At 54.6% G+C, this 57,671-nt stretch carries 54 protein-coding genes and 1 other RNA gene (1 of these 55 running past the window's edge); 16 read left to right on the forward strand and 39 right to left on the reverse strand.

Going from position 1 to position 57,671, the window contains the following annotated elements; translation table 11 throughout:
* Positions 1-143: 143 nt before the first annotated feature.
* A complete protein-coding gene (locus BN1189_RS14770; protein WP_179860967.1) occupies positions 144-1,976 on the forward strand; it encodes an IS1182 family transposase in 1,833 nt (610 codons plus the stop codon).
* 33 nt (positions 1,977-2,009) lie between these two features.
* Here the strand turns inward: BN1189_RS14770 and BN1189_RS16225 are convergent, their stop codons facing one another.
* The 12 genes from BN1189_RS16225 to kynU all read right to left on the reverse strand — a co-directional run bounded on the left by BN1189_RS16225 (position 2,010) and on the right by kynU (position 14,940).
* Entirely contained in the window at positions 2,010-2,159 is a 150-nt protein-coding gene (locus tag BN1189_RS16225; protein WP_179860927.1) for a hypothetical protein, read from the reverse strand.
* Between the two features lie 877 nt (positions 2,160-3,036).
* Positions 3,037-3,639, reverse strand: coding sequence for a class I SAM-dependent methyltransferase (locus tag BN1189_RS14780; RefSeq protein ID WP_040229083.1), 603 nt, complete (start codon positions 3,637-3,639; stop codon positions 3,037-3,039).
* A gap of 58 nt (positions 3,640-3,697) precedes the next feature.
* Complete coding sequence (locus BN1189_RS14785; protein ID WP_040229084.1) at positions 3,698-5,215, reverse strand: ABC transporter permease/substrate-binding protein; 1,518 nt, start codon at positions 5,213-5,215, stop codon at positions 3,698-3,700.
* Positions 5,208-6,167 carry an ABC transporter ATP-binding protein gene (locus BN1189_RS14790; RefSeq protein ID WP_040229085.1) on the reverse strand — a complete coding sequence of 320 codons (960 nt, stop codon included), beginning with the start codon at positions 6,165-6,167 and terminating at the stop codon, positions 5,208-5,210. Before BN1189_RS14790 ends, BN1189_RS14785 begins: the two co-directional genes overlap by 8 nt.
* Positions 6,168-6,327: 160 nt before the next feature.
* Positions 6,328-7,920 (reverse strand): BCCT family transporter, encoded by a 1,593-nt coding sequence (locus BN1189_RS14795; protein WP_257125425.1) that lies wholly within the window; start codon positions 7,918-7,920, stop codon positions 6,328-6,330.
* Between the two features lie 235 nt (positions 7,921-8,155).
* Entirely contained in the window at positions 8,156-9,958 is a 1,803-nt protein-coding gene (gene glmS, locus BN1189_RS14800; RefSeq protein WP_040229086.1) for a glutamine--fructose-6-phosphate transaminase (isomerizing), read from the reverse strand.
* Between the two features lie 633 nt (positions 9,959-10,591).
* Positions 10,592-10,774, reverse strand: coding sequence for a hypothetical protein (locus BN1189_RS14805; protein WP_040229087.1), 183 nt, complete (start codon positions 10,772-10,774; stop codon positions 10,592-10,594).
* Between the two features lie 284 nt (positions 10,775-11,058).
* A complete protein-coding gene (locus BN1189_RS16605; protein ID WP_257125426.1) occupies positions 11,059-11,418 on the reverse strand; it encodes a hypothetical protein in 360 nt (119 codons plus the stop codon).
* An 86-nt stretch (positions 11,419-11,504) separates the two neighbouring features.
* Positions 11,505-11,945, reverse strand: coding sequence for a hypothetical protein (locus tag BN1189_RS16610; protein WP_257125427.1), 441 nt, complete (start codon positions 11,943-11,945; stop codon positions 11,505-11,507).
* Between the two features lie 203 nt (positions 11,946-12,148).
* On the reverse strand, positions 12,149-12,781 hold the full coding sequence (kynB, locus tag BN1189_RS14815) for an arylformamidase (RefSeq protein WP_040229088.1): 633 nt from the start codon (positions 12,779-12,781) through the stop codon (positions 12,149-12,151).
* A gap of 15 nt (positions 12,782-12,796) precedes the next feature.
* Positions 12,797-13,651 (reverse strand): tryptophan 2,3-dioxygenase, encoded by an 855-nt coding sequence (gene kynA, locus BN1189_RS14820; RefSeq protein ID WP_040229089.1) that lies wholly within the window; start codon positions 13,649-13,651, stop codon positions 12,797-12,799.
* A gap of 14 nt (positions 13,652-13,665) precedes the next feature.
* Positions 13,666-14,940 carry a kynureninase gene (gene kynU / locus BN1189_RS14825; protein WP_040229090.1) on the reverse strand — a complete coding sequence of 425 codons (1,275 nt, stop codon included), beginning with the start codon at positions 14,938-14,940 and terminating at the stop codon, positions 13,666-13,668.
* A 195-nt stretch (positions 14,941-15,135) separates the two neighbouring features.
* Here kynU and ilvA point away from each other — a divergent pair, with 195 nt between their 5' ends.
* Positions 15,136-16,404 (forward strand): threonine ammonia-lyase IlvA, encoded by a 1,269-nt coding sequence (gene ilvA / locus BN1189_RS14830; RefSeq protein ID WP_040229091.1) that lies wholly within the window; start codon positions 15,136-15,138, stop codon positions 16,402-16,404.
* Between the two features lie 49 nt (positions 16,405-16,453).
* Here ilvA and BN1189_RS14835 read toward each other — a convergent pair whose 3' ends face one another.
* Entirely contained in the window at positions 16,454-17,035 is a 582-nt protein-coding gene (locus BN1189_RS14835; RefSeq protein WP_040229092.1) for a uracil-DNA glycosylase, read from the reverse strand.
* A 115-nt stretch (positions 17,036-17,150) separates the two neighbouring features.
* Here BN1189_RS14835 and BN1189_RS14840 point away from each other — a divergent pair, with 115 nt between their 5' ends.
* Positions 17,151-19,409 carry an ATP-binding cassette domain-containing protein gene (locus BN1189_RS14840; RefSeq protein ID WP_218922855.1) on the forward strand — a complete coding sequence of 753 codons (2,259 nt, stop codon included), beginning with the start codon at positions 17,151-17,153 and terminating at the stop codon, positions 19,407-19,409.
* Positions 19,410-19,854: 445 nt separating this feature from the next.
* Positions 19,855-20,460: a hypothetical protein gene (locus BN1189_RS14845; RefSeq protein ID WP_040229096.1), complete on the forward strand. Its 606-nt coding sequence runs from the start codon at positions 19,855-19,857 to the stop codon at positions 20,458-20,460.
* A gap of 28 nt (positions 20,461-20,488) precedes the next feature.
* On the opposite strand, the gene BN1189_RS14850 is transcribed toward BN1189_RS14845, so the two are convergent.
* On the reverse strand, positions 20,489-22,171 hold the full coding sequence (locus tag BN1189_RS14850; RefSeq protein ID WP_040229098.1) for a formate--tetrahydrofolate ligase: 1,683 nt from the start codon (positions 22,169-22,171) through the stop codon (positions 20,489-20,491).
* Positions 22,172-22,311: 140 nt separating this feature from the next.
* On the opposite strand from BN1189_RS14850, the gene BN1189_RS14855 reads away from it, so the two are divergent.
* Positions 22,312-22,929: a DUF3298 and DUF4163 domain-containing protein gene (locus tag BN1189_RS14855; protein WP_040229099.1), complete on the forward strand. Its 618-nt coding sequence runs from the start codon at positions 22,312-22,314 to the stop codon at positions 22,927-22,929.
* Positions 22,930-23,697: 768 nt separating this feature from the next.
* Here the strand turns inward: BN1189_RS14855 and BN1189_RS14865 are convergent.
* Together BN1189_RS14865 and BN1189_RS14870 are read right to left on the reverse strand one after the other, a co-directional pair.
* The gene (locus BN1189_RS14865; protein WP_040229101.1) at positions 23,698-24,186 is read right to left on the reverse strand and encodes a PaaI family thioesterase; all 489 of its coding nucleotides are present in this window, start codon (positions 24,184-24,186) and stop codon (positions 23,698-23,700) included.
* Positions 24,187-24,304: 118 nt separating this feature from the next.
* Positions 24,305-25,552, reverse strand: a complete 1,248-nt coding sequence (locus BN1189_RS14870; protein ID WP_040229103.1) for a cytochrome P450 — start codon at positions 25,550-25,552, stop codon at positions 24,305-24,307.
* A gap of 166 nt (positions 25,553-25,718) precedes the next feature.
* Here BN1189_RS14870 and pepF point away from each other — a divergent pair, with 166 nt between their 5' ends.
* Complete coding sequence (gene pepF / locus BN1189_RS14875; protein ID WP_040229104.1) at positions 25,719-27,533, forward strand: oligoendopeptidase F; 1,815 nt, start codon at positions 25,719-25,721, stop codon at positions 27,531-27,533.
* Positions 27,534-27,652: 119 nt separating this feature from the next.
* On the forward strand, positions 27,653-28,957 hold the full coding sequence (locus BN1189_RS14880; RefSeq protein WP_373604628.1) for an NCS2 family permease: 1,305 nt from the start codon (positions 27,653-27,655) through the stop codon (positions 28,955-28,957).
* A gap of 50 nt (positions 28,958-29,007) precedes the next feature.
* Here the strand turns inward: BN1189_RS14880 and BN1189_RS14885 are convergent, their stop codons facing one another.
* Together BN1189_RS14885 and BN1189_RS14890 are read right to left on the reverse strand one after the other, a co-directional pair.
* Entirely contained in the window at positions 29,008-30,546 is a 1,539-nt protein-coding gene (locus BN1189_RS14885) for an APC family permease (RefSeq protein ID WP_082194288.1), read from the reverse strand.
* A 93-nt stretch (positions 30,547-30,639) separates the two neighbouring features.
* A complete protein-coding gene (locus BN1189_RS14890; RefSeq protein ID WP_040229107.1) occupies positions 30,640-31,386 on the reverse strand; it encodes a MerR family transcriptional regulator in 747 nt (248 codons plus the stop codon).
* Between the two features lie 224 nt (positions 31,387-31,610).
* Here BN1189_RS14890 and BN1189_RS14895 point away from each other — a divergent pair, with 224 nt between their 5' ends.
* Together BN1189_RS14895 and BN1189_RS14900 are read left to right on the forward strand one after the other, a co-directional pair.
* Positions 31,611-33,671, forward strand: a complete 2,061-nt coding sequence (locus BN1189_RS14895; protein ID WP_040229108.1) for a thioredoxin domain-containing protein — start codon at positions 31,611-31,613, stop codon at positions 33,669-33,671.
* 26 nt (positions 33,672-33,697) lie between these two features.
* Complete coding sequence (locus BN1189_RS14900; RefSeq protein ID WP_040229109.1) at positions 33,698-34,198, forward strand: metallophosphoesterase family protein; 501 nt, start codon at positions 33,698-33,700, stop codon at positions 34,196-34,198.
* Between the two features lie 114 nt (positions 34,199-34,312).
* Here the strand turns inward: BN1189_RS14900 and BN1189_RS14905 are convergent, their stop codons facing one another.
* Both BN1189_RS14905 and BN1189_RS14910 read right to left on the reverse strand, forming a co-directional pair.
* Positions 34,313-34,900, reverse strand: coding sequence for a histidine phosphatase family protein (locus BN1189_RS14905; RefSeq protein ID WP_040229110.1), 588 nt, complete (start codon positions 34,898-34,900; stop codon positions 34,313-34,315).
* A gap of 139 nt (positions 34,901-35,039) precedes the next feature.
* Complete coding sequence (locus BN1189_RS14910; protein WP_052455900.1) at positions 35,040-35,903, reverse strand: endonuclease/exonuclease/phosphatase family protein; 864 nt, start codon at positions 35,901-35,903, stop codon at positions 35,040-35,042.
* A gap of 251 nt (positions 35,904-36,154) precedes the next feature.
* Here BN1189_RS14910 and BN1189_RS14915 point away from each other — a divergent pair, with 251 nt between their 5' ends.
* Complete coding sequence (locus BN1189_RS14915; RefSeq protein WP_257125428.1) at positions 36,155-36,412, forward strand: DUF5658 family protein; 258 nt, start codon at positions 36,155-36,157, stop codon at positions 36,410-36,412.
* 1 nt (position 36,413) lies between these two features.
* Here the strand turns inward: BN1189_RS14915 and helD are convergent, their stop codons facing one another.
* The 6 genes from helD to BN1189_RS14940 form a co-directional block, all read right to left on the reverse strand.
* On the reverse strand, positions 36,414-38,642 hold the full coding sequence (helD, locus tag BN1189_RS14920; protein WP_040229112.1) for an RNA polymerase recycling motor HelD: 2,229 nt from the start codon (positions 38,640-38,642) through the stop codon (positions 36,414-36,416).
* Positions 38,643-38,890: 248 nt separating this feature from the next.
* Positions 38,891-40,543 (reverse strand): b(o/a)3-type cytochrome-c oxidase subunit 1, encoded by a 1,653-nt coding sequence (locus BN1189_RS14925; RefSeq protein WP_040229113.1) that lies wholly within the window; start codon positions 40,541-40,543, stop codon positions 38,891-38,893.
* Positions 40,540-41,013 carry a cytochrome c oxidase subunit II gene (locus BN1189_RS14930; RefSeq protein ID WP_040229115.1) on the reverse strand — a complete coding sequence of 158 codons (474 nt, stop codon included), beginning with the start codon at positions 41,011-41,013 and terminating at the stop codon, positions 40,540-40,542. Before BN1189_RS14930 ends, BN1189_RS14925 begins: the two co-directional genes overlap by 4 nt.
* Positions 41,014-41,031: 18 nt before the next feature.
* Positions 41,032-41,154 (reverse strand): cytochrome C oxidase subunit II, encoded by a 123-nt coding sequence (locus tag BN1189_RS16305; RefSeq protein WP_218922852.1) that lies wholly within the window; start codon positions 41,152-41,154, stop codon positions 41,032-41,034.
* Between the two features lie 296 nt (positions 41,155-41,450).
* A complete protein-coding gene (locus BN1189_RS14935; protein WP_040229116.1) occupies positions 41,451-42,116 on the reverse strand; it encodes a Crp/Fnr family transcriptional regulator in 666 nt (221 codons plus the stop codon).
* Between the two features lie 230 nt (positions 42,117-42,346).
* A complete protein-coding gene (locus BN1189_RS14940) occupies positions 42,347-43,012 on the reverse strand; it encodes a hypothetical protein (RefSeq protein ID WP_040229170.1) in 666 nt (221 codons plus the stop codon).
* Positions 43,013-43,185: 173 nt separating this feature from the next.
* On the opposite strand from BN1189_RS14940, the gene ssrS reads away from it, so the two are divergent.
* Positions 43,186-43,371: non-coding RNA, 6S RNA (gene ssrS, locus BN1189_RS14945), on the forward strand.
* Positions 43,372-43,448: 77 nt separating this feature from the next.
* Entirely contained in the window at positions 43,449-44,006 is a 558-nt protein-coding gene (locus tag BN1189_RS14950) for an SLOG family protein (RefSeq protein WP_040229117.1), read from the forward strand.
* A gap of 741 nt (positions 44,007-44,747) precedes the next feature.
* On the opposite strand, the gene BN1189_RS14955 is transcribed toward BN1189_RS14950, so the two are convergent.
* Together BN1189_RS14955 and BN1189_RS14960 are read right to left on the reverse strand one after the other, a co-directional pair.
* The gene (locus tag BN1189_RS14955) at positions 44,748-45,422 is read right to left on the reverse strand and encodes a hypothetical protein (protein ID WP_040229118.1); all 675 of its coding nucleotides are present in this window, start codon (positions 45,420-45,422) and stop codon (positions 44,748-44,750) included.
* A gap of 73 nt (positions 45,423-45,495) precedes the next feature.
* Positions 45,496-45,936 carry a helix-turn-helix domain-containing protein gene (locus tag BN1189_RS14960; protein ID WP_179860968.1) on the reverse strand — a complete coding sequence of 147 codons (441 nt, stop codon included), beginning with the start codon at positions 45,934-45,936 and terminating at the stop codon, positions 45,496-45,498.
* 218 nt (positions 45,937-46,154) lie between these two features.
* Between BN1189_RS14960 and thpR the strand changes: the two genes are divergently transcribed.
* The 3 genes from thpR to BN1189_RS14975 all read left to right on the forward strand — a co-directional run bounded on the left by thpR (position 46,155) and on the right by BN1189_RS14975 (position 48,181).
* Positions 46,155-46,709: an RNA 2',3'-cyclic phosphodiesterase gene (gene thpR / locus BN1189_RS14965; RefSeq protein WP_040229119.1), complete on the forward strand. Its 555-nt coding sequence runs from the start codon at positions 46,155-46,157 to the stop codon at positions 46,707-46,709.
* Positions 46,710-46,816: 107 nt separating this feature from the next.
* The gene (locus BN1189_RS14970) at positions 46,817-47,128 is read left to right on the forward strand and encodes a PadR family transcriptional regulator (protein ID WP_040229120.1); all 312 of its coding nucleotides are present in this window, start codon (positions 46,817-46,819) and stop codon (positions 47,126-47,128) included.
* A gap of 3 nt (positions 47,129-47,131) precedes the next feature.
* Positions 47,132-48,181 (forward strand): DUF4097 family beta strand repeat-containing protein, encoded by a 1,050-nt coding sequence (locus BN1189_RS14975; protein ID WP_052455903.1) that lies wholly within the window; start codon positions 47,132-47,134, stop codon positions 48,179-48,181.
* Positions 48,182-48,220: 39 nt separating this feature from the next.
* Here the strand turns inward: BN1189_RS14975 and BN1189_RS14980 are convergent, their stop codons facing one another.
* A complete protein-coding gene (locus BN1189_RS14980; RefSeq protein ID WP_040229121.1) occupies positions 48,221-48,706 on the reverse strand; it encodes a dUTP diphosphatase in 486 nt (161 codons plus the stop codon).
* Between the two features lie 93 nt (positions 48,707-48,799).
* On the opposite strand from BN1189_RS14980, the gene BN1189_RS14985 reads away from it, so the two are divergent.
* Positions 48,800-49,192 carry a hypothetical protein gene (locus tag BN1189_RS14985; protein ID WP_040229175.1) on the forward strand — a complete coding sequence of 131 codons (393 nt, stop codon included), beginning with the start codon at positions 48,800-48,802 and terminating at the stop codon, positions 49,190-49,192.
* Between the two features lie 16 nt (positions 49,193-49,208).
* On the opposite strand, the gene BN1189_RS14990 is transcribed toward BN1189_RS14985, so the two are convergent.
* The 10 genes from BN1189_RS14990 to BN1189_RS15035 all read right to left on the reverse strand — a co-directional run.
* Positions 49,209-49,481, reverse strand: coding sequence for a DUF1294 domain-containing protein (locus BN1189_RS14990; RefSeq protein ID WP_040229122.1), 273 nt, complete (start codon positions 49,479-49,481; stop codon positions 49,209-49,211).
* A gap of 91 nt (positions 49,482-49,572) precedes the next feature.
* Entirely contained in the window at positions 49,573-49,932 is a 360-nt protein-coding gene (rplT, locus tag BN1189_RS14995; protein WP_040229124.1) for a 50S ribosomal protein L20, read from the reverse strand.
* 43 nt (positions 49,933-49,975) lie between these two features.
* The gene (gene rpmI / locus BN1189_RS15000) at positions 49,976-50,176 is read right to left on the reverse strand and encodes a 50S ribosomal protein L35 (protein WP_040229125.1); all 201 of its coding nucleotides are present in this window, start codon (positions 50,174-50,176) and stop codon (positions 49,976-49,978) included.
* Between the two features lie 28 nt (positions 50,177-50,204).
* Positions 50,205-50,768 carry a translation initiation factor IF-3 gene (infC, locus tag BN1189_RS15005; RefSeq protein WP_052455904.1) on the reverse strand — a complete coding sequence of 188 codons (564 nt, stop codon included), beginning with the start codon at positions 50,766-50,768 and terminating at the stop codon, positions 50,205-50,207.
* Positions 50,769-51,137: 369 nt separating this feature from the next.
* A complete protein-coding gene (gene thrS, locus BN1189_RS15010; protein ID WP_040229126.1) occupies positions 51,138-53,075 on the reverse strand; it encodes a threonine--tRNA ligase in 1,938 nt (645 codons plus the stop codon).
* Positions 53,076-53,429: 354 nt separating this feature from the next.
* Positions 53,430-54,377, reverse strand: a complete 948-nt coding sequence (dnaI, locus tag BN1189_RS15015; RefSeq protein ID WP_040229127.1) for a primosomal protein DnaI — start codon at positions 54,375-54,377, stop codon at positions 53,430-53,432.
* A 1-nt stretch (position 54,378) separates the two neighbouring features.
* Positions 54,379-55,746, reverse strand: a complete 1,368-nt coding sequence (locus BN1189_RS15020; protein WP_040229128.1) for a replication initiation and membrane attachment family protein — start codon at positions 55,744-55,746, stop codon at positions 54,379-54,381.
* Positions 55,747-55,773: 27 nt separating this feature from the next.
* Complete coding sequence (nrdR, locus tag BN1189_RS15025; RefSeq protein ID WP_040229129.1) at positions 55,774-56,238, reverse strand: transcriptional regulator NrdR; 465 nt, start codon at positions 56,236-56,238, stop codon at positions 55,774-55,776.
* A gap of 364 nt (positions 56,239-56,602) precedes the next feature.
* Complete coding sequence (gene speD, locus BN1189_RS15030; protein ID WP_040229130.1) at positions 56,603-56,983, reverse strand: adenosylmethionine decarboxylase; 381 nt, start codon at positions 56,981-56,983, stop codon at positions 56,603-56,605.
* A 247-nt stretch (positions 56,984-57,230) separates the two neighbouring features.
* Positions 57,231-57,671: the end of a glyceraldehyde-3-phosphate dehydrogenase gene (locus BN1189_RS15035; RefSeq protein ID WP_040229132.1), read on the reverse strand. Its footprint extends 582 nt past the window's final position; only the last 441 of its 1,023 coding nucleotides appear in the window; its start codon lies beyond the right edge, outside the window; it ends in the stop codon at positions 57,231-57,233.

A 57,671-nucleotide genomic window follows, 5' to 3' on the forward strand; every position in this document is an offset into this window, starting at 1 on the left:
GGGGCTGTCCAGAAAGTCGATAAAAACGACTTTCTGTGACAGCCCCTTTCTGTTTTTTATCTCTCTCAAAAAAATAGAAAAAGACCGCTGCCTTTTGTAGAATGGAGTCACCACAACAACACACACAAAGGAGCGATCTTTTTATGTGCAATCCGAAGACTGCTACAACAGAGTATATCACAGAAATGGAGATCTTGGCAGAGGTGAACAAGCCTGAGGAAAAACGTCCAAAACGCCGGTTGGCGCCTGTCTTCAAGCCCTATGATAACCGCCAGTCCTTCGCCATCTTCGATGTCGAATCGCTGGTTCCCGATGACCATGTGGCACGTGTCATTGATGAAATGATCGAGACGATTCCGGATGATCAGCTCATTGCGCATTATTCCGGAGGCGGCCGCAGTTCTTACCACCCGAAGATGATGCTTAAGATCATTCTTTACGCCTACTCCCAAAAGGAATATTCCTGCCGGCGCATTGAAAAGCTGACAAGGGAAAGCATTCCTGCTATGTGGCTGGCCGCCGGCCAGCTTCCCGACTACCGGACCATCAATGAGTTCCGCGGGGTCCGAATGCCAAAGATGATCGATGATTTATTCGAAGCAATGGTGATGGAATTGCATCATCGCGGCTTCATTGACTTTGAAAATTACTTCCTCGATGGGACGAAGATCGAGGCGGATGCCAATAAATATTCCTTTGTATTCAAGAAAGCGGTGTTGGGATACGAGGAAAAGCTGAAAAAGAAAATCAGCGAGACCCTGCAGGAGATCCATGAGATTGCAGAGGCAGAGGGATTCGAAATGGGAAGTCTGCCTGAAGGTGATCCTTCGGTGGAGGAACTGATGGAGACCGTCTCCCGTTTGGAAGGACAGGAAGAGATCCTGACGGACAAAATTGAGAAAGAGACAGATACAGCGGTCCGCAAGGGAATCCGTAGAAAACGCTCGGTGATCCGCAGGAAGCTCAAGTCGGTCCGGGATGACTTCATTCCGAGGAAAGAGAAATATGCTGCCCAGCTTGAGGTTTGCGGAGAAGACCGGAATAGTTACTCGAAGACAGACCCGGATGCCACATTCATGCGAATGAAAGAAGATCATATGAAAAACGGCCAGCTCAAGCCCGGCTACAATATCCAGATGGCCACCGAGAACCAATTTGTTCTTTTCTATTCTGTTCACCAGCGGCCCACAGACACCCGGTGTCTGATCCCACACATGGAAGCCTACCGGGAAACTGCGCTGCCGATGCCAAAGCGCATTGTCGCGGATGCGGGATACGGAAGTGAGGAGAATTACCTTTATCTTCTCGGAGAGGAAGACGGAGAAGCGGTTGCCGATTTTCTAATCCCGTATAACACCTACCTGAAGGAACAATCGCGCAGTTATAAGAAAAACGCATACAACGCCAAGAACTGGGCGTATCACGAAGAGGATGATCTGTTCGTCTGTCCGAACGGACGGAAAGTCCGCTTCAAGAAATACATGAAAAAGAAAAATGCGTCTGGCTTCGTCCAGGATTTCAAAATCTATGAGTGCGAGGATTGCAGTGACTGCCCGTTGAAAGCACTGTGCACCAAGGCAAAAGGGAACCGGCAGGTTCACTGGAATCCGATTTATGAGGAATTGAAGGCCAAGGCAAGAAAAGCCCTTGATGATGAAACCCTAAAACAGATCTACGCCCTTCGGAAAATCGAAGTGGAGACAGTTTTTGGGAATCTCAAGGGCAATTTGGCGTTCCGTCGATTCCATCTTCGAGGGCTGGATAAGGTTCACTTGGAGTTTGGAATCCTGGCACTCGCCCACAATTTCCTGAAAGTGGCGGGCATCCTGCGGATGCCTTCTGCCAAACATATTCAAAATAAAAGGAAGGAGGCGAAAAACGATTTGTTTTTCGCCTCCTTCATCATTTTAGGGACTTATCGGACAGCCCCCTTTAATATTGGAAGTCGGATTGGGTCACACTCCCGCTCCGCATAGATCTGCTCGTTAAAAAAGACCTTCCTGAGACGGTCATTGAATGGCGCAAAGCGCACATTCCAGCAACTCCATGTCATTAGCGATCAGTAGTCGGATTTCATGGTCTTCACAGTATTTATGATCCATGGCCAGACGCGACAATTCATATCGGAACATCGTTTGTTCTGCGGATTGTTCGTACATTCCTTTTCCTCCGTCCGGTATCGATATTTCCATTATTCCCCTCACCTGATCATTTTAAACGGCCATCAACCCATCCTATTGAAACGAGCAGATTTAGATCCCTCACTGTCTTTCCTCGTTTATTTTCACCGATATCACGCTCTTAAAAGGCACGGACGGTACCATCTGAAAAGATAACGCTTACAAAATACTTTATGCGATATATCTCTGAAAATTTCATTGACTTAACGAATTCAGGTAAGTAGAATTAGTGCGGTCAACACATTTACCCTGTCTACACTCGATCCTGAATAGAAAGAAGGACACCCCATGTCAGACATCATTCACTCGCCTCTTGTTGCCACGGTCTTGATCTTTGCCTTGATTGCGTTCGGGGAGTGGCTGTCGATTGTGTCGCGGGCGCGGATTCCGATGCTGCTCACGGCGATGGTCAGCTTCATGGTCCTATCCTGGACGGGCATTTTCCCTGCGGATCTCTTGGAAAGTTCGCAGTTTGCCGTGCTTGGGGCGATTTTGATCGGACCGGCGATTGTCCATATGGGCACGCTCATTCCAATGAAGGTGCTCCGCGAGCAGTACCGCGCGGTCGTCATTTCCCTGTCCGGCATCATCATCGCCGCCGCACTCATCTTCACCGTCATTCCGCTCGTGTTCAACTTTGAAACGGCGGTTNTTCCGTCGATTCCATCTTCGAGGGCTGGATAAGGTTCACTTGGAGTTTGGAATCCTGGCACTCGCCCACAATTTCCTGAAAGTGGCGGGCATCCTGCGGATGCCTTCTGCCAAACATATTCAAAATAAAAGGAAGGAGGCGAAAAACGATTTGTTTTTCGCCTCCTTCATCATTTTAGGGACTTATCGGACAGCCCCTCTTTGTTTACTTCTTCCGTATTGCCCCCTGGATGACGTGGCCGGTTCCGGTGTGACGGCTTCCTTCCGAGCGGTCGGCCTCGCCGTAATAGAAATGAACGACGTCATGGGGACGGATCCAACGAAGGATGTCCGCCGGGTCATACAAGCTTTCAAGATTGCCCGGTCCCCCGGTACCGTAGCGCAACTGTTCTTCGGAATAGACTTCAAATAAAATGATGCCCCCGTTTTTCACGGAGCCGATCAGATTGAAAAAGAAGGATTCCTGGCTCTCCTTCGGAACATGGCCGAACACGAGGATCGCCGCGTCGAACGAGTCGGCTGGAATCCGGTCCTTGATGAGATCGGCTTCCTTCGTCTCGATCTGTACGCCCCGTTTTTCTGCCAGTCCGACCGCTTTTTGAAGACCGACGGTTGACTGATCGAAAGCGGTCACCGAATGACCCGCTTCCGCCAGGTAAACCGCGTTCCGGCCCTCACCCTCCGCTAGCGCCGCCACCTTCGAATGAGGCGGGATCAGACGGGACATCGTCCGGATGAATTCGTTTGGTTCCGTCCCGTACACATATTCCTCTTCTGAAAAACGTTCGTCCCAATGGTTTCTTGTCATTTGAACCTCTCCCTTCTGCTTCTGTATCCGCATCCCGTATTACTTGAGCCGGCATGCGTCATTTGCCGATCAATCCCGCTTTCTTCAAGTAGTCATGTGCCACGCGGGCCGGCGGTTCCCCGTCAACGCTCACCCGGTAATTCATTTCCCTCATTTCATCGTCTGAAATCCTGCCCGCCAGCCGGTTCAGTACGCCCGCAAGCTCCGGATGCTCATCAGCCGTCTCTTTCCTCAAGAGCGGCGCGCCTTGATAAGGCGGGAACAGATGCCGGTCATCTTCCAGAACTTGCAGCCCGTAGCGCTCGATTTCGCTGTCCGTCGAATAGGCATCGACCAGGTTGATTTCTCCCGACTGGATGGCGCCGTAACGGAGTTTCGGCTCCATCGTGACAACGTTCGGGAAATCAATGCCGTACAGCGACCGAATGCCAATGTACCCGTCCTCCCGGTCGGAAAACTCGAGCGAGAAGCCGGCATTCACGCGGTCCTCGATCCGTTGCAGATCCGAAATCTGCTTTAATCCGTTTGAACGTGCGAAATCGGCAGGGACGGCGAGTGTATAAGTATTGTTATACTTCATCGGCTCCAGCAGCACCAGATCGAACTGCCGGGCAAGCCCGTCCCGCGCCTGTTCATATACTTCCCGGCTGTCCGTGCTTTTGGCTTCCTCCCCGAGAAATTCAGAAATGGCCGTCCCGGTGAATTCCGGGTAGATGTCGATGTCCCCCGACTTCAGGGCATTGAACACGAACGACGTCTTCCCGAACCCCGGCTTTAATTCAACACTCAGATCTGTCTCTTCCTCAATCAGCAGCTTGTACATATTGATCAGGATTTCCGGCTCCGAACCGAGTTTGCCGGCCAGGACCAGCTTCCCGTCTTCTTTTCCGAATAACGGAATGATGAGAACGAGCGTAACGACGGCCGCCATGCTTCCAAGCGCGATCAAGCTGCTCCTGAACGGCATCTGTTCGAGTCTTTTCAGGAAAAAATCAAACACAAGCGCCAGAGCGGCGGCCGGAATCGCTCCGAGGACGATGAGACCGGTGTTGTTCCGGTCGATCCCGAGCAAAATCAGGTCACCGAGACCGCCGGCCCCGATCAGCGCGGCAAGTGTCGCCGTCCCGATGATCAGGACCGTCGCCGTCCGGATGCCCGCCATGATGACGGGCATGGCAAGCGGCAGTTCGACTTTCAGCAGCCTTCTCCTCGCGTTCATCCCCATCCCATCAGCCGCTTCAAGAAGGGCCGGGTCCACTTCACGGATGCCGGTGTATGTATTTCTCAGGATCGGGAGCAGCGCATAGGCCGTCAAAGTGATGATCGCCGGAATCCTGCCGATTCCGACAAGCGGGATTAGCAGTCCGAGCAGTGCGAGCGACGGAATCGTCTGGATGACGGAGGTGACGCCGATGATCCCGTCAGCCGCTTTCCGGTGGCGGGTGAGCCAGATCCCGAGCGGAAGGCTGATGAGGACAGCAAAGAACAAAGCGGTGAACGAGATTTCGATATGCTGAAGGAGGGCTGTCCATAGTTCCATTTTACGGTTGTTGAATTCATTCAATAGTTCACCCATGGTCTCTCTCCACTTTCTCCAGTCCGTCAGCCAGCAGCCTGAAGACGGAGGCGCGGTCGATTGTTCCGATGATTTCCCCGTTCTCTTCTACGCTGACCCGGTCTTCTTCGGCAAGCGCCTTGAGCAGGCGGTCAGCCGGAACATCCGCCGGGAGGTAAAGGCGCGGTGGCGGGCCGCTTGACGTTACCTTTGCGGCGGGGCGGAGATCGATCAGGTGAGACGGCGAAGAAACCGCCTTGCCGATGAACGACCGGACAAATTCATCGGCGGGGTGTCCGACGAGCTCTTCCGGGGTGCCCAACTGGATGATCCTGCCGTCCCGCATCAGGCAGATCCGGTCGGCGAGCTTCAGCGCTTCCTTCATGTCATGGGTTACGAACACCATCGTTTTCCCGAGCGTCTTTTTCAGCTGCAGCAGATCGTTCTGCAGCTCTTCCCGGCTCACCGGGTCGAGGGCACTGAACGGCTCATCCATGAGCAGGATATCCGGGTCCGCGGCAAGCGCCCGGATGACGCCGATCCGCTGCTGCTGGCCTCCCGACAATTCGGATGGCTTCCTGCGGGCGTAGACGGCGGGATCGAGACCGACCATTTCGAGCAATTCGGCTGCCCGCCGCTTTTGCTTTTCCTTTGGCCACTTTTTCATTTCCGGCACGACTGTAATATTCTCTTCGACAGTCATATGCGGGAACAGGGCGATCTGCTGGAGAACGTAACCGATGTTCCATCTGAGATGATCGAGCGGATAGGATTCCACCGGCTTTCCGTCGATCAGAATCCGCCCGGATGTGTACGGGATGAGCCGGTTGATCATCTTCAAGGTCGTCGTCTTGCCGCAGCCGCTCGGACCGATCAGGACGAGGAACTCCCCTTCCCTGATGTCAAGATCCAGACGGTCAACGGCCAACGTCCCGTCGCGGTATTGCTTGGATGTCTGTTCGAATTTAATCATCTCGCGAATCTCCTTCCAGAATTATGCCGGCTGCCGCTCCATTTCCCTTATACTCCCGTTGTGAGCGGGCGCTGTCAAGAAAACATATCCGCCAGTTGCCCGGGAGACACTCACCCACATCATCGGGGCTGCCCGATCTTTCCCGGACAGCCCCGACGCATCACATATTGATTTTCGATCTCCTGTCCTTCCAGTCTTTAGGTCTGACATTGCGGATCCAGGCTCTGTCCTCATCCATCATCCTCTTGGCCGCAAAGATCGTCAGCAGCTGAATGACGATAATCGGCAGTCCAAGGATTCCGGACAAGACTTCCAGCGGAGCCAGCCCGCCGACCCTCATGAGAATGAGAGCGAATGCCGTGACGACAACCGCCACGATCAGCCTTAAGTTCTTGGACGGCTCCCCTTTACTCATATTGTTCGTCCCTGTATAAGAGGCGATCGTGTAGGTCGTCGAATCCAATGTCGTGATCATGAAAATTCCGGCTACGATGATGAAAATCACGATGACCAGGCCGGAAAGCGGCAGTGTGGAGAGAATCTCCGGGATGAGCCTCATGGCATCATCCTGGACAATTTTCAGCGCATCCACCTGGCCGGTCAGGAATCGATTGACTCCAAGTCCGCCGAGAATGCCCGTCGCGACCCATGACAGTGCGGTCGGCGCGAGGAAATAAGTGAGGATCATTTCACGGATTGTACGGCCCCTAGATACTTTTGCGGCGAATATACTGTGCAGCATCGCCCATGTGGCACTGTAGGCAAACCAGAACACTGTATTGCTTTCAATCCGGGTCGTCCCGCCGATCTTCATCGAATTGGTGTAGAAAGACAGATCCAGATAATTGGACAGCAGGAAACCGACCGTGTCCGTGAAGTAGTTGAGTATGAATTTCCCGGGCCCGATGAGCAGAATAAAAACACCGAACGCTGCGGCCAGGTACATATTCAGCGTGCTCAGGCGCTTGATCCCCCGTTCGATCCCAAGATAGGCACTCATTGTGAAGAAGATCACCCAGATCAGCGTGACTGTCAATGTGAGCCCGAACGTGATGTCTATGTTAAAAAGCGAGGCGATATTATATGTGACAATCGGGGTGCCGAGGCCGAGAGTGACCGCCGCGCCGGCGAGAATGGTTACCAGGAAAATGATATCCAGCATCTTGCCGCCGAGTCCGTCGGTGAACCGGTCTCCAAAAAGCACGCGGAGTGTCTCCGAAACCCGCATGAAAGGCCTTTTTCTGACGTGGAGAACATATCCCATTGCAGGGGCGGCGATCACAAAGATTGCAAACACCTGAATGCTCCACATAAACATGCTGTAGGCATTTCCCCAAAGCAGCGATTCCGCCGATCCCGGCTCAATGCCAAAAGGAGGATTTGCCGAGACTTCCGCCCACTCGGTCATCGCCGTGCGCATGATCGTCGATCCGAGACCCATCGAGATCAGGATAGATGCGTACTCAAACATATTGAATCGCGGTTTTTCCGCCGGATCTCCGAGAACAATGTCCCCATACTTTGAAAATGAAAACCAAAGCCCGGCTCCGGTCAGAATGATGGTGTACCATATGTATCCCCACGAAAATGAACTGACAATCCAGTCAAAAATCCGATTGAGCAGTTCCGTGGATTCCGCTTCATAAAGAGTGAACGGAATGCTCATTGCAAAAACGATCAGCAAGGCCGGAATAAATATTTTCCGCTCAACCATGCTCTTTTTCTTTTTTCTTTCTTCTCTCTTCCTATTCATCAAATCCCCTCCAAAATGATTGGCGTTTCCGTGTTAACTAGAGAACCTGCACTCCTTCCATTTTATTTCCGAAACATTTGACAATATATCATGAAAAATCAAGCATTTCAAACCGGCCAGGCGCCAAATAAAAGAAAACGGAAATGCTCCCTCGCTGCCGGCAGCTATGTTCTCATACGAAAAACCCCTCAGGATTATTCATATCCGAAGGGGGGTGTACGCTTGATTTTGATGGTTATTCCACGGTGACCGACTTTGCCAGGTTGCGCGGCTGGTCGACGTCGCAGCCGCGGTGGAGGGCGGCGAAGTAGCTGAGAAGCTGGAGAGGGATGACGGAGACGAGCGGCGTCAGCATCGGGTGGACGGCTGGAATGTTCATTTGGTCTCCCTCTTCCCCGGTCCCTTCCATTGAAATGATGCAGGCCTTGGCTCCGCGTGCCGTCACTTCTCTTACATTGCCGCGGATGTTCGCGCTGACAGCGGCCTGGGTGGCCAGAGCAAAGACCGGTGTCCCTTCCTCAATGAGAGCGATCGTCCCGTGCTTCAATTCCCCGCCGGCAAACCCTTCCGCCTGGATATAGGAGATCTCCTTCAGTTTAAGGGCGCCTTCCAGGCTCACATGGTAGTCGAGACCGCGCCCGATGAAGAAGGCGTTCCGGCTCATTTCAAGGAATTCGAATGAGAGGGTCTCCAATTCATCTTTCCGATCGATCACCGACTGGATCGCATTTGCCGCAACGCCGAGTTCCCGGGTCAGATCGAAACGGGGCTCCATCCCCTTCCCTTCCGCAGCGAGCGCGGCCAGGATCGCGAGCACGGCAATCTGGGCGGTATAGGCTTTCGTCGAAGCGACCGCAATCTCAGGACCCGCATGAAGAAGAACGGTGTGGTCGGCTTCGCGGGAAAGCGTAGAGCCGGCGACGTTCGTGACCGTGAGGGACGGATGACCGAGCGCTTTCACTTTCACGAGAACCTGGCGGCTGTCCGCCGTCTCGCCGGACTGGGAGATAAAGATGAACAGCGGTTTTTTGGAAAGGAGCGGCATGTTGTAGCCGAATTCACTGGATATATGGACTTCCGTCGGGACGGCTGCGAGTTTTTCAAAGAACTCCTTACCGACGAGCCCCGCATGGTAGCTCGTACCGGCAGCGATGATGTAAATCCTGTCCGCCTCGTTGATCGCTTCGAGTGCCCCAGCGTCTGCGTGCAGTTTGCCGCTTTCATCCTGATAAGCCTGGATGATTTTCCGGAGGACGGCCGGCTGCTCGTCGATTTCCTTGAGCATGTAATGCGGGTATGTTCCCTTTTCGATGTCCGAAGCGTCGAGTTCCGCCTTGAACGGAGCCCGCTCGACCGGTTCACCCGCGAGTGTCCGGATGCGGATTCCCTCCTTCTTTACGATGACAATCTCCCCGTCATTCAGTTCGACGAACCGGTCCGTCACTTGCAGCATCGCCATCGCATCGGACGAGACCACATTAAATCCGTCTCCGAGGCCGATGAGGAGCGGTGATTTGTTCTTGGCGACAAAAATAGTTTCCGGTTCCTGTTCATCGAGCATTGCGATTGCGTACGATCCATGTAGCAGGCCCAGCGTCTTGGCGAACGCCTCTTCGGTGTTCAGGCCTTCCCCGGCGAATTTCCCGATAAGCTGGACGATGATTTCGGTGTCCGTGTCCGATTTCAACTCAACTCCGGCCAAGTGTACGTTCATGAGCTTCCCGTAATTTTCAATGACTCCGTTGTGAACGAGTGTGAAACGGCCCGATTCGTCCCGGTGCGGGTGGGCATTTCGGACATCCGGTACGCCGTGAGTCGCCCAGCGGGTATGCCCGATTCCAGACTTGCCCTCCGCTCCGGGATCCACTATGGCCCGGAGATCGGCAATCCGGCCCTTTTCCTTGAACAGCTCTACACGGTCTCCCGTGGCGACCGCTATTCCCGCGGAGTCATACCCTCGGTATTCGAGCTTTTCCAGGCCTCTCAGCAAAATTTCCTTTGCATCCCGTTCTCCGATATAACCAACGATTCCGCACATATTCGTTTCCTCCGATTGAGGCAATGCGAAAGAAGCGTCCCGATGCCGTTTTTTTGGCCGCGGGCGCTGCATTGCCGATTAATTTGGATCCGCTCAAGCGTGTTCTTCACGCTTCTGTCAGCGGATGGAAATGCCGGCTTCCCGTTCTGTTTCACCTGATCGCTCAAGTGTTTTGCCGGAAAGCATGACAACCGGGCATTGCGGTCGGGAGGCATCCGCCGAATCTTCGATGAACCTCCACCTCGTCTGCTGGGGTGAAAATGCACGGACTTGCCCAGCTCTGGCGCTTTAATTGTTTTCCGATTTTGGCGTAACGCCAATCCTCCTTCGCCATGATTGCTTTTGTACTTTATTACAGACTGCCCTTTTTTGTCAATCAAAACTGCAAACCGGAAAATAACAGACATTCTTCTGATACAGAAGGGGAACAAGTAAGATTTTTAGCGGAAGCAATGGCCGGATTGGCGGACGCATTTTGTCACGAAAGATTTTCGCGGACGCAACAACGAGTTTCGCGGACGCATTTTGCCTCATGCGATTTTCGTGTAGTAAAAAGAGCGTCTTTCGTGCGCATTTTTCCTGACCAACGGTGAGAGAGATCTCTCTTACCTTTTATGCAACAACCACGGTCGTTTATGGATTTTCCTTTCTGTCATTATTCATTATTGCTTTTACAGTCTCAGGGATACCAACAAAGACTATTATTCCGCCTATCATTGCTAAGAATGTGTCTAAGCTTATTACTTTCGTTAAGAAAAGCAAAACCATAATAGCAAGCACGAATAATCGCCAGTAAAATAAAAATTTCTTTTTCATCGAGACGCCCCCAATTTTCTTCTAAATGGCCCGATCACTTCTTTTGTATTCAAGTGGTTGGATAGCTCAATCTATGAACTATGTTCACTAAAGTAACTGCGATGGAAAGGCCTAAGTTCTTTGTATTTCCGAATCAAATAAACATTTCCATGCAGTTATCAATAAAAAAAATCATGCCAAAATACCATACTTTTTAATCTAATTTTTGTCTTCCAGAGTAAAGTGGCTTTTTGTCGAACTCATAACCATGGCCGATATGATATGATATAATCTTCTTTCTTGATTTACTCTTTTTGGTAAGTAATCCAGGTTGGACATGGTGAAAAAGGAAACGTTTTTAATACTTCCATTGCATAGCTATCAGTTGTATCAAACTCACCTATAATATCCTTTACGTTCTGAGTAATAGAATACTGTATGTGTTGAAATATTAGTTGTGGAATTAATTCTTTATACATCATGTCCGAGCAACCACACCACCCCAATTCATAGGAATTCTCACGATCTGATTCGTGGAGAAACGAATATGCTATTATTTCTTTCCATCTTGTATCTAAAAAGATATAACTCCCATTAATGACTGTGTCATTTTCTAAGATCAGCTTTTCCCATTCATCAAGCTTCGCATCAACTACTGGATTCACTTTATGAGTTTCTTCATAGTTACTTTTGACAAGAAGCGTTAACTTTTTCATTAGTACATTGTTTGAGGAAACCTCAGCTAACGTTTTCAGTATATACTTTTTTCATCATCAAATTTCAGCCCCTCTTTGAGGTCATACACCTGAAGCGTCGGCATATAGGTTCTTCTTATTTCCTTAAATCCATTTTTATCGTAAAGTTCTTTTATGTTCACTGAAGTTTCCCAAATAGATGTTTGTAATGGCAAATCTATTGTTTCTAGACTTTCTATTTTTCCTAATAATTTTTCCTCAACGCCTGTCATGGTATACAATGGATTGCATAGTATTCGAAAATAAGTACAGTATGGATGGAAACTACTTAGCCATCCGAAAGCAACTCCTACTAATCGTTCCTCATCAAAAGCTGAGTATGCAAATTTAGAGTTCCTTACTATACTTAGTAAATATTCCTCCCCAAAAGACAAATCTAACAGCATTTTTAATTGTATTTCATCTTTCTGGTCATATTCCTTAATAATAATTTTCAAATCCCTCTTCCTTTTCTTTTGTTTGAGGTACTAATTACTTTTTCACGGAACGGTCAGATTTTAGAACATTTATAATAGCCATACTATCATTTATAGAGCATCACCCTCTTCGAGATTGTTTCCCTAATGTCCATCGTGTCCGCTAGCCGCCCATTGATCGTTGGTCCTAAAAAAGGCGGCCCGGCCGCCTTTTTCAACATTCCTTATTCAGCAGGCCGGATGACCGCCCGGACCGGGCTGCCGTCCGCGCCGTGGATTGCTAGCGGGAGGGCAATGAATTCATAGTCTCCCGGCTCCACGTCCGCGAGCATCAGGTTTTCGATGATGTGCACGCCGGCTTCATGAAGCGAATGGTGTGTTGCCAGTTCCTTGCTGTGGATCAGGTCGACGGACGGGATGTCAATGCCGAGCAGGATGATGCCCTTTTCCTGCAGCAACGGTCCGATGTCCGGATGCAACTCCTTGTAATCTTCGGGGAACGTCATCGGGTCGTTCTTCTCCGATGTCTTCAGCAAAAGCCGGCGGGCGCCGTCCAGGTTGAACTGCTCCAGCTCCGTCCGTCCGACCGACGGGAATTTTGTCACGTCGATCACGCGTGTCGTGCCAATATAAGTGTTTGGATCCAGCTGATGAAGCTGCTTGCCGGTTTCCTCAAAGTGGAACGGCGCGTCCGCATGGGTTCCGATGTGCAGGCTCGTCGTCATCTGACCGATGTTCGCAGAGCCGGTTTCTTCTTTCGTGGCGGCCAAGGCAAACTCGAACGGCGTGTCTTCCGGCCAGTTGGCCATGCCGTTTCTGAGCGGCTGTGTAATATCGGTCCAGTTTCCTTCCTTCATCTATATCCCTCTCCTTTAAAGCGTCGTCCGCAAATTCCAGAGTTCCGGGAAAAACCGGTGGTCGAGCACATTCCGCAAATACGCAACACCCGACGATCCCCCGGTTCCCTGCCTGAATCCAATGATCCGCTCCACCGTCTTCATGTGGCGGAACCGCCATTGCTGAAGCCAATCTTCCACGTCGACCAACTTTTCCGCAAGCTGATACAGGTCCCAGTACCGGTCGGTGTCGCGGTAGACTTCTTCCCACGCGGCGGCCACGGAAGGATCCCCGTCATAGACGATCCGGAAGTCGCGGTCCAGCAGGTCAGGGTTGATCGCAAATCCGGCACGCGACAAAGCACCGATCGCCGCGTCATAAATGCCCGGCGCCCGGTATGCCTGCTCAAGTTCCCTGCGGATGTCCGCATCCTTTTCATAAATTTTCAAGATGAACTCCGATTTGTAACCGAGGGCGAACTCGATGAGACGGTACTGATGGGACTGGAAGCCTGACGCCTTTCCGAGCGATCCGCGAAATTCCAGGTATTCAGCGGGTGTCATTGTCGACAGGACGTCCCACGCGCCGATGATCTGGGACTGGATCTTCGACACACGCGCGAGTTTTTTGAATGCCGATTGCAGTTCTCCCGCGTTGATATCATCGATGGCGGCGGTCAGTTCATGCAGCAGCAGCTTCATCCAGAGCTCGCTCACCTGGTGAATGATGATGAACAGCATTTCATCATGGTGGCCGGACAGCCGGTTCTGGGAACTGAGGATCTGGTCAAGGGACAGATACTCGCCGTAGGTCATTGACTCGCGAAAATCCGTATGGATCGATTTTTCGCCTTGCAGCGATTCCTTCAGCTCCGAAATCTTCTTCGGCATCGGCTTTCCCTCCCTCAGGCAATGACATCCCGCTGGTTGTCGAATTTTTTATACCGTCCATCCTCCATGATTCCTTTTAGAATCACAACCGCCTGCCGGACGTGATCGAATGAATTGTAGAGTGCAACCGGCGCCAGCCGGATTCCTTTCGGGGCACGGAAATCGGGGATGACCCCTTCTTCTTTCAACGCCCGGCAGATCCGGGCAGCCTCGTCATGCTCCAAATACACATGTCCCCCGCGGCGCCCGTGATCAAGCGGAGTCGAAATCGAAAAGCCGGATTGCGGCAATTCTTCTTCGATCAGCTCGATCAGGTAATCGGTCAGCCGCAATGACTTCTCACGGATGTTGCCGATGCCCGCTTCCGTGAACATCTCAAGCGATCCGAGCAGCGGGGCGGAGCTGAAAATGTTCGGGGTTCCGACCTGGTAGGCACCCGCTTCCCCGGCAGGCGTCATGTCATGCTCCATGTCAAACTGCTTTTCCTTATCCGAGCCGAACCAGCCGGCCAGACCTGGTTTTTTCCCGAAGTGCCGCCTGTTCACGAACAGCCCACCGGTCGCCCCCGGTCCTCCGTTCAGGTGCTTGTATGTGCACCAGAACGCGAAGTCGGTGTCCCATACATCGAGCGAATGCGGCAAAGCACCGATCGAGTGGCAAAGGTCAAACCCGATCAAGATGCCCCGTTCATGGGCGGCCGCGGTGAGACGGCCCATATCGAGGATCTGACCGCTCCGGTAGAGCACGCCCGGCAGGATCGCGACAGCCACTTCGTCGGTCATGGCCGCGATGATGTCCTTTTCCTCCAGCGTGTTGCCGTCCCGGCTTCTCACCTTGATCAAATGCGCGTCCGGATCCATTCCCCGCAACTCGATCTGACTTTTGATCGCATACAGATCACTCGGGAAGTTCAGTTCATCAGCCAGGATTTTCGTCCGCTTGCCTTCCGGACGGTAAAAAGTGGCGAGCAGCTGATGCAGATTCGCGGTCGTCGAGCCGGTCATGATGACTTCGTCCGGCTCGGCTCCGATGAGCGGCGCGCTCATCTCTCCGAGACGTTCGGCCATGAAGTACCATGGATGCTTTCCTTCCGTCCAGCCCCCGATCCCGGACTCTTTCCATGAATCGATCAGCTCATGCATTGAACGCTCCGCGCGTTTTGACATCAAGCCGAGAGAATTCCCGTCCAGGTAGATCGTTTCCGGCCGGATATAAAACTCTTCACGGAACCTTGCAAGAGCGTCTTCACGGTCCAGTGATGCCGCATATTCTTCGGAAATCCGGTTCATTTTTCCGCCTCCGTTTCTCGTTCTTCCACTAATCCGAGGTTAAGGGAAGAGCGGCCTTCATGCAAGCGCTTTCTTTTATCCATAGGGTTTAGCTCCATATAAATATTCTTGAATGTTACGAAAATTCCCGTGTATTCTGCGGATTTTCATGATAGAATGGGTCCATTATATTTTCAGGTAAAGGTCGTGAATAAGATGCCAGCAACAAATGAACAAACGCGGACGGTCCAGGTGGAGGACATCCTCATCGCCAACCAGATGCTGAAGGAAGTCGTCGTCCATACCCCTTTACAGCTGAACAAGCGGCTGTCGGAGAAATACGGGTGCAACATTTACATCAAGCGGGAAGATCTTCAGCATGTCCGCTCTTTCAAGTTGCGGGGGGCATTTTACAAGATCAAATCTGTCGAACAGGAGGCGCGCGGGAAAGGCATCGTCTGCGCGAGCGCCGGCAACCATGCGCAGGGCGTCGCATTCGCCTGCGCAGAGCTCGGCATCGACGGGAAGATCTTCATGCCCCAGACCACTCCGAAGCAGAAGATCAATCAGGTAAAGATGTTCGGACGTGATCATGTGGAGATCATCCTGACCGGGGATACATTCGATGAATCGTCCGCCAGCGCGCTCGCCTATACAGAAGAAAGCGGACGGCTGTTCATCCATCCCTTCGACGATCCGGTCCTGATTGCGGGCCAGGGAACGGTCGCTGTCGAGATTTTGAACGATATCGGATCACCGGTTGACTATATGTTCGCCTCGATCGGCGGCGGCGGGCTCATGTCCGGACTTGCGACGTACATCAAGCATGTCTCCCCTTCCACCCGGATGATCGGCGTCGAGCCGGCGGGTGCCGCCAGCATGAAGGCATCGCTTGTGCAAGGTTCGGTGTGCCGGCTCGATTCCATCGATAAATTCGTCGACGGTGCAGCGGTCCAAAAGCCCGGAGACCTCACGTTCGACATCTGCAGCCGGTACGTCGATGACATCACGCCGGTTCCCGAAGGCAAAGTATGTACTGCGATCCTCGATCTGTACAACGAGCATGCCATCATCGCCGAGCCGGCCGGTGCGCTCCCGATTGCGGCGCTCGATGCACACCGGGAAGAGATCAAAGGCAAAACGGTCGTTTGCGTGATCAGCGGCGGCAACAACGACATCGGTCGCATGCAGGAGATCAAGGAAAAGTCCCTGATCCATGAAGGACTCCTTTATTACTTCATCGTTGAATTCCCGCAGCGCGCCGGCGCACTCCGCCAGTTCCTGGACCATGTTCTTGGGCCGGATGATGATATCACGACATTCGAATACACAAAAAAGAACAATAAGGAAAACGGCCCGGGGCTCGTCGGGATTGAAGTGAAGCATAAGGAAGACTACGACGGGCTCATCCGTCGCATGCATGCACTCGGCTTTCCGTTCAATGAAGTGAACAAAGACAGCACGCTGTTCGGGCTGCTGATCTGATTCTTGGCTGTCCGGCGGTTAAAGCCGGACAGCTTTCGTTTATGGTTGATTAAGTCTGCCCTGATTCCAGTTTGCTCCTGACCAGCTGCATGTCTTCCAGGAACAGCTTGTACAGGTTCGGGCGCCGCCTGACGGCCAGCGGGTGATAAGCCACGGCAGTCTCATAGCCTTTCACCTCGTGCCAATTGCCCCGCATCCCCTTCACTTCCGCTTCCGGATCCCCGAAGAACGTTTGGACGGCGACATTTCCGAGGCATACAATGAGCTTTGGACGATGTTTTTTCAATTGTTTGTCCAGATGCCGGTGCATGCAAATGTCGCGTGTCTGTTCTTTATCGTACTTCCGGACCGGCCGTCTTTTTAGAATGTATGTGACATAAAACTGCTCTTTTTCGAGGCCGGCTTCGTGGATGGCCCGCTGAAGCGTTTGGCGGGTGCCGCACACCATCGGATTCCCTTCCCGGTCTTCGCGCGCCCCCGGGTTGTCGAGGATGATCATGATGGGGGCCTCCGGATTCCCTTCTCCCCATACCATCCGGGTTCCTTGCTTATAGAGCCCGCATTCCTTGCAATCCAGCTCGCTTGCCGGTGTCGGATCTTCCGGCCAGATCTCTGGGCAAAACGATTCCATTTTCCATCACTCCCTGTACTCAGGGTACCCGTCCCCGGCAAAAGTGAAAACGTTCATCGGGCGGAAGCCAAAAATGATAAAATGGTCCTTTTAAGGAGGGTTGCGCATGACGTCCATCAAAGATGAAGAAATCCGGATCATCAATGCAAATGAGAATAACTTGAAGAACGTGTCTGTTGAAATCCCGAAAAAGAAGATCACCGTGTTCACCGGCGTGTCGGGTTCCGGCAAGTCCTCGCTCTGCCTCGATACGATTGCGGCGGAATCGAGACGGGAGCTGAACGAGACATTCCCGAGCTTTGTCCAGCAGTATCTGCCGAAATACGGCCGGCCCCATGTCGGCAAAATCGTGAATTTGCCGGTCACAATCGTCCTCGACCAGAAAAAGCCCGCCTCCAATTCCCGCTCGACAGTCGGCACGTACACCGACATCTATGCGCTGCTGCGCCTGCTTTACTCACGTGTCGGTCGGCCGTTCATCGGCTATTCGGATGCATTCTCGTTCAACCATCCATCCGGCATGTGTCCGAGATGCGAAGGGATCGGCGAAGTGACGGACCTTGATGTCCATAAGCTCGTCGACTTCAACAAATCCCTCAACGATGAAGGGGTCATCAACTTCCCCGCCTTCACGACGGGCGCCTGGCGCTGGAAGCGTTACGCCTACAGCGGACTTTTCGACTTGGACAAGAAGATCCGTGACTACAGCCCGGAAGAACTGGATCTCTTTCTTTATTCGCCGCAGATCAAGCTTGAGAACCCGCCCGGCAATTGGCCGAAATCGGCAAAATTTGAAGGCATCGTCCCGCGCATGTACCGGAGTGTCATCACCCAGAAGGAAGGCAAGCGGCATCAGAAGCTGCTCGATGAAATTGTCACCACATATGAATGCCCCGAGTGCGGCGGGACGCGGGTGAATGAAAAAGTGCGGAGCTGCAAAATCGGCGGCCGGAGCATCGCGGACTTGTCCGACATGCCGATCGCCGACCTGGTTGGATTCATCCGTAACATTGAGGACCCTGTGGCGAGGGACCTGAAAAAAGAGCTGGTCTCCCGGCTTTCTGCGCTGGACGAGATCGGTCTCGGCTACCTGACGCTCGGCCGCGGCGTCAATTCGCTTTCAGGCGGCGAAGCCCAGCGGACGAAGATCGCCAAATACATCAACTCCGCGCTCGCCGACATGGTCTATGTGTTCGACGAGCCGAGCGCCGGGCTACATTATGCGGACATCGAACGGCTGAAACAGTCTCTCCTGAAGCTCCGCGATCATGGCAACACGATCCTCATCGTCGAACACCATCCGGAAGTCATCCGGCTTGCCGATCACATCATTGATATGGGACCGTTCGCCGGAACCGACGGCGGCGAAGTGATGTTCACCGGCAGCTATGCAGGCCTGCTGGAAGCGGACACGCTCACCGGAAAGTCGCTTGGCCGGAACGTCCCCCTGAAGGAAAACCCGCGGAAGCCGAAGGACTGGTACCGGCTCGAGCATGCCTCGATTCATAATCTGAACGATGTCACGGTCGACCTCCCGCTCGGCGTGCTGACCGCCGTGGCGGGAGTCGCCGGCTCGGGCAAAAGCTCGCTCATGGAGCAATTCAGGAAAAGCTGGGATGGTCCGCTTGTTTCGATCGGCCAGAAAGCGATCGGATCGACTTCCCGCTCCACCCCGGCCACCTACCTTGATATTTCAGACGACATCCGGTCCCTGTTCGCAAAGGAAAACAAAGTGAGTCCCGCCCTGTTCAGTTTCAACTCGAAAGGCGCCTGCCCGGCGTGCAACGGCAAAGGCGTCATCGTGACGGGCATGCATTTCATGGATCCGATCGAGACGGAGTGCGAGGTCTGCAACGGGACGCGCTACGCCCCGGACGTCCTCCAGTATAAGCTGGACGGCAAGACGATTGCGGACGTCATGGACTTGTCGGTCGACGAAGCCATCCAATTTTTCGACGGCCGGCCGTTCACCGGGCGGCTCGTCTCCATGAACCGGGTCGGACTCGGCTACCTCCATCTGAACCAGTCGATGTCGACGCTTTCCGGAGGCGAACTGCAACGCGTCAAACTAGCCAGCCACCTGGATGAAAAAAGCACGCTGTTCATCATGGACGAGCCGACGGAAGGCCTTCATCCTGATGATATCCGGAAACTGATGGACCTGTTCAACCATCTGGTGGACGAAGGAAACAGCCTGTTCCTCATCGAACACAGACTGGACGTTATCAAGCAGGCCGACTGGGTGATCGAAATGGGCCCCGGCGGCGGAACAGCCGGCGGCAATGTACTGTTTGAAGGAACACCCGGCGAGATGCTGCAAAGCACCCGCTCCGTCACCCGGCCATACGTGGAGGAAAGCCTCCTCGGGAACTGACCGGCTGACGGTGCGCGGATGGCATCTATGTCCCTGGATAAATAACGTTTTGGTTTATATATGTTGAGATAAATAGTGTGCACTGTATGTAGTGATTGGAGTGGAAGGCGGCGACTCCAGCGGGAACAGCGCGAGCTGAAGACCCCGCGATGCCGCCCAACGCTATCGCTTTTGGGCGCAGACAGAGCTTTGCCGCTCAACGCTTCGCTTTTGAGCGCAGACGCCAACCTTCGTATTGGCGCCGGCTGAAGCCGTGCCCACGGAAAGCGTCCGCCTGAAACGGAAATCGACGGGATGAAGATTGTTTATCTCAACTTATATAGATAATTAACGTCTCAGCTCTTCGCACTCAATGCAGCGGTCTCGCGGATGTCTTTTCTTTCTGAGTAGGATTCCTACAGAGAACCTGACACCATTCGCATCGGAAGAAACGGAGGAAGCTCACATGAAGTTGGTGATGATCATCGGCCCACAGGCGGTCGGGAAGATGTCTGTCGGCCGGGAACTTGAGGGCATGATCGATGCCCGGCTGCTGTTCAATCACGAGACGCTTGATTTGTTCGCCAAGTTTCTCGGATACGGAAAAGAGACATTCCGCCTGTCGGATGAAACGAGGAAGGCGCTGTTTCGAGCGTTTGCGGAAAACCAAGGGTCCAACTTGACCGACGGCATTATTTTCACGGTTGTTGTCGCCTTCAACCAGGAGGGCGATCATCGGTTTCTCCGGGAAGTGAGCGATCTTTTCACCGGTGCGGGCGGCGACGTGTATATCATCGAGCTCGAAGCCGCGCTTGAAACCCGTCTGGCCCGCAACACGATGGAAAGCCGGCTTGAAGCGAAACCGTCCAAACAGAATCTGGAATTCTCCAAAAATGAACTGCTGTGCAGCCATGAGAAACACAGGCTTCACTCCCTCCCCGGCGAAGTGGAGAAAACCGTGCCGGAAGCCCGTTATCTGAGACTGGACAACAATGGGATCACCGCCCGGGAAGCAGCCGTCCGGATTGCGTCATTCATTGAAGCCGAACAAACGAAAACCGGTCCCGCTTGATAGGGACCGGTTTTCATTTATTTACTGATCACATCAGACCGACCGCATGTCCTTCGCGGTCAACGTCCATATTCATTGCCGCCGGCTTTTTCGGCAAGCCCGGCATCGTCATGATGTCGCCGGTCAGGCAGACGATGAACCCGGCCCCGAGTTTCGGGATGAGCTCACGCACCGTCACGACGAAACCTTCCGGACGGCCCATCACCGCAGGATTATCGGTTAGGGAATACTGGGTTTTTGCCATGCAGACCGGAAGGATGTCCCAGCCTCGCTTCTCAATCTCCTGAAGTTGCTTGAGTGCCTTGTCCGTGAATTGGACACCATCTCCGCCATACACTTGTTGAACGACCGTGGCGACTTTCTTCTCAAACGGGTCGAATTCATCATACAGCGGATGGAACTCATTGCCTTCGCCGAGCCGGTCGAGCACGAGGCGGGCGACTTCCTTGCCGCCTTCCCCGCCCTGCGCCCACACATCCGCCGCGGCTGCACGGACACCGTTTTCCCGGCACCATGCCAGGACGGTCCCGAGCTCTTCCTCCGTGTCCGCCGTGAAGCGGTTCAGGGCGACGACCGGCTCGATGCCGAACGCCCGGATCGTTTCTACGTGGCGCGCCAGGTTCGGCATTCCCTTCTTCACCGCTTCCGCATCCGGCGACGCAAGTTCCGCCTTCGGAACGCCACCGTGCATTTTAAGCGCGCGCACCGTAGCAACGATCACGACCGCGTCCGGCTTGAAGTCACCCTGGCGTGCTTTGATGTTCATGAATTTCTCCGCACCGAGATCCGCGCCGAACCCGGCTTCTGTCACGACGACATCCGCCAGCCTCTTCGCCGTTTTCGTGGCGATGAGTGAGTTGCAGCCATGCGCAATGTTCGCAAACGGACCGCCGTGGATGAGTGCCGGCGTACCGCCGATTGTCTGGACGAGGTTCGGCTTGAATGCTTCCCTCAACAGCAGGACAAGGGCGCCTTCAGCCCCAAGATCCCTCACCGTCACCGGCTCCCGGTCATACGTATAGCCGATCACGATCCTGGAAAGCCGCTCTTTCAAGTCATCCAGCGTGTTCGCCAGACAAAGGACAGCCATGATCTCTGAAGCGACCGTGATATCAAATCCATCCTCCCGGGGAATGCCGCCCGCAGGACCGCCGAGACCGATCGTTACATGACGGAGCGCCCGGTCGTTCATGTCGAGCACCCGCTTCCACGTGATGCGCCTCGGGTCGATGCGGAGTGCGTTGCCCTGGTGAAGGTGATTGTCGATCAATGCCGCCAACGCGTTATTCGCGGTGGTGATCGCGTGGATGTCTCCCGTGAAGTGAAGATTGATTTCCTCCATCGGCAAGACTTGCGAATACCCGCCGCCTGCCGCTCCGCCTTTCATGCCCATCACCGGGCCGAGCGACGGTTCCCGCAGCGCCACCATGGTTTTTTCACCGAGCAGCGAAAAAGCGTCCGCCAGTCCGACGGTCACCGTCGACTTCCCCTCGCCGGCGGGCGTCGGGCTGATCGCCGTGACAAGGACGACTTTGCCGGACTCCTCCTTTTGCGTCAGCCGGTCCACATCAATCTTCCCCTTGTACCGGCCGTACGGTTCCAGCGCCAAGTCCGGAATGCCCGCTTTTTCCGCGATTTCCCCAATCGGGCGGATTTCCGCTCTCCGGGCGATCTCCAAATCCGTCAGCGGTTGCTCAGTCGTCCTCCTCATTGCCGTCTCCCCCTCCGAATTTCTTCTTCCTACTATTAGTATACACTCTTCACGCTATTTCTTCGGCCGTTGTTCTGACAATTCGGTGGCGCCGTTCCGCATAGCTGCATTCAATAGTGATAAAAGACTTTCTTGAAAGGATGAATCCGATCGAGCTGCCCGTCACGATCATCAGTCATCCCATCCGGATGTCCAGGCCGAAAGTGAATGTCGTCTATCAGCAAGTGGGCCGTCTCGCAAATCCTGTCGCCCAGAGCAGAATCAATCTGGAAATTGTGAAGAGCCTCGGCTCGATCATGCAGGAACTCGGATACGGCAACGACAACCTTCAGGAAATGACCGGCTACTTTGAAATCAAGACGAATGAGCGGGGTGTCCTGAGCCTCCTTCTGTCCGTCTATTCATTCACAGGGGGTGCCCACGGCCTGACGATCGCAAAAGGACTTACGTTCGACGTTCATACCGGTCGGCTTTACCGCCTGGATGAATTGTTTAAGCCCGGCAGTGATTACCGGGAACGGCTGTCCGAAGAAATCGCCCGGTTGATCAAAGACTGGGACATCGATCTGCTGGAGCCGTTCGAATGTATCACGGATGATCAGGATTTCTACATCGCCGACCACTCGCTGACCGTCTTTTTCCAGCTGTATGAACTCACCGCCTACGTATACGGCTTCCCCTATTTCCCCGTTCCGCTGAAAGACCTGGAGCCGGCAATCGAAAACAACAGCCTCCTTTCCAGGCTGCTGCCTTTTTGAAACGATCGTCTCTCCGGTTGTCCTGCCCGGAAACAAAAAATCAAAATAATTTTAGATAGGTATGTTTACCATTAATCGCACCGGGTAAAGTACCTGTACAAGGCGGAACACCTTTTGAAGTTCCGGATGGCGACGCCGTCCAAGGAACGGATCAGGAGATTTGCACAGCCTTGGCGGAAAATTTGCTTCACTGACACGCCGCATGAACGTCAGGACAATGTCAGCAGGATCGCAGCCGTTTGTCAATGGAACAAGAGGCAAATCATCAAAGGATGATGCGATTTATGGACACCAGGAGGACAAAAGAAGACGGACCCAAGTAATTGCCCGTCTCGCAGAGGATGACCGGAGCAATTCCGGGAAAGACCATGCAATGGACTCAGGGGATGGTAGACGATGGACACCAGGAGGACACAAGGAAGCGGACCGGCCTAGCCGACGTTTTCGTGCAAAGAACGACCGGAGTGATCCGGACAGTCGATGCAAGGACTCAGGAGATGGTGCCAATGGAAACCAGGAGGACGGCGGATCTGGATTGTTGTCAGCAGTAAGTTTTTTGTAAAAGTGCACTTGAACGCCTGACTGCGAAACGGTGGTCAACGAATTGACACCTCTAGCCGGAAAGGCAAAACGGCAGTTTTGGCCGTGCATCTGCAAAGACGTGATTGTGGAAGTGATCGTCAAGCGCAGTGAATCAAAGCGAATTTTCCGTGTGCAGGAAGCCGCCCGATCATCAGATCGGGCGGCTTCTCATGTGTCCGCTATATTTCAGCGCTGCTCCAGGAACGTGGCGGGCATGACGACGGCCACCACTTCTCCGGTCGCACAAACCTCCCCGTCCGCCTCCACTTCTACGGAAACTTTGAATTTCTTCGGATGGATTTCCTCCACTTCACCGATGGCCTTGAGAATCTTCCCGTGCGGTGTCGGCTTCTTAAAATCCACGTGGAGGGAAGCCGTGACGAATCTCGGCGGATCCTCTCCGTTCCCCGGTTCATGGCCGTTCTTCCGGTGAAGGGCGAGCGAAGCCGATCCGGTCCCATGGCAGTCGATGAGCGATGCGATCACGCCGCCATACACGAAACCGGGCAGCGCCAGTTCATCTGAAGCCGGATCATAATAAGTGACCGTCCGGTCCCCGTCCCAACCTGTCCTAAAATGGTGGCCCTTCGCATTTTTTCTGCCGCATCCATAGCACCAGGCGAAGTCGTCCGGGTATTCATCCTGAATTGCGTGCACCACTTTCTCTTCCTTCATACAATCCCCTCCTGTTCAAAAACCCCCCCATTTTACTCTCTTTCGACATTCCCATCCCTTTTTCCTTTTAATTTCTCCAATCAGAAAAGCCGCATCTCTGCGGCTTTTCCTTTAGGTATCAGTCTTCTTTCACTTTGATCCGGTCCATTACAAAGCGGCTCGCAGGGAGCGTCGGCATCCGGACCATGTTGATCATCAAATCCTGCTGCGGCACGTTGTACTCCAGACCGTTTACTAGGAAGCGGATGCTCTCTTCGATAATGATGACCGTCACTGGTTCGCCCGGGCAACGGTGTCCGTGGTTTGGATCCCCGCCGCCTTGCGGAATGAACGTGAACCGATCGTCCGTGAAGTCGTTGAACCGATCGGGGTTGAACTGCTCGGGCTCTTCCCATAGCCGCGGATCCCGGTTCACCCCGTGGAAGTCCATGAGCACCGTCTCCCCTTCGTTGAACTCATAGCCGTGCCATTCAAAGTCCTTCTTCGCGATGGCACCGAGAAACGGGGTGAACGGGTAGAAACGGCGGACTTCATTGGCGAAGTTATTGAGGTCTTTCTGGGTGTTCAGCTTTTCCTTCCACTCCGGGAAGTCATGGAGCGCGAGGGCCGCGAAGACAACAAAACGGGCCACGGCCACTGCCGGCCGGATTACGTTCAGAAGCTCGAGCGCCGCCATATGCGCATCCAGGTACTCTCCGGATTCCTGATGGAAAGCGACCACATGTGCGGCGGATTCCGGATCTGTCTCAAGCCTGCCTTCCCGCACGGCCAGGATGACTTCCTCAAGCCAGGCCTCCGTCCGGGGCCGGGCGTCTTCGCCGACCCTGAACCGCTTGCCGACACCGCCGGCCGCATCGATCAAGGAGCCGATGTCGTAGGCCCGGTTCCATGATTCCACATCGGTGAGCGGAACGCCCGTCCAGCGGCAGATCGCACGGAGGATCAGTTCCTCCGATTCGTCGAACAGGACCGCCTCGCCTTTGCGCTCCATCTCATGTCCCTTGCGATCCCATTCTTCTTTGACAATTGTCCTGAAAAGACCGAGCCGTTCATCTGACATGAGCGACATGAACATCGCTTTCCGGATCTTGTGCTTTTGCCCGTCCATTGTCTGGATGCCGCCCACGCCGAACAGCGTCTTCTGAACGCGGAGCGGAAGAGCGCCCTCCCGCTTGAACTTTGTTTCATCGTAAAACAATTCCGCTGCATCGCGTCCGGTCATGATTATCATTTTCTTGCCCAGCAGCCGGGTTTCAAATATGTCGGTGTCCATGCCGCTCATCCGTTTTCCAACATAGTTGTAACCTTCGGTCAGGAGGCTGAATGTATGATCGATGCCTCGTTCTTTCGGAATTTCTTTTGTCATCTTTACACCTCGTCCTTTTCACATACTTCCTCCTCTGTATTCCCCATATCCCCTTTTATTAACATGTTTCGAATTCCGTCTTTCAGAAAGTTTGCTATTCACTTTCAATAATGTGTGAAATATAATACAATTAGTTCGACAATCGTAACATTAAGGGGGAAACACCATGTCCGCAATTCCGCGTTCAGAAGTGAAGCTCGAAGAAACATGGAATCTCGAAGACTTGTTCAAAACGAATGCCGACTACGATGCACGCCTCAAGGAAATCGAAGAAGGCGCAGCCGCTTTTGCCGAAAAGTACAAAGGCAAAATAACCGATGCCGCGAGCGCACTTGAAGCGCTCAAGGACTATGAAAAAGCTTACGAAAAGATCATTCCGGCCGGCACCTATGTCAGCCTTCTCCAAAGTGAGGACCAGACAAACAGCGATTCACAAATGCGGGCGGCCAAGTTCGGTTCAGTCATGTCAAAAATCGGTGCAACGGTCAGCTTTTTTGAAAGCGAGCTTTCAGAGCTGCCCGAAGAGGAACTGAAATCCGCGATGGATCAATCGGAAGATTTCCGTGTTTATCTGAACAACGTTCTCCGCTTCAAGCCGCACCGTCTCCATCCGGAAGTCGAGAAGACACTCGCCGCCTTCGGATCGACATTCGATGCACCCTATGATCTGTATAACGTGACAAAACTCGTCGACATCAACTTCCCGGACTTCGAGGCAAACGGCGAGTCGTTCCCGAACAGCTATAACTTGTTCGAAGGCGAGTGGGAAACGGATCCGGACACCGAAAAACGCCGGGCCGCATTCAAGTCTTTCTACGACAAACTGGCCGAATACCAGCACACGACGGCGAAAACATACGACACGCACTTGCAGATTGAGAAGACAACGTCCGATCTCCGCGGCTTCAAGGACGTTTTCGAGTCGCTGCTGTTCGACCAGGAAGTCGATCGCGAGCTGTACGACCGCCAGATTGACCTGATCATGTCCGAACTCGCCCCGCATATGCGCAAATATGCAAAGCTGCTCAAGGGTGTGCACGGCATTGACCGGATGACGTTTGCGGACCTCAAAGTTCCGCTTGATCCGTCTTACGAGCCGAAAATCACAATCGAGGAATCCAAGAAATACATCTTTGACGCGCTGTCCGTCATGGGCGACGATTATGCGGACATGCTGAAGCGTTCGTATGATGAGCGCTGGACCGACTTTGCCCAGAACAAAGGGAAATCGACGGGTGCCTTCTGCTCGAGCCCGTACGGCGTGCATCCTTACATCCTCATCTCCTGGACCGGCAGCATGGAAGATGTATTCGTCCTGGCGCACGAGCTCGGCCACGCGGGCCACTTCTACAATGCGCATAATCACCAGGGCGTGTTCAATGCCCGCCCGTCGCTCTACTTCATCGAGGCGCCGTCGACAATGAACGAGATGCTCATGGCGAACCATCTCCTGGAGACTTCCGATGATCCCCGCTTCAAGCGCTGGGTGATCGCATCGATCGTTGCCAGAACGTATTACCACAACTTCGTCACCCATCTGCTGGAAGCGGCCTATCAGCGCAAAGTGTACGAGCGCATCGATGCAGGCGAAAGCGTTAATGCCGGCATCCTGAATGAACTCAAGCGCAGTGTTCTGGAAGAGTTCTGGGGAGAAGACGTGACGATCGAAGAAGGTGCGGAACTGACGTGGATGCGCCAGCCGCACTACTACATGGGCCTCTATCCGTACACATACAGCGCCGGGCTCACCGTTTCCACGCAAGTGTCCAAGCGGATTCTTGAAGAAGGCGAACCGGCCGTTCAGGACTGGCTCAAAGTCCTCCAGGCCGGCGGCACGAAAACACCGGTCGAACTTGCCAAGATGGCGGGCGTCGACATCACGACCGAACAGCCGCTGCGCGACACGATCGCCTATATCGGCAGCCTCGTCGACCAGCTGGAAGAGCTTACGAAAGAAATTGAAATGACTAAAGCGAAATAAGTACCGTACCGTCCCCTCCCCTTTCCGGGAGGGGATTTTTGATAGGCGTCCGGAAATGGGGTATAATAAGTGATTGTGGCTTGCCCCTATCCGGGGTGAAGCGGGTGGGAGAGGGATAACTGAATAGCAGGTATGAACAATTGATTAAAAAAGACTTCTTTGATTTAAAAGGTCACGACACGAACATCAGGCGTGAAGTGATGGCGGGGCTCATCGGGTTCTTCACGATTGTGTACATCATCGCCGTGAACTCCTTCATCCTGTCCGAGGCGGGGCTGCCGCTGGACGGTGCCGTCGTGGCGACGATCGTCACGTCATTTGCCGGCTGCCTCATCATGGGACTTTGGGCGAATGCGCCGATCCTGCTCGTTCCGGGGATGGGCATCAATGCGATGTTCACGTACACGCTCGTCGGATCGATGGGGATGAGCTGGCAGGAAGCACTCGGGCTCGTATTCATTTCGGGGATCCTGTTCGCAATTATCGCTTTCACCGGCCTGGCGGGCGTGCTGAACCGGGCGATCCCGCAATCGCTGAAAGAAGCGATTACCGTCGGGCTCGGCCTGTTCCTCATCTTCATCGGACTGGAAAAAGGCGGGTTGATCGAACGCGGTACGAATTCCATCATCGAGCTCGGCAACCTGGCGGATCCCGCGGTGATTGCGACTCTTCTGACGTTCCTTATCGCAATCGTCCTGTTCCTGCGCAACGTGAACGGCCATTTCCTTTGGAGCATCCTAGCCGGTACCGGCTTTGCCGCCCTTTTTGGAGTGCTCCCCGTCAAGGCGGATGCAGCGCCGGCCATTTCCTCTTACGGTGATGTGTTTGCGGCCATGTCGTTTGACGGAATTTTGTCGGCGGCGTTCGTCGTCGGGACATTCTCACTGACGATGGTCGTTGTCTTTGAGAACATCGGCCTCGTGCAGGCGCATACCGTCTCCTCGGGACATCCGGAAAAGTTCAAGAAAGCCTTCCAGGCCAACTCGGTTTCCGCAATGCTGTCCGGTCTGTTCGGAACGAGTCCGACCGTTTCAACTGCCGAAACCGGAGCGGCTATCGCGGCGGGCGGACGCACGGGACTTACAGCGATCGTAACGGGAATCCTGTTCCTGGCCTCGTTGTTGTTCCTTCCGTTCATCCATCTCATCCCGGACAACGCGATCGCTCCGGTCCTCCTCATCATCGGCGGACTCATGGTGCAGAATGTGCGGAACATCGATCTGAACGATCCGACCGAGGCCTTCCCGGCCATCTTCCTCATTGCCATGATCCCGTTCACCCAGAGCATTGCGGACGGGATTGCGTTCGGGTTCATCTTGTACCCGCTCCTGAAACTGTCAAGCGGACGGGGACGGGAAGTTGCGCCGCCGCTTTACATTATCGCCTTTTTGTTCTTGCTGAACTTCGCCGTGAACCTCATATGAATGAACAAACGAAGCGCCGCCGGAAACACCCGGCGGCGCTTTTACTGTGCTTAAACCGGTTTTTCCACCGGCTTTCTTTTCACTTCCGGGAGGCCCGGCAACGGTTTCGATTTTCCGGCCGGCTTTTCCGGTTCCGGTTCTTTGCCGAGCATATAGTAGTCCGTTTCTTCTTTGCTGAGCGAGAAGTACGATTTTCTCATGAATGCATAGAACGCGATTCCGGCCAGTGCCCAGCCGCCGAGCAGCAGGTAGGAAGGCAGCGTCAAGGATGCCGGAGAGGCAGGGATGAGGAGGAGGGCGAGGAAGCCGATGCTCGAAGCCATGCCGACCAAGGCGAGGACCGACTTCAGCGGCGCCTGCCCCTTCCCTTCTCGCTTCTTCTTGGCCAGTACTTTATAGGCGGCAAAGCAGGCGAAGAAATAGCCGATTGATACGCCGGTCGAAGACATGTCGACAATCCAGGACAGGGCCGGGCGTCCGAGCCACATCGCAGGCAGCGTAATCAGCGTGACGAACCAGATCCCCCATACCGGCACGCCGCTTCCCTTTGCGGTCTTGCGGAAGACTGCGGGCAGCGCACGGGCGCGGGCCATCGAGAACAGCAGCCGGCTCGACGACATGTAAAACCCGTTGAGTCCCGTGAAAATCCCCATTACGATGGCGACCGACATGACGAACAGTCCGGTCTTGCCCAGTGCCGAAGAGACGATGCTGCCGGTTGCCCACAATTCTCCGCCAGTGCCTGCGGTTCCCGGGAACGTCCAAGCGGTGAGCCCGATCATGACGGCATAGATCATGAATGAAGTGAAAAGCGATGCGACGATCAGCGTCGTGGCTTTCTTCGGGGAGAAGTTGAATTCCTCGGCCGCCTGCGGCACATTATCAAAACCGACATAGGCCCACGGGGCGATGGCGAGGATGAGAAGGACAGAGACGAACGGCGATACATTCCCGCTGAACAGGGAACCGATGTTGGCGATCGGCTCATCTGCAATGCCGAATGTAACCGCACCAAGGATGAACACACCCGCCACGAGCAGGACACTGAACCAGAACTGCAGGCGGCCCGACACACTCGCACCGGTCGAATTCAAAAATGCAAACGCAATGAGCAAGACCGAGGCGATCGCCACCTCCGGAATATAGATGTCCCAACCGGCCACCGTGTATAAATATCCCTGCTTCATGAAGCCGGGCATCAAATATTTCAGAAGCAATGTGAATGCGGACGCATTCAGTGCGACAATCGAGATGTAGCCGAGCGACAAGAACCAGCCGCAAAGGAATGCCCATGTTTTCCCGGCGGCCAGATAGGCGTACGTGAAGCCGCCGCCCGATACCGGATGCTCTTTGATCATGACACCGTAGCTGGAGGCGATCACCATCATGATGAGTGCGCCGAGGAACAGGCCGATCACGGCTCCGGCGGGTCCGGCCTCACGGATCCAGTCGCCCGGCAGGATGAACGCCCCCCAGCCGACCGAGGATCCGAGCGCAATCGCGAAAACCCAGGATGGCTTGAGTGATTTTTCCAGCTTCCGTCTTCGGGGTCCTTCCCCTTTTGCCGTTGAAGTTCTGCCAGTTTCCATAGATGCTCACTCCCTTGTTGTCTCACTTCATTCCCTATGCCGGAATAATAAAAACCAAAAACCCGGAAAATATTTTCCGGGTTTTGGCTTCTTTTACGAGAGACGATCCGCACGGATTTCCATGGCGTCCGCCATGAACCGGGCGAATCCTTCGCCGTATCCGTCCATTGTTTCCGTGAATCGTTCGTCCTGGATATACAGTTGCCCGAGGCCCTTGAAGGCTTCCGGCGAATAAGTGTAGCCCATGCCGTTCAGCATGTCATGCCACTGCGCGACCGCCTGCTGGACCTCTTCGGAATCCGGCGGAAGCTGCATCAGACTCGCGAGTTTCCGGAACTGGATATCCATTTCCCTTCCCAGTTCTTCCCGGCCGCCTTTACCGATTTTTTGAAGGTTTTCATTCTGACGGTCGACCGGCTCATCTCCCCATCTCTTTCTCGCTTCCTCTTCGTACGGATTTTTACTGAAATCAAATCCGTCAAACTTCTCCTGTTCATTCATCTTAATCTCTCCTTTTAGGCTTTGAATGGTCTTGTCGATTGTGCCGATCATCCGGCCGAGTCGTTCGCGTTTCTCGATCAGGGCTTTCTGCTGCAGCTCAAGTGCTTCCTTTCGGTCGAATGACGGACTATCGAGGATTTCCTTGATTTTCTCGAGCGGAAAACCGAGCTCCCTGAAAAACAGGATCTGCTGGAGCCGGTCCAGATCCTCTTCCCCATACAGCCGGTAACCGGCCTCTGAAACAGCCGCCGGCACGAGCAGCCCGATCCGGTCATAATGATGCAGAGTGCGGACGCTGACGCCGGCAAGATCCGCGGCTTCTTTCACTTTCCTTGGCACGGAGCACCTCCCCTTTCCTTGATGAATCAAGCATATACCCTGACGCTGCGTCAGGGTCAACATGTATTAAATAAAACGCAGACATTGAGCAGTTTCCCGTCTGCGGCTTTAACCTTTCCCGTTCGGGTACAATACAAGTACGTCCTTCCTTTCGGCTGAAACCGGCGGAAACACAGCCGGCCGGTCGAAAAGGAAGGAACCACGAGGAGAGGACGGAGCCATTCATGAAAGAACGCTACTCGAACGAATTCAACTGGCTGATCAAATCCAAGTCGCCTTATCTTCTTCAGCACGCCCGGAATCCGGTGAACTGGCTGGAATGGTCGACCGAGGCTTTTGAGCGGGCCCGCATCGAAAACAAACCGGTTTTCGTTTCGATCGGATACAGCACTTGCCACTGGTGCCATGTCATGGAGGGTGAATCGTTCGAAGACCCGGAAGTGGCCGCGGTGATCAACGAGTCGTTCATCCCCGTCAAAGTGGACCGGGAGGAACGGCCGGACATCGATGCGATTTACATGGATGCCTGCATGAAGCTGACCGGCCAGGGCGGCTGGCCGCTCAATGCGTTCCTAACTCCCGACCAGAAGCCGTTCTATGTCGGGACATATTTCCCGAAAGAGAGTGCGTATGGACGGCCGGGCATGATGGACGTTCTCCCGCAGGTCCGCGATGTGTACCGGAACGAACCCGGACGGATCCGGGAGATCGGCGACCGCGTGAAGGAAGCGCTCGAAGTCCGGCCCGAAACTTCCGGAGGCGACGTACCGGTGACGGTTCTTCACCAGGGGTTCGGCCAGCTCGCCCGGCTGTTTGACGGCGTCCACGGAGGGTTCGGCGGAGCACCGAAATTCCCTTCTCCCCATCAGCTGCTTTATCTGTTCCACTACAGCAAATGGCACGGCGAGCCGAAAGCCTTCGAAATGGCTGACCGGACGCTCGATGCGATGGCGAGCGGCGGCATCTACGATCAGTTCGGATCCGGCTTTGCCCGCTATTCGGTGGATGAGTACTGGCTCGTCCCCCATTTTGAAAAGATGCTGTATGACCAGGCGATGCTCATGATGGCGTATACCGAGGCGTGGCAGATGACGGGAGAACCCCGGTACGCCGGCATTGTCGCCGACCTCGCACAATTCATCCGCCGCGAGATGACGCACCCGGAAGGCGGTTTTTATTCGGCGATCGACGCGGACAGCGAAGGGGCGGAAGGGACATATTATTTGTGGACGGACCAGGAGGTTCACGAAGTGCTGGATGAACGGGACGCGGAGATCGTCTGTGCCGTCTACGACATCATGCCCGGCGGCAATTTTGAAGGAAAAAGCATCCCGAACATGGTCGGCCTCGACCTGTCGGATGTCACCGAGGAGTTCGGCATCAGCGACGATGAAGTGGAGCGCATCCTTTCGGAGTCGATCCCGAAGCTACTGGGGGCGAGGGAGTCCCGGGTCTACCCGCATCTCGACGACAAGATCCTCACTTCATGGAACGGACTGATGATCGCGGCGCTCGCGAAGGCGGGGGCGGCATTCGAAGACGATGAAATGATCCGGATGGCCGTCGAGGCCGAACAGTTCATCGAAGAGCATCTGTGGAACGGCCACCTCCTCTTCGCCAGGTGGCGCGACGGAGAGCCGAAGTACCACGCATACCTCGACGACTATGCCTATCTCATCTGGGGGCTGATCGAACTTCATCAGGCCGCCGGCGAAGACAAGTTTATCGGGCACGCCGTCCGGCTGGCGGAGCTGCTTGAAGAGCGATTCACGGACGGTGAAGGCGGCTTCTATTTCACCGACAAGGAAGGCGAAACCCTTCTCGTCCGTGAAAAGGACATTCTGGACGGCGCCCTCCCTTCCGGAAACGGCGTGGCGGCCATACAGCTGTGGCGGCTCGGCAAACTGACGGCGGACGAGCGCTGGATCCGCCGTTCCGAATCGATCATCCGGGAATTTTCAGGCGAAGCCGGACAATACCCGAACGGCACGCTCACGCTTTTGATGGCCAGGATGGCTTTCGAAGCCGGCGGACGCGAGATCGTCGTCACCGGCAGCAGTCCGGAAGATCGCACTGATCTGCTCGATCAGCTCCGGTCGGCGTTCCTGCCGTTCGATGTCTGGGCCGAAGGGACGACCGAAAACCGTGAAGGACCGCTGTCCGCCCTGCTTGAAGGAAAGACGGACAGCGAACAGCCCGTATCGGTGTACATCTGTGAAAACCATGCATGCCATGCACCCGTGACCGGCATCGAAGCCGCGGAAGAAGCACTCGGACTCGATTGAACCGGACTGTCGAAAGGAGGGATTCCGTGAAGATCATCCTGATCAGCGACACTCATATGCCCCGGATGGCGAAACGGATTCCGCCCCGGCTTGCCGAGGAGTTGGAGACTTCCGACTTCATCCTCCATGCGGGCGACTGGCAGACGCTCGATTTGGCGGACGAGCTTTCCCGGTATGCACCGGTGGATGGCGTCGCCGGCAACACAGACCCGCCGGAAATCGAAAAGCAGTTCGGCCGGAAGAAGCTCTTGACGCTTGATGGCCTCCGGATCGGCATCGTCCACGGGGACGGAACGGGCGGAACGACACCCGGACGCGCACTGGATGCTTTCAAGGATGAACGGCCCGACCTCATCCTGTTCGGCCATTCCCATATCCCGTTCATGGAAGAACGGGACGGCATCCTCCTGTTCAATCCCGGCTCTCCGACGGACAAGCGGAGGCAGCCGCAGTTTTCTTTCGGTGTCCTGGAAACCGGCGACGGAGATCCGCGGCCCCGGCATGTCTTCTACGACAGCAAACGATAATCAGGCACATAGAAAAACCGGCAGGGAGACGGCTTCCCTGCCGGTTTTTTCGTGTCGGATTTCCGACTGGGTATCTTTAGCCGCGAGCGGGCGGCTTTAGACCGCGAGCGGGTCTCAGCCCTGTTTCTGCAGATGCTTTGCGCAATTATAAAGCGTGCACAGGTTCCGGTCTTCATGCAGTTCGACGACGGTCACGGACGTATTGAGGATCCGCTCCGTGTATTGCCGCTCCGGCGTGAGGGCGCGAAGCATACGGGCGATGAATCCGCCGTGGGTGATGATGAGCACCCGGTCTTCCGGACGCTTCCGGATGTCTTCCAGAAAAGCCATCCCACGGGCGACCATCGCCTCGTCCGTCTCCATGCCGTATTCTGCGGAGCGGGCCCTCCAGCCGGCGCCCCACATTCGGACGCGCTCCTCTTCCGTCGTGCCTTCCACCTGACCGCCGCTCACTTCCTTCAGCCGGTCGTCGAAAAGCAGGCGGATATCCGGAATCTTTTCATGGATGATCTCCGCTGTCTGTCGTGTCCGCATCAACGGACTCGAATACATGATCTCCCATCCTTCTTCCGCTAGCCGCACGGCTGCCCGGCGTGCTTCCGCCACTCCTTCCTCGTCGAGCGGAATGTCCGTTCCTCCCTGCCATCTTCGCTCTTTATTCCATTCGGTGATCCCGTGTCGGACAAAACCGATTTCTTTCATGTTGTTCCCTCCAACCGTTCTGTTTCTTTCGGGCCTAGTGAGTAGTTTTCGGGGTATCGGCCTGTTTTACCTTCTTTCCCCGCTCCCGGAAGCATGAAAAAAGGGCTGCGATTGCAGCCCCTTCCCTATTTCAATCCTATCATCTGGCTTCTTCCGACTGGTCGTTCCTTAAAGTCGACAGCACCGACAGATCGGCCATGATCGGCAAATGATCGGATACCGCCGTGTCGATTACATCCGCCCTGCGGACCGTCTGCGACAAGTCGGCAAATATGTAATCGATCTTGGCACACGGCTCTGTCCGTCTCCCGCTCTCCAGTTCAATCGAGCGTGCCGGAAACGTCGGCACCAGGCCCAGTTCGGATTTGCGGAACACGTCGTTGAATCGCTCGTCCATCGCGGCGATCGACGGATGTGCCGGCTCCGCGTTGAAGTCGCCCGTCACGATCGTCGGGAACGGCGACTTTCCGGTCAGCTTCAAGAGGCGGCTGACGCCAAGGCGCAATGCCTGGTCGCTCAGGCTCATATGGGTGCTGAAAAAGTTGAGGTAGGTGCTGCCAAGATCGATGAATGTTTCAAGAATGCCTCTCGGTTCCGGATCTTCCCCGTTTTCCCCGGCGGGTGTGAGCGGGTGGTTCACCGCATACTTGACCGGGAAGCGGCTGAGCACGGCATTGCCGTATTTTCTGTGCGGCTTGCCCGGTTCCAGCGGCGGCTGAATCACATTCGCGCCAAATCCGTATTGCATGCCGAGCATTTCCGCCAACAGGGCTGCCTGGTCCGCAAAGCCGCTCCGGGCGGAAAAATGGCGATCCACTTCCTGCAAACCGATGATGTCCGCGCCGGATGCACGGATGACCTCGGCCGTTCTGCGGAGATCGACGTGCCCGTCCATCCCCATTCCGTGGGCCATATTAAACGACATCACGCGGATCGTGTTCATTCCCTGGTTTTTATCTGTCGGGTGTTGCCGGCCGGGCCAGCCGGCTGTGTCGCCAATCATCTTGATCTCTCCTTTTGGGTGATCACCGGTTGTCGATTCATCTTCATCCACACTATAACCGGCGAACATTTAGGAAGTGTAAGCCTAACGTTAAGGATTGTAAAGACGGCTGGCCCGCTGTCACCAATTCGTCAACTTCCTTGCAATTCCGAATCGAATAAAGCTTGTTTTCAAAGCGGATACTAAGAGCGTAAAAGGAGGTCATTCGTCTGGACAAAGCATGGCTTCACCCTGCGATCCTGTTGTTATTATTGTCTTTTGCGGATGCATTATTCACGTCGCTCGGACTACGGGCAGGCATCATTGAAGAAGCCAATCCCCTCATGGCCGGACTTTACGGATTCTCCCCGGCGGCTTTCCTGTTCATCAAAATTGCGCTGCCCGTTCTACTGGTCGCCATGATCGGGAAAGTCCGGTCCTCCGCAACTGTCCGCTTCCTGCTGGCGGCCGCCCTCTGTGCCTACAGTTCCGTTCTTCTATTACATGCTGTCTGGATCGTTTCCATGTAATTCATTCCCCCAGAAGATCTTTAAAATTTCCGATCAGATGGAGCTCGTGCATCGGACGTGTCATCGCCACGTACAGCAGCTTGCGGTCGATCTCCGATCCGCCGAACGAATAGTCGAATGCCGCGATGAGGACAGCGTCAAACTCGAGTCCTTTGGCCAGATGCCCGGGCACGACAAGCAGGCCGTCCTGTTCGGGATCCGACTCCCCGTCGAGCAGGCGCACGGCAGGATCCAGTTCGCGGAGCGACAGCTGCATGGCGGCGGCTTCTTTCGACGTTTTCGTGATCAAGGCGACAGACCGGTGTCCGCGCTCCCTGGTCTCCCCCGCGATCCGGAGAACCTGGCCGGGGTCGAACACATCCCCGGGATGGATTTCCGGTTCGCGCCCGTGCCGGACGACCGGTTCGACGAGCGGCAGGTCTTCGTCCAGCTTCGCAAGCATCCGGTTCGCCGCATTCATGATTTCGACCGTCGTCCGGTAGCTTTTCTGCAAGGTCCTGAACGCGGCGCGCGGAAAGAGTCCGAGGACGGTCTCCCATCCGGTCACGGACCGGTAGGAATGAATGCCCTGCGCCAGGTCCCCGACAATCGTGAACATATCCGTGCCGAGCCCTTCCCGGAGCGCCGCAAACTGAAAGGCACCGTAGTCTTGCGCCTCATCGATGAACACCGCACGCATTTTCCATGCCTCGTCCACGCCGATGAGCTTTGAATGAAGCCAGTACAGCGCCGCCAGATCCTCGATTTCCCACCGCTCCCGGACATGCGCTTCCCTGAACCGGTTCCGCTCCGTTTCCGTCCACCCCCGCGCAACCCGGGCCATCGTTTCCGGGTCCGTCAGCCACAATCTGTACCGCTTTTTTACGTCAAACCGCTTGAATCGCTTCATATAGGCGGCGACGGTCTTTTTCCCTTCCGCCCGGATCGCCGGAAGCCGCGCGTCCCGTTCGTCGATGAGCCGGGTTGTTTTCGTCTTGCGCAGTTCCTCGTCGCGGATTCCGAACAGCGCCTTGTCAAGTGCCTGTTCATACCGCCCGGTCAGCGAAGTGAGGATTTCCTTCAGTTTGCGCCTCACTTCAGTCTTGAGGATCGTCCGGATCCGGTCGAGCCGCTTCTGGAGCGGCAAATAAGCGAATTCCTTCATGAACAAACGCTGCAGGCGTTCTTTCCGGATGATCCGGTATTTCTCGATATACACGTCGTCAAAGAGCTCCGCCGTTTCCCGCTCGATCATCCGGACGAGCCGGTTCATCAGGTCCCGGTACTCGAGGGAGCCCTTCAGCCGGGAGATCGAAATCGCCTCATCGCTCCCCGTTCGGTGTTCGGCGAGAATCGCCAGTTTTTCATCGGGATCGGCCAGTTTCAGCTTCAGCCCCGTTGCCGCGAGCACATACTCCGGGAAAGTCGTCTGCTTGATCCATCCCACCCCGAGCTCAGGCAGCACATCCGCAATATAGCCGATGAACAGCCGGCTCGGCGCCAGGATCATCAGCTTTTCCGCGGGGAAATCAGCCCCGAGTGTATAAAGGAAATAAGAGATTCTGTGGAGTGCAATCGTCGTCTTGCCGCTCCCCGCGGCCCCCTGGACGATGACCGGCCGCTTGAGATTGGCCCGGATGATCTCGTTCTGCTCCTGCTGGATCGTCGAGACGATCTCGGTGAGCCGGACATCCGCCTTGCCGGCGAGCGCCTCCTGAAGCAGTTCGTCGTTCGTCGTCAAATCGATGTCCCGGATATCCCGGAGCTCCCCCTGCTCGATCTTGTATTGCCGCTTGGCAAACAGATATCCTTCGTTTTCCTCTCCGTTCACCTCATAGGAAACATCCCCGAGCCGTCCGTCATAATAAACGTTGGCAACCGGAGACCGCCAGTCCACGATGATCGGATCCTGCGTCTCCCGGTGGAACAGCGACGTCTTCCCGATATACAGCAGCTCCGACGGCTCCCCTTCTTTTCTGAAATGAATCCGTGCAAAGTATGGACTTTGCCGTATTGCCTCCAGCCCTTCCTTCTGTGAAGCGGCCATTTCGAAAAACCGGGCATTCGTCAGGATGTTGATATAGCTCTGACTGGAATCCAGATGCTCCGCGTCTCCGATCGCCTGGCGGATGTTCTCCCTGGATATTTCTGCTTCCCGTTCCGTCTCGCCGAGCAGCTTCTCCATATACTCCTTCGTATAGTCGAGCCGTTCCGCCTCCGACTCATAGTCCGGATGATCCTTCGCAGACATGCCTATCCCCTCCTTCGGCTGATGCGAACCTAAATAGATAAGCATTGTACCACTTGGAAACGGCCCCTTCAACGGCCAGCACATGTTCCGCGCACTAAAAAGCAGGCGGAGAAATCACCTTCTCCGCCTGCTTCGCAAATAATCTCATGATACTATTTCTTCTCTGAACCGACTTCCATGGCGATTACCATGATAATGATCATGACGATCATGAATGCCACAAGCATCAGGAACATGTGCTCATCTCCTTACCAGTTGATAAAGCCTTTGGATCCCGGAGGGGCATCCTGAATGAGGTGCGTGATCGGAATGGCATAGGCGATGATGATCAGCGCAAGGGCGATGCCGATCCAGATCCACCAGTTTTCCAGCCATTTCGGTGTGGCGGATGCGTCGCTCTCCGCAATCGGGAATTCCGCATACAGGTCGTTTTCCAGGGAACGCGGTTCCACGAACCAGAGTCTCAGGACGATCACGATCAGAAGCATGGCCGAGAAGAACAGAATCGTTCCGCCGATGGCAATCGTCCCCGTGTTGGTGAAGAAGCCATCGAACCAGGCGAGCACTGTCGGATTATCATTATAGTGCGAGTACTGTGTGCGCCGCGGAGCGCCCATCAGGCCGAGAATGTGCTGAGCCGTCGACATGAGGATCATGCCGACCGCCCAGGATCCGATCTGGACATAGGCAAGCTTTTGCGTCGTCTTTCCGAGCGTGCGGCCCGTCAAGTACGGAATGAGCCAGAACGAAATTCCCATGAATGTCATGGCGACCGGCGTTCCGACCGTAATATGGAAGTGCCCGACGACCCAGAGTGTATTGTGGATGAACTCGTTCAGCTGGAAGCTGGCGTTGATGATGCCGCCGGCTCCGCCCGGGATGAAGAATACCATGGCGATAAAGATCGATGTGAAGCGGATATCGCCCCAAGGCAGCTTGCCGACCCAACCGAAGAGCCCCTTTGCACCCTTCCGGCGTCCTGAAGTTTCAAACACCGCAAACAGGGAGAACGCCGTCATGAGCGTTGGAATGACGACCATGAATGTGAGGGTCACCTGCAAGAATTTCCAGAAATCCGCCACGCCCGGCTCGCTGAGCTGGTGGTGGAAGCCAACAGGGATCGAGAACAAAATAAACAGCAGGAATGACAGCCGGGCGAGCGAGTCGCTGAACACTTTCGTCCCCACGAGTTTCGGAATGACGAGATACCAGGCCATATAGGCCGGCAGCAGCCAGAAGTAGACGAGCGGGTGCCCGAAATACCAGAACAGTGCGCGGCTCAGTTCGACGTTGATCGTGTCGACGAAGCCAAATGCCCAAGGAATGTACTGGAACAGTACGGCTGCCACGACGCCGAGGCAGCTGATGATCCAGAGGGCGAATGTCGCCATCGTCATGAACGCAAACAGCGGACTCAGTACGCCCGGGTTCTTCCGGCGCCATTGCATATAATGGCCGATGAGCGCGAAGCTCATGATCCATGTGCCGATGATCAGGAGCGCAAGATCGACATAGAACCAGCCGCTCGCCTTCAGCGGTGCGTAGAATGTATAAAGGACACTGGCACGGCCGGAGATGATTTCGACCGTTGCCCCGACAGTACCGATCAATGTGACAAAAAATCCGATCCAGGACCAGAGACGCACTTTCGGACCGAAGCTTCCCAGCGACTTGCTCATGCCCGTGATCAGGAATCCATAGATGAAGAACGTCGTGTAAACGAGGGCAAGCAGCACGCCGTGTGCCGTCAATACTTGATAATAATCCAGCCAGGCCGGCAGTTCCAACCGGTCATTTCTCATGAATACTTGAATAAGTCCGCAGAATGTCCCGATCAGGAACGCGGTGTACGCAACGGCGATATTCGATAAAGCGAGCTTCCGTTCAGAGTTTGCGATCATTCCTCAAACACCTCGATTTCCGTGTACATGAAATGGTGGCCCGTTCCGCAATATTCATTGCAGATGGTCAAATATTTGCCGGGCTTGTCGAACGTGTAGCTCTTATGGCTGATCCGCCCAGGTACGACCATCATGTTCACTTTCGTGTGAGGGATCGTAAAGCTGTGCACAACGTCCTTGCTTGTAACGGTAAAGCGGATTTCCTTGCCGGCCGGGACTTTGATTTCAGCCGGTTCATAGCCGTAGGTCATTGCCTTGATCACGACTTCGTACGTGTTGTCGTCGATCTTCCGGACGCCCGGTTTATCGAACGGGGCAGTGGTGTCCACTTTGTCCGGATCGATCGTATCCAGTCCGCCGGCCGGTGTCTGGCCCTGCGCGAATGCGGTGACGCCGACAATCCCCAGGAAAACAAGCAATGTAATGATTCCGAACGCGAGCCAGATCTTTTCAAACTTATGCAGATGCATGCGGGTTCCTCTCCTTTCCTATAGTGCTACATACATGCCGTAAACGATTGCCCACATCGCGATGATGATGAAACCGACGATGAACACGCTGATCAATGTTCCTCGCAGATCCGCTTCATGCGGGTTTTTGCCTTTCTTCATCGTCCACCCTCCGTCCTTTTTCTATATTCCTATCTTAAATCCGCCTATACCCTCCCACTGTGATATTTATCACTCCCTTTTCAATAAAATCAGATTTTCTGTTGAAAATTGGACAAAAAATACGATGAGTGAGGTGAGTGTGAACGGAGCGAAGGTGAGTGTAATCGGAGGACGGTCGAGCGTTAGCGGAGCGAGGCCGGGTGTAATCGGAAGATGGGTGAGTGTAAGGGGAGGGGGGCCAGGCCGGCCGGGGAAATTTCCGTAAAAAAATAAAACCCGCCCGTCGTTGGCGAGTTTTACTCGATCGTGCATATTTCCGCCGGACAGTTTTCGCAGTGGATTTCGCTGCGCAGATAGCCGACATCCAGGAGGACGATTTTGCCGTCTTCCATTTTGATTTTCTTTTCTTTCTTCAAGGCGGCCAACATCCGGTTGGCGACTTCCCTTGCCATTCCGCAGTAGTTCGCCAAGTCCTGATTCGTCAGTTCGATATCAAGAAGGATCGTGCCGTCGTCTCGCTTAATCCCGTAGCTGTTGGACATCCGGATGAGCGTGGAGTAGAGCGCCCCTTTTTTTCCGTGAAGAATCAGATCCCGGAACTTTGACTGGGTCCGCTGGTGAAGCACGCCCATCCATCTCATATAGGCCACCGCAAGATCCGGGTTGAGGTACAGATGCTCCTCCAGCGCGTCTTTCGGGATAACGGAGACGGTGGAATCTTCCGCAGCCTTCGCTTCGACCGTATAGGCACACGGTTCACAGTAAGGCATCACTTCCCCGATGAAATCCTCGGATCCGCAGAGTCTGAACGTCAATTCCCGGCCGTCCGGCGTCACTTTCCCGACCCGGATCCTGCCGGTTTCTATATAGTAGAGTGTATCCGCCGGTTCCCCTTCACGGAAAAGAAACTCGCCTTTCCCGACGAACTGGCGTCCGCTGCTCGCCTGAAGAAGCGCCTTCATGCCCGCTTCCGCCTGTCGATTCTGTTCCGTGTGATCACCTCCTCATCCATTCAACTTTTGCGATAAGCACGCCGTTCCGCGTATTCTCCGCAGGCCGTGCATACACGGATCGCCTTTCCTCCATCATTCCGGTACGACCGGAGCATGCCGGTTTTGCGGTGACAGATATCGCACTTCCTCCTGAACAGCCCAAGCAAGCTTGCCAATCCCTTCATCCCCTTGTGTTCTCTTTATTCTTCCGTGTCCTCAATCGTCAATTGCCCTTCTTCGTCGAGCATCACCCGAAGACCGCTCTCAAGCCGGGCCTCAAGCTGGTGCACTTCAGCATCCCTTTTTGAGAAATACCAGCGCCGTCCTTGCGGAACAAGCACGAAAAACGAATCCCCGCGCCCGAGGAAATTGAGTCCGTCCGGATCGACTTCCGTGCCGTTCCGCAGCGGAATGCCTGCTTTTTGAAGCGAATGACCGACCGCGGCCACATTCCCACTGACCAGTCCGACTTCGCTGACATTCAGGAACGAGGCCGGCGACACGTCGCCGAACAGGTCTTTCTTTCTCCTTCCGATCAGTTCGATGACATTGCCCGCAGGGTCCTCGAAATACATCGAGTCCGCATCGAAGCTCCGGAAATAGACTTCATCGACACCGCCGTCCCAGTTCAGGGGAACCCGGTCCTTCACCCAGTACTTCAGCATCGTGAACTGATTGCCGGGAATGTTGATCGCAAAATGATAGAACGAAGGCCGGTCCCCCGCGACGAATGTCACGTCTGTCGATCCGATCCTGACCGTGAATCGGTCCTCCATCCGCTCCGTGATCTCCAGCTCCAAAATATTCCCATAAAACCGCCGCATCGCTGCGAGCCGGTCCGTATAAAGCAATACCGATTTGAACAATCCGCCCACCTCGACTTTCTGATTGGTTTCATTATACCATGCATAGAAGTTCCCGTTTGTCCCGGATGCCCGTCCGGTGCGTGCATCACGGCCATCATCGCAGTTCCAGCGCCGGCCAAAGCTAACCCAGGCATTTCCATTGCATCCCGAGGCAAGATGACCTATACTCTTAATACAGGCTGCGTTGCCCGTACTGATTATAAAGTTTAACCTTTGAGCTGAAATAGGGAGTTTAAAACGGGATCGGAATGATAGGCTCCGGTTGGACCGGAGACGTGCAGGAACATCCCCGCGACACCCACTTAGTGGAGTGACGGTTTTAAACTTTTTAATTCCAATACGGCAAATGCGGCTTTACTTATTGAATGCCACCGGCCAGCCCGTTTATACGGGCTGGCCTTTTTACATACGGCAGTTTTGCGAAAGGGTGTAGCTGATGCTGAAACGACTGGTCGTAACCGGATACAAGCCTCATGAGCTCGGAATCTTCAATGATAAACATCCCGGCATCCCCGTCATCCGCAGGGCGCTTGCCGACCGGATTCGCGGGCTCTTGGAAGAGGGATTGGAGTGGGTGATCATAAGCGGGCAGCCCGGCGTCGAAACATGGGCCGCCGAAACGGCGTTCGAGCTGCAGGAAGAGTACCCTTCCCTGCAAGTCGCCATCATCCTCCCCTTCCTCAACCAAGAGGAAAAGTGGAACGACGCCAAAAAAGCCGCATTTGAATCCATCATGGCCCAGGCGGATTTCACAACCGTCCTGACGAAACGGCCGTACGAGGCGCCGTGGCAATTCTCGGAGCGGGACAAATTTCTTCTCCGCAACTCCGACGGCATCCTGATCATCTACGATGAAGACAACGAAGGATCCCCCAAATGGATGAAGCGGCTCGCCGGACAGCGTGCCGATGCCGGTGATTATGAAGTCCTCACCATCAACGCCGAAGATCTTCAACTCGCGGCTGAAGACATGCAGGCTGAAAAATGGGAATGAACGCAGCAGAACCGGATGGCCGACAGTGATGCGGTTGTTAACTTTTGATGGGTGAGTGTTAAATTCGTGAGAATGAGTACCAACTTCGTGAGTATAAGTATCAACTTCATCCTTTAGATGACGGTTGCAGCAGGATTTTTAGAGAGACAGACCTCTTTTGGGGCTGAATTGAAATATGGAATCTCAATTTACAATATGGAACGCCGATTTGAAATATAGAGTCTCAATTTACAATATGGCGATCCGTTTTGAAATATGGAATCTCAATTTACAATATGGCGACCCGTTTTGAAATATGGAATCCCGATTTACAATATGGCGATCCGTTTTGAAATATAGAATCTCAATTTACAATATGGCGACCCATTTTGAAATATGGAGTCTAAATTTACAATATGGAACGCCGATTTGAAATATGGAGGCCCGATTTACAATATGGCGATCCGTTTTGAAATATAGAGTCTCAATTTACAATATGGCGACCCGTTTTGAAATATGGAACCTCAATTTACAATATGGCGACCCGTTTTGAAATATAGAGTCTCAATTTACAATATGGAACGCCGATTTGAAATATGGAGGCCCGATTTACAATATGGAACGCCAGGGGAGAATTTTTATGGCCATTCTCCTTTTTTCGCGTTCGTCATGGTTTCCCGTGAACCGGCGGAAGGTTTCCTAGGATCCGGCCGCCATAAAAAGCTCCCTCCCGAAGAGATATTCCGGAAGGGAGCTTTTTGCTTAAAGGACAAAATCGGTGTTTACATAGACGAGTGTCCAGTTGTCCGAGTCGAGCAGTTCTTTGATCTTGAACTTCTCGCCGTGGCCCAGATAGACATCGTCGTCCACGACGGCCACGACCATCGAGCGTCCGCCGTCGTGGAGGTTCAGGTAGATATCTCCGATGTTCGGCTGGATCTCCTGCTCACGGGACAGTTTCCGCTCCAGTCGCTGGTCGGCGAGTTGTTGTTCTTCGGTGACTTTTGAAGGGTCCTGATAAGAAATATCGAGCGCCCCTTCGGCCATCCCTTCAGACATGAGGATGAACTCTTTCCGTTTCACGATATTCTGCCGTGACGTCAGGACAGTCCGGCCATCAATCTGTTCCACCTTTTCGAATTCATTCAGCCCGTAGTGGCTCATCGGTTCGGGATCCGGCTTGGTCACCAGGATAAAATCGTCGATTCCCGGTTCCAGGTCCTCCCGCAACGTATACCGCTTCCCGTAGAACATGAACGAGTCCATATGCTGCGGCCGGTGGAAGGTGATTTCCTCGGCACGGCTCGTGGCCTGTTCCATGTCTTTGACTCTGTACATATGGACCGATTTCCTCGCGAGCGGGTTGATGGAGTACACTTTGTACAATTCGTTTTCGAAAAAGACGAATTGTCCTTTGCGCACTTGGTAAAGCTTCATTTTCGTTCCTCCTCTCCCCAGTCAGTCTCGTTCCATCTTAAGTGATGAAGCGCCGGCTGTCCAATGGCGGCTGTCATCCAGCCCCTGTTTTCAGGGCTGTCAGGACCAGCAGTTCATGCAAGTCGCGGGAAGAGAGTCCGGGCAATCTGGATGAGATTTCACGGATTATGCGCTCCTTCCCGTCTCCACCTGCAAATTCGTTTTCTCCGGCCGTTTTCATCAGACGAATAAGCTCATCCAGCGCATCTTCCTCTTCCACGCCGGCCTGCGGGAGTTCCGGTTCCCTGCAATCGGAAGCCCCCTGCTCCCCGAGAAGCAAAAGATCCGCCGATACGCCGAAACGATTGCTGATTTTTACGATCCAGCCTGCGGTCGGTGCGCTTTTCCCTTCTTCCCAGTGCTTGATCCGGCTCGCGGACGTCCCGATCTCCCGCCCGAATGCCAACATGGACAGCCCGAGCTGTTCCCGCAGATACCGCAAACGGTGTCCGAATGCTTCCTGATCCCATCCCATCTTTTCCCCTCCTCCTGCCCCGTACACATATTTGTTCCGGAAAACGGTGTCTGATGTGGTCATCTTCTTCATCATAGCATTCCTGAAAGCCTGCATCATTTATTTCTTCATCCGTCGGTATTTTACACATAAATCAAGCTCGGCGGCTGTTGTTCTCTGGTTCGAAATGGTGAGAACGGATACAATAAGAAGCATCAGACCCATTCAGAAAGGAGCGGTTGATCCTGCCAGCCCACTATTTCGTCGGCATCCGGATGCCGGAAAAAGTCCGCCCGTTCGCCGCCCGATACCAGAAAGACTTGAAGCTGGACACACGGTATAAAGCCATTCCCCATCCCGAAGACCTGCACGTGACCCTTTATTTTATCGGCAGTTGTGATGAAGACAAGATCGATGGGCTTTCTGCCGGTCTGCGGGACGTTGCCAGGAGCCACGCCCCCTTCACCGTCGGGATGGACCGGGTGGATTTCTTCGGTTCACCGAGAGGCCCGCGGGTCGTGTATCTCGGCTTTTCAGAGAATCGGCCCCTTCAAACGCTCCAGAAAGACGTCTCTGGGACGGTCCACGATAAGCTGGGCCTTTCCTCTTCCCGGGATCGCTTCACCCCTCATGTAACGATCGCAAAAAAGAAAAAGACGGAGGAGCCGATCAGCTTGTCCCCGGAACCGTTCGATCCTTGTCTTATCACAGTCGACTCCTTCCAGCTCTTTGAAATCCACCCTGCCCAAAGCCCAAAATACGTAGCACTTGAAACCTTTAAACTCGGCGGCTGACTGTCCGCCGTTTTTTTCGTTCGGTACTTGTTATTAAGCAGTAGTGATGATACATTAGACTTATCGGTACTGTTCTTTATGCAGTACTAGGCGGAGGAGGCCTTTGTATGAACGTGCAATTCAAAAAAGGCGTCGTGGATCTCTGTGTGCTCGCTCTTCTCGACGAACACGACCGGTACGGATACGAACTCGTCCAAAAGATCTCCGGAAAAATTTTTGTATCGGAAGGCACGGTCTACACCGTCTTGAGAAGACTCACGAAAGAAGGCTACTTTGACACTTACCAAAAAGGGTCGACTGAGGGGCCGCCGAGAAAATATTACCGGATGACGGATGCAGGGAAGGCTTACTTGGAGACGTTGCTTCACGAGTGGCGGAGCTTCAACCGAAGCGTCAACGAACTGATCGGGGAGGAATGACAAATGGGGAAAAATGAATTTCTGGGGGAACTGCAGCGGCTGCTTGCAGCATTGCCGGAAGAAGAGCAGGCTGATATTCTGACGGACCTGGATGAGTATTTCGAAGAAGGTGCGCGTGAAGGAAAAGACGAGCGGGAGATCTCCTCTTCTCTCGGCTCTCCCGAAGAAATTGCAAAGGATATCCTTTCGGCCTATCCGGAATACACAGAGACGGGGTCCCGGCCTGCAGAGATGGATTCCCGGTACGAAGTGATCCGGTTGCAGGACAGCCGATTCAATGGAGTCTTCGCCGAGATCGCCGCGGGAGAACTGAAACTCATATCTTCGGAAGATGAAGTGACCCGCATTGAGCTGATCGGCGAGCGGAGCGGTCTGCACTTTGATGCGAGCATCAAAGAGGATCGGCTGGTCATCGTTTTAAAAGGAGACAGAAGCCTGACGAGCTGGTTCCGCCGCGCGGTTACCCGCCCGTTCCGGACCGTCGTCCACTTGCCGAAGCGGATGTATGACGAGATCCGAATCCGCTCGAAAAACGGAACGGTTTCCGCGGAGCAAACGCTCGCCCGAACATTTTTCTCCGACAGCGGAAACGGGCGCATCAGAGTCCGGGAGTGCGCTTTCAGGAATTTGACGGCACGGACAGACAACGGGCGGATCGAGATCTCAAAGGCCGAGTCGGAAACCATTTTATGCAAGACGGACAACGGACGGATTGAACTGGCAAATGTGCGTGCCGGCCGGACGACCGCCGAGACGGACAACGGACGGATCACTCTCTCGGACGTGGAGGGGGACCTGTCCGCCGAGACCGATAACGGACGGATCGAGCTGAACACCGTCCACATTGACCGCAATATCCATCTCAAGACCGACAACGGAAGCATCACGGTCCAGACAAAAAAACTTCCGGAAGATGCACACATCCAAGTCCGCTCGTCCACCGGAAAGCCGGATATTTTCGGAAACCCGGGACCAGAAAAAGCCTACGGGTCCGGTACTCACACTGTCCGGCTTGAGTCGGACAACGGAAAGATTGCACTCAGGAAAATTTAAAAAGAAGGCCGGCTCCTCTGACGGGGCCGGCCTTCTTCGTCAATATCCGTGTTGTTGGCGATTGTGGTTTTCCTCATTTTTCGACTCGTAGGCTGCCATGATGGCATCTGTCGAGAATCCAAGCTTCGCTGCAATCGCGCGGTAGCAGATCCAGATCTCACGGTAGGAATCCAGATCCGGCGCTTCCGCAAATTCGAGGATCTTCCGCTGCGTCCGGATGAACAGAGATGTCAGCTCACCGTCCAGCTCCCCTTCCGGCCACTCGCCGAGACCGTCGAGCCCCCTCAGGATGCCGAGGGACAGGAGAAAATGGATGGAGTCCACATATTCCTCAAGAAGCACATCCTCTTCTGAAGGGCCTTTCCTGCTCCAGAATTTAAAGCAGCGCGTTTCATTGGCCAGCTCGGCCAGTTCGACGGTGAGGGCGAGCACTTTTTCTTCGAAGACATCGCCCTTGATCCCGTTGTTTTCTTCGATATACCGGTCCAGTTCGCGCTGCATGTCGAACAGTTTTTGAAGTTTCACCGCAAAACCCCCAAAATTTTTATCGATATCTTGAAACCAAATGGCCCCCCGCCCGTATAGAAGGAGAACAAGTATGTGCAAGGGGGCATCGTCATGGCTTTGATCATCCGTGTGGCCGTCATCGCGCTCATCATTTATTTATTTTATCGGGGGGTCCGCTACCTGACCGACCCGAAACGGAAACTCGATGACGCGTACGAGCAGGAACGGTATTACTTTTATGATGACGTAAAAAATGTGCGGAAGAATTTCTTCATCACATACAAAGGCGCCCTGTTTGAAGGTGAAAAGTATCTCGGCACGACGACCGAGGCATTTGAAGTCGTTTCGATCTTTGTCTGGGTCAAGGATGAAACGAAGCTGCAAGGCTTCACCCGGGACGATTTCCTGTTCCTTGAAAGCGAAATCCGGATGAATTATCCGGATGCCGAAATCAACTGGAAAAACCCGATTGAACAACTGATGAAACACGGCGGGACCGCCTGAACAGGGTCCCGCCTTTTCATATGCCTGCCGTTCCGAGCCAGATGCAGACTGCCGCGTCGATCAATGCGAGCATGAGAAACCCGACCCTGAACGACGTATGCCGGGTTTTATGCCGGAACAGCTGCATGCCCAGATACATACCGATGCCGCCCCCGAACAGGGCGATTGTCCACAGTGTCCGCTCCGGGATCCGCCATCCCCCCTGCCGGGCGCGCCGTTTGTCGAATCCCATCATGAACAGTCCATAGACCGACATGATCACGATCCAGGCGATGAGTACGTTTTCCATGGCCCGCTCCTTTCACCCTGCACGGCACTGTGCAGGTCCCGGAATATGAAAAAAGAGCCGGCGATGCATGCCGCCGGCTCTTTTTCATGAATTAGTTGTTGACTGCTTTTTTCGCAGCGTCCGCAAGTTGTGCGAATGCCTTCTCGTCCGTTACGGCGAGGTCGGCAAGCATTTTGCGGTTGACGTCGATGCCGGCTACTTTGAGGCCGTGCATGAGACGGCTGTAGGAAAGGCCGTTGATGCGGGCAGCCGCGTTGATGCGCGCGATCCACAGTTTGCGGAAGTCGCGTTTTTTCTGGCGACGGTCACGGTATGCGTATTGCAGGGACTTCATGACCTGTTGGTTAGCTGTTTTGTAGAGTGTATGTTTGGAACCGTAGTAGCCTTTTGCAAGTTTAAGAACTCGATTACGACGCTTGCGCGTCACTGTACCGCCTTTTACGCGTGGCATTGGTTTTCCCTCCTGGTGTTTCGATGTGTGTGTTGGTTCGGAATTACTTCATGTATGTGAGCATGGATTTGATGCGCTTGAAGTCGCCTTTGGAGACGAGCGTCGATTTGCGCAGGTGGCGCTTCTGCTTCGTCGATTTGTTGGCGAACAAGTGGCTTGTGTATGCACGGCCGCGCTTCAGTTTGCCGGAACCTGTGCGCTTGAAGCGTTTTGCGGAACCGCGGTGTGTTTTCATTTTTGGCATTTCGTGATCCTCCCAATCCTTTGCAGGTTTATTTCTTCTCGTTGATCGGCGCCATCTGAAGGAACATGCTGCGGCCTTCCATCTTCGGACGCTGTTCGACCGTCCCGACTTCCTTGCATTCCTCTGCAAAGCGTTCGAGGACACGCTGGCCGATCTCCTTGTGGGTGATCGCCCGGCCCCGGAAACGGATGGACGCTTTCACCTTGTCCCCGTGTTCAAGGAACTTGATGGCGTTGCGGAGCTTGGTCTGGAAGTCATGCTCGTCGATCGACGGGCTCAGGCGGACTTCCTTGATATTGATGACTTTCTGGTTTTTGCGCGCTTCGCGTTCTTTCTTCTGCTGCTCGAATTTGAACTTCCCATAGTCCATGATCCGGGCTACAGGCGGTTTCGCATTCGGTGCGACGAGGACCAGGTCCAAATTGGCACGTGCAGCAATCTCAAGCGCTTCGTTCCGCGTTTTGATGCCCAGCTGATCACCGTTGTGATCGATGATGCGGAGCTCCCGGGAGCGGATGCCCTCGTTAACAAATTTGTCTCGGTTGTCTCTGCTAATCGTAAGCCACCTCCGTGTAGTGTATCGCGAATACATGGTTTGGGTAGGCCCGCCGGGGATCTCTCCCTCCGTGGCCAATCCGAATAAGAAAACGGGTGGACATCGAAGATGTCCACCCGCTTATGTGACCGTGCGAAGCCAGCACGGAACGTCACAATGGTGCAAACCTGCCAACAGCCGAAGCGTCGATCAGGTGAGAAGCGGGCGGCTTCTTCTTCTACCACAAACAGTATTCCTTAACCTTACTTACTTTATCATATGCATCGAGGTCCTGTCAATGACTGATTCAGATTTTGAGAATGGCGTTGATTTCCGCTGCAGGCGGACACCTTCCGCTCCACTCAGCCTCGCTCAAAGGTGATTGATTGGAGTGAAGGACACGAGACACCTGCGGGAACAGCATGATCAGTTCTTCGAGTCAACGACTTCTTTGAGCCGGGCGATGAAGTCGCCGAGCGGCATGCTTTCGGATTTCTGTTCGCCGTATTTCCGGACGTTGACTTCGCCGGCTTCCGCTTCTTTGTCGCCGAGGACAAGCATATACGGGATTTTCTGCGTCTGGGCTTCCCGGATCTTGTAGCCAAGCTTTTCGTCGCGATTGTCAACGTCGACGCGGAAGCCCTCGGCAAGAAGAGCTTCCCGGACCGATTCCGCGTAGTCATGATGCACATCAGGCGAGACCGGGATGACTTCCACCTGGACAGGTGCCAGCCATGCCGGGAAGGCGCCTTTGTATTCTTCGATCAGGAATGCGACGAAGCGCTCCATCGTCGAGACGACGCCGCGGTGGATGACGACCGGGCGGTGCTGCTTGCCGTCTTTGCCGATGTATGTCAGGTCGAATCGTTCCGGCAGGAGGAAGTCGAGCTGCACGGTCGACAGCGTCTCTTCCTTGCCGATGGCCGTCTTCACCTGGACATCGAGCTTCGGACCGTAGAACGCCGCTTCCCCGTCCGCTTCGTAGTAATCGAGGCCGAGGTCATCCATCGCTTCCTTCAGCATGCTCTGCGCCTTGTTCCACATTTCATCGTCGTCGAAGTACTTTTCCTTGTCTTCCGGATCCCGGTAGGACAGGCGGAACGAGTAATCTGTCAGCTTGAAGTCTTTATAGACATCGATGATGAGCTCGACGACTTTCTTGAATTCGTCCTTGATCTGATCCGGGCGGACGAAGATGTGGGCGTCGTTGAGCGTCATGCCGCGCACCCGCTGAAGGCCGGAGAGCGCACCGGACATTTCGTACCGGTGCATCGTTCCGAGTTCCGCAATGCGAAGCGGCAGGTCGCGGTACGAGTGGATGCCATTTTTGTACACCATCATGTGATGCGGGCAGTTCATCGGACGGAGGACGAGCTCCTCATTGTCCATCTGCATCGGCGGGAACATGCTGTCCTGGTAGTGATCCCAGTGGCCGGATGTTTTGTACAGCTCGACGTTCGCCATGACCGGCGTATAGACGTGGTCATAGCCGAGCTTCTCTTCTTTGTCGACGATGTAGCGCTCGACGATGCGGCGGATGGTCGCGCCTTTCGGCAGCCAGAGCGGAAGCCCCTGTCCGACGAGCAGGTTGTTCATGAACAGGTCAAGCTCTTTCCCGATCTTCCGGTGGTCGCGCTCTTTCGCTTCTTCAAGAAGGCGGAGGTGCTCTTGCAGTTCTTCTTTTTTAAAGAACGCAGTCCCGTAGATCCGCTGGAGCATCTTGTTGTCCGAGTTGCCGCGCCAGTAGGCACCCGCGATGCTGAGCAGCTTGAATTCACGGATCTTGCCGGTCGACGGCAGATGGACGCCCCGGCACAGGTCGAAGAACTCGCCCTGATAGTAGATGGTGACTTTTTCGCCTTCGGGAATCGCATCGAGAAGCTCAAGCTTGTACTCGTCGCCGATTTCCTCGTAGATTTTCCGGGCTTCTTCGCGCGTGACTTCTTTGCGCGTGATTTCCAGATTTTCGTTGACGATCTTTTTCATTTCCTTTTCGATTTCGGGAAGGTCTTCGGCCGTGATCGGTTCCGGCGAATCAAAGTCATAATAGAACCCGTTTTCGATGACCGGGCCGATGCCTAGCTTGACTCCCTTGAACAGCCGCTTAACCGCCTGTGCCAGCACGTGAGCTGTCGTGTGGCGGAGAATCTCGAGTGCTTCCGGAGCCTCCGGCGTGATGATTTCAATATCCCCGCCTTCTTCGATCGGCGTGCGGAAATCGATGAGGCGGCCGTTGATCTTTCCGGCGAGCGCCTTCTTTCTGAGGCCCGGGCTGATCGACTGTGCGACTTCTTCCGTCGTCGTGCCGGAAGGAAACTCCTTGATCGCGCCGTCCGGGAATTTCAGATTGATGTTCTCTGCCATGCTGTCCCTCTCCTTTCGTTTTTGAACGCAAAAAAGACCCGTCCCCCCAAAAGGGGCGAGTCGTCTGCTCGCGGTTCCACCCTTCTTCCATCCGGATCTTGAAGTCCGGACGAAGCTCTGCATCGGATAACGGTCCGGTGGCCGGCCCGGGCTATCCCGGATACCGGGAGTCACGCGGGCTGCTCTGGGGTGGTCAATCCGGTTCCGTGCCATCGGGGCTTTCAGCCTGGGGCCCCGCTCTCTGTCTGGCCGGATCATCCGGAATGTTGTCCCCGTCCAAGCATTTGGAAGAAGTATTGAACTGAGTATAATCAATTCCGCAAAATATTGCAACAGCCGGCAGGCATTTGCCTCCTACGCCTTTTCCCGGCGGTTCTGCCCGTCGAGCTTTACGGGGAGCGTCATCGAGCGGATGCGTTCCATGATCCGGCCGGCCTTGACGACTTCCTTGTCGCCCCGCTGTGTATAGGCCAGATGGTTCTCGAGCTGCTTGTAGTCGAAGTTTGACGTGAAGAATGTCGGAAGCTGCTCGGACATCCGGTGATGGAGGATCGTGGCGAGCACTTCATCCCTCGTCCAGGCGGTGAGCGTCTCGGCGCCGATGTCATCGAGCATGAGCACCGGAGCCTGCTTCACGTAGCCGATCTTCTCATCAAGCGACTGGTCCTGGATCGACTGCTTCAGTTCGCGGAGGAATTCGGGCACAAAGACGAGGACAGACGGGATATGCCGGTTCGCCAGCTCTCCCGCCACTGCGCCGAGAAGATATGATTTGCCCGTCCCGAACGGTCCGTGGATATACAGTCCCCTTGAAGGAAGTTCTCGGGTGCGGTCATATTGGTCGAGGAACTCCACGATCTTTTCGACCGCTTCCAGCCGGCTGTTTTCAGCGGTGATTTCGACGTCCTTGATCTCGATCCCGAGCATTTCCTTCGGCATATGCATGCTCCGGATCATCGAGGACACTTTCCTGCGTTCCGTCTCCTGGGCCTTTTTCCGGCACATGACATAGTCCACGCCGATGGCGCCCCGTTCGATAACGAGTTTCGGTTCGTATCCTTTTACCACGTTGATGCACTCTCCCACACCCGGGCACCGGGAGCAGTCATGTGACTGCGTGGCATACTCGTACAATTTATTCATCCCGAGGTCCACCATCCGCTTGTCCACTTCCCCTGCATGTTCCTCCAGGAAAGCCTGGACACCCGGATGCTCGAGGACTTCCGAACGGATGGAGTCGTACCGCTCGGCAAATTTAGGTGCGTTGACCACCCGTTTCAGCGTTTGCTTGATTGGTTCCACTTCAATTCACACCGCCCTTCGTCATGCCGAATTTCTCCATGAGGCGAAGCCTTCGCGCCTCGTTGTCCGGATTTTTATCCGCTTCCTCCTGCGGCTGTTCCGGCTGGTCGTCTTTCTTGTAAAACCAGTCCGGGACGCTTTCTGTTTTGCCCGTGCGCTTCCGGTTGCCGGCAGGCTTTCCGCCTTCCTGCTTCCAGTCCATGTACTTATCATGTTCGGTGCGCGCAAGCTCCAGTGCTTCTTTGGCCGTGGACACTTTTTTGGCCATCCAATGCGAGGCGATCCGCTCCACGTAGTTGTTGGTGAGCTTGCCGTCATTGCGCAGCAGGACATATTGGAGTAGCACATTGACCACGCCGGACGGCAGACCGTGTTCCAGAACGAGCTTCTGCGCAAGCCGGACGTCCACCTGCATCGGCTCCCGCCCTCGGTTGATGTCCCGCAGCATATCCACGGGCGGGACTGTTTCCAGATAGGCTGCGAGTTGATCTTCCTTGGAGCCCGTCTCTTCGGTCTGCGGTTTCTGCCGCTCTCCGTTGAGGACCGGTTCCACAAGGGGAGGATTCTTCGATTTGGACAGCTTGTAATAGTCGGAGGCCCCCCGCTTCAGTCGGTCCTCCGTCAAATTGCCGTCCCCGTCAATCGCGAGCAGCACGACCTGCTGCATCTCGAGGGGCGAGAGAGAGTAGAGGAAAGCGAGCCTGGCGATCATGTCCCGAACCGCGGGCGTGAAGGCCTTCCTCGGCACAAGATGGGCCGAGAGCCCTTCCATGAACAAAGAGAAATCAAATTGATGACCGTCGAATGCAAGCCGATCCGGCCGGCTGTTTTGTTCATATGTATGAGGGTCTTCCGCTTCTTGCGTTCCGGCAGCGGCGGATCGATACACCTCCAGGAACGACCGGGACACATCCTCATAACCGTCCGGCAGCGGGCTTGCCATGAAGCGCTGTCTGAGCCGCTTGTAGGCCGGCGCCCCGACTTTTCCGAACAGGAAGACCGAGAGGATCGGATCATGGAAGAAAGTTTCCGGATCGAGCGGCGGCTGGAGTTCGTAGATGAAGGAGCGGTCGTCCCCTTCCAGCTTGCGGTAAGTCTTGAGAAGGCCGATTCCCTCGAGTGACAGCCTCGCCGGGAAAAGCCGGCCGATCGGCATGTCCAGCACATTCAGAAGGTGGTAATGGTTCGATTCCGTCCCTCCTTCCCGCTCCGCCTCCCCCCACAGGGAGAAGAAGACCGCCATGGCCTCGTGACCGACAAGCGGCTGGTAAAGCGCAGTGAGGATCTGGCGGTCATAGTCCGTAAACGGATAAGGAAGCCGGACGCAATACGCATCCGACGGCTGAAGTTCTTTATAGAGCGAGTTCATGTTGACATCCTTTCATTCCGTAGGCGGTCAGCGGTCTTCACCTTTTTCCAGGAGGTCTTTCAGTTCCTCGATGAATACGTTGATATCCTTGAACTGGCGGTAAACGGAGGCGAACCGGACGTAGGCGACGTCATCGATATCCGCCAGGCGTTCCATCACCATCTCCCCGACCCCTTCGGATTTCACTTCTGCGTTGCCCTGGCTGCGGAGTTCCTTCTCGATCGAGAAGACGATCCCTTCGAGGACATCAAGGGGCACCGGCCGTTTTTCACAAGCCCGGATCAGTCCCCGGAGCACTTTCTCCCGGCTGAATTCTTCGCGCGAGCCGTCTTTTTTTACGACAATGAGCGGCATTTCTTCGACTTTTTCAAATGTGGTGAAGCGGAATCCGCATTCCTCACATTCTCTGCGGCGCCGGATCGCCTTGCTTTCGTCCACCGGCCGGGAATCGACGACACGCGTCCCGTTATGCTGACAAGCCGGACACTTCATCGTGATCCCTGCTTTCCGATTATGGTGTTTCTATTATAGCAGACATCCGGCGCGGCTGGAACGGGTTCCGGTTTAGTCTTCCGTCCGAGAGGGGCGGATAGAAGCGACAGGCACAAGGCAAGGCTGTGCAGCGGCGTTACTTGCCGCGGAGCAGCGGGGACTTTTGCCTGATTTCCGCTCCAGGCGTACAGAGTGTTTTCGGAGGCGCGGTTCCTCGTACGTTTGTTTCCAAAGGCGCGGTGGGCAGTTTCAAAGGCGCGTACACAGTTTTTAGAGGCGCAATTATTCATCCCCCGGCCAATCAAAAAAGCAGAAACCCGGAGGTCCCTGCGAAGCGGTGCACTGTTTTTTTATAATCAATCACTCAAGCCATGCTGACGGCGGCTGCCGGTGTGGCGACGGGGCCCATGCCTCTCGGAAGTTCGGCCATCTGGCGGCTTTTCGCACCGAGGGCCTCCGCGATATAGCGGGCTGCAACCGTCGGGTCGAGATCGCCGCATGTATAGACGTCGATGCTCGCGTAGCCGTGTTCCGGAAAGCTGTGGATGGTCAGATGAGATTCAGAGATGATGACGACACCGCTCACGCCTTGCGGGGCGAATTTGTGGAACGCCACTTCCCTTACCTCTGCACCCGATCGGAGTGCCGCGTCCACGAACGTCTGCTCGATGAACGGCATGTCGTTGAGCTTGTCAAAGTCACATTCCCACAGTTCTGCAATTACATGACGACCCATTGTTTCCATGGTTCGTCCCCCCTTCATTCAGTGTGATTGCCGGGGTTACCGGCAAACGGGACGCCACGGGGGAAAGTTAGTCCTAGAGGTCCTAACCCTTTAAGCGGCCCAGCGACCAGTTGGTCGAAATAATTATATGATGGGCGGCCGGCGAACGCAACTATTAATTTCATCAAAATTCCGTGAGCGGCCTTCCGCCGGGCGAATTGCAATGAACATGAAAAAACGCCCGGACTGATTGGTCCGGGCGATGGATTCAGGCATTCACTTTTGAGCCGATTTCTGCAGCGACTTTTTTGGTCAGGTCGACGACCCGGGCGGAGTAGCCCCACTCGTTGTCATACCAGGCAAGCACTTTCACTTTCCGGTCGCCCATCACCATCGTGGTGAGGCCGTCAACGGTGGCGGAACTCGTGTCCGTGTTGAAGTCAGTCGAGACAAGAGGTTCTTCCGTGTAAGCCAGGATCCCTTTCATCGGGCCTTCGGATGCACGGATGAACGCCTCGTTGATGGTCTCAGGCGTGACATCGGTCTTCAGGTCAACGACGAGATCGACGAGGGAGACGTTCGGCGTCGGCACGCGGAGCGCCATTCCATGGAGCTTGCCCTTCAGTTCGGGCAGCACGAGGGAAAGGGCTTTTGCAGCGCCCGTCGTCGTCGGAATGATCGACTGCGCGCACGCACGGGCACGGCGAAG

Origin of the sequence: Bhargavaea cecembensis (assembly GCF_000826125.2) — a bacterium.
GTDB classification, from domain to species: domain Bacteria; phylum Bacillota; class Bacilli; order Bacillales_A; family Planococcaceae; genus Bhargavaea; species Bhargavaea cecembensis_B.

Excerpts from the sequence above, each read along its gene's own strand:
- BN1189_RS14770 (WP_179860967.1), top strand. The coding sequence starts at position 144 with ATGTGCAATCCGAAGACTGCTACAACAGAGTATATCACAGAAATGGAG.
- BN1189_RS16225 (WP_179860927.1), bottom strand. The coding sequence starts at position 2,159 with ATGTACGAACAATCCGCAGAACAAACGATGTTCCGATATGAATTGTCG.
- BN1189_RS14780 (WP_040229083.1), bottom strand. The coding sequence starts at position 3,639 with ATGACAAGAAACCATTGGGACGAACGTTTTTCAGAAGAGGAATATGTG.
- BN1189_RS14785 (WP_040229084.1), bottom strand. The coding sequence starts at position 5,215 with ATGGGTGAACTATTGAATGAATTCAACAACCGTAAAATGGAACTATGG.
- BN1189_RS14790 (WP_040229085.1), bottom strand. The coding sequence starts at position 6,167 with ATGATTAAATTCGAACAGACATCCAAGCAATACCGCGACGGGACGTTG.
- BN1189_RS14795 (WP_257125425.1), bottom strand. The coding sequence starts at position 7,920 with ATGAATAGGAAGAGAGAAGAAAGAAAAAAGAAAAAGAGCATGGTTGAG.
- glmS (WP_040229086.1), bottom strand. The coding sequence starts at position 9,958 with ATGTGCGGAATCGTTGGTTATATCGGAGAACGGGATGCAAAGGAAATT.
- BN1189_RS14805 (WP_040229087.1), bottom strand. The coding sequence starts at position 10,774 with ATGAAAAAGAAATTTTTATTTTACTGGCGATTATTCGTGCTTGCTATT.
- kynB (WP_040229088.1), bottom strand. The coding sequence starts at position 12,781 with ATGAAGGAAGGAAACTGGACCGATATTACACAGCCGCTCAGAAACGGC.
- kynA (WP_040229089.1), bottom strand. The coding sequence starts at position 13,651 with ATGCCGAAGAAGATTTCGGAGCTGAAGGAATCGCTGCAAGGCGAAAAA.
- kynU (WP_040229090.1), bottom strand. The coding sequence starts at position 14,940 with ATGAACCGGATTTCCGAAGAATATGCGGCATCACTGGACCGTGAAGAC.
- ilvA (WP_040229091.1), top strand. The coding sequence starts at position 15,136 with ATGCCAGCAACAAATGAACAAACGCGGACGGTCCAGGTGGAGGACATC.
- BN1189_RS14835 (WP_040229092.1), bottom strand. The coding sequence starts at position 17,035 with ATGGAATCGTTTTGCCCAGAGATCTGGCCGGAAGATCCGACACCGGCA.
- BN1189_RS14845 (WP_040229096.1), top strand. The coding sequence starts at position 19,855 with ATGAAGTTGGTGATGATCATCGGCCCACAGGCGGTCGGGAAGATGTCT.
- BN1189_RS14850 (WP_040229098.1), bottom strand. The coding sequence starts at position 22,171 with ATGAGGAGGACGACTGAGCAACCGCTGACGGATTTGGAGATCGCCCGG.
- BN1189_RS14855 (WP_040229099.1), top strand. The coding sequence starts at position 22,312 with ATGAATCCGATCGAGCTGCCCGTCACGATCATCAGTCATCCCATCCGG.
- BN1189_RS14865 (WP_040229101.1), bottom strand. The coding sequence starts at position 24,186 with ATGAAGGAAGAGAAAGTGGTGCACGCAATTCAGGATGAATACCCGGAC.
- BN1189_RS14870 (WP_040229103.1), bottom strand. The coding sequence starts at position 25,552 with ATGACAAAAGAAATTCCGAAAGAACGAGGCATCGATCATACATTCAGC.
- pepF (WP_040229104.1), top strand. The coding sequence starts at position 25,719 with ATGTCCGCAATTCCGCGTTCAGAAGTGAAGCTCGAAGAAACATGGAAT.
- BN1189_RS14885 (WP_082194288.1), bottom strand. The coding sequence starts at position 30,546 with ATGGAAACTGGCAGAACTTCAACGGCAAAAGGGGAAGGACCCCGAAGA.
- BN1189_RS14895 (WP_040229108.1), top strand. The coding sequence starts at position 31,611 with ATGAAAGAACGCTACTCGAACGAATTCAACTGGCTGATCAAATCCAAG.
- BN1189_RS14905 (WP_040229110.1), bottom strand. The coding sequence starts at position 34,900 with ATGAAAGAAATCGGTTTTGTCCGACACGGGATCACCGAATGGAATAAA.
- BN1189_RS14910 (WP_052455900.1), bottom strand. The coding sequence starts at position 35,903 with ATGATTGGCGACACAGCCGGCTGGCCCGGCCGGCAACACCCGACAGAT.
- helD (WP_040229112.1), bottom strand. The coding sequence starts at position 38,642 with ATGTCTGCGAAGGATCATCCGGACTATGAGTCGGAGGCGGAACGGCTC.
- BN1189_RS14925 (WP_040229113.1), bottom strand. The coding sequence starts at position 40,543 with ATGATCGCAAACTCTGAACGGAAGCTCGCTTTATCGAATATCGCCGTT.
- BN1189_RS14930 (WP_040229115.1), bottom strand. The coding sequence starts at position 41,013 with ATGCATCTGCATAAGTTTGAAAAGATCTGGCTCGCGTTCGGAATCATT.
- BN1189_RS16305 (WP_218922852.1), bottom strand. The coding sequence starts at position 41,154 with ATGAAGAAAGGCAAAAACCCGCATGAAGCGGATCTGCGAGGAACATTG.
- BN1189_RS14935 (WP_040229116.1), bottom strand. The coding sequence starts at position 42,116 with ATGAAGGCGCTTCTTCAGGCGAGCAGCGGACGCCAGTTCGTCGGGAAA.
- BN1189_RS14950 (WP_040229117.1), top strand. The coding sequence starts at position 43,449 with ATGCTGAAACGACTGGTCGTAACCGGATACAAGCCTCATGAGCTCGGA.
- BN1189_RS14955 (WP_040229118.1), bottom strand. The coding sequence starts at position 45,422 with ATGAAGCTTTACCAAGTGCGCAAAGGACAATTCGTCTTTTTCGAAAAC.
- BN1189_RS14960 (WP_179860968.1), bottom strand. The coding sequence starts at position 45,936 with ATGGGATGGGATCAGGAAGCATTCGGACACCGTTTGCGGTATCTGCGG.
- BN1189_RS14970 (WP_040229120.1), top strand. The coding sequence starts at position 46,817 with ATGAACGTGCAATTCAAAAAAGGCGTCGTGGATCTCTGTGTGCTCGCT.
- BN1189_RS14975 (WP_052455903.1), top strand. The coding sequence starts at position 47,132 with ATGGGGAAAAATGAATTTCTGGGGGAACTGCAGCGGCTGCTTGCAGCA.
- BN1189_RS14985 (WP_040229175.1), top strand. The coding sequence starts at position 48,800 with ATGGCTTTGATCATCCGTGTGGCCGTCATCGCGCTCATCATTTATTTA.
- BN1189_RS14990 (WP_040229122.1), bottom strand. The coding sequence starts at position 49,481 with ATGGAAAACGTACTCATCGCCTGGATCGTGATCATGTCGGTCTATGGA.
- rplT (WP_040229124.1), bottom strand. The coding sequence starts at position 49,932 with ATGCCACGCGTAAAAGGCGGTACAGTGACGCGCAAGCGTCGTAATCGA.
- rpmI (WP_040229125.1), bottom strand. The coding sequence starts at position 50,176 with ATGCCAAAAATGAAAACACACCGCGGTTCCGCAAAACGCTTCAAGCGC.
- infC (WP_052455904.1), bottom strand. The coding sequence starts at position 50,768 with ATGTATTCGCGATACACTACACGGAGGTGGCTTACGATTAGCAGAGAC.
- thrS (WP_040229126.1), bottom strand. The coding sequence starts at position 53,075 with ATGGCAGAGAACATCAATCTGAAATTCCCGGACGGCGCGATCAAGGAG.
- BN1189_RS15020 (WP_040229128.1), bottom strand. The coding sequence starts at position 55,746 with ATGAACTCGCTCTATAAAGAACTTCAGCCGTCGGATGCGTATTGCGTC.
- nrdR (WP_040229129.1), bottom strand. The coding sequence starts at position 56,238 with ATGAAGTGTCCGGCTTGTCAGCATAACGGGACGCGTGTCGTCGATTCC.
- speD (WP_040229130.1), bottom strand. The coding sequence starts at position 56,983 with ATGGAAACAATGGGTCGTCATGTAATTGCAGAACTGTGGGAATGTGAC.